The organism is Serratia sp. ME47 (genome assembly GCF_903970925.1).
Lineage (GTDB): Bacteria > Pseudomonadota > Gammaproteobacteria > Enterobacterales > Enterobacteriaceae > Serratia > Serratia ureilytica.
Genome location: NZ_CAJCKE010000018.1, coordinates 1 through 56119 on the forward strand (window position 1 = coordinate 1; position 56119 = coordinate 56119).

General features: G+C 59.8%; 53 protein-coding genes and 1 pseudogene (1 of these 54 cut by a window edge). 29 read left to right on the forward strand and 25 right to left on the reverse strand.

Annotated features, from left to right (window positions below):
* From H7A77_RS17210 to uspE, 6 genes and pseudogenes are all read left to right on the forward strand, one after another.
* Positions 1 to 514, forward strand: a pseudogene (locus H7A77_RS17210) (tagatose-6-phosphate ketose isomerase); the annotation flags it as partial.
* Between the two features lie 9 nt (positions 515 to 523).
* Positions 524 to 1378 carry a tagatose bisphosphate family class II aldolase gene (locus tag H7A77_RS17215; protein WP_172755688.1) on the forward strand — a complete coding sequence of 285 codons (855 nt, stop codon included), beginning with the start codon at positions 524 to 526 and terminating at the stop codon, positions 1376 to 1378.
* 306 nt (positions 1379 to 1684) lie between these two features.
* Positions 1685 to 1996 carry a hypothetical protein gene (locus H7A77_RS17220; protein WP_033643206.1) on the forward strand — a complete coding sequence of 104 codons (312 nt, stop codon included), beginning with the start codon at positions 1685 to 1687 and terminating at the stop codon, positions 1994 to 1996.
* Between the two features lie 219 nt (positions 1997 to 2215).
* Positions 2216 to 2740 carry a methylated-DNA--[protein]-cysteine S-methyltransferase gene (gene ogt / locus H7A77_RS17225; RefSeq protein ID WP_004938274.1) on the forward strand — a complete coding sequence of 175 codons (525 nt, stop codon included), beginning with the start codon at positions 2216 to 2218 and terminating at the stop codon, positions 2738 to 2740.
* 280 nt (positions 2741 to 3020) lie between these two features.
* On the forward strand, positions 3021 to 3785 hold the full coding sequence (locus H7A77_RS17230) for an FNR family transcription factor (RefSeq protein WP_004938278.1): 765 nt from the start codon (positions 3021 to 3023) through the stop codon (positions 3783 to 3785).
* A gap of 126 nt (positions 3786 to 3911) precedes the next feature.
* Entirely contained in the window at positions 3912 to 4874 is a 963-nt protein-coding gene (gene uspE, locus H7A77_RS17235; RefSeq protein WP_004938281.1) for a universal stress protein UspE, read from the forward strand.
* A gap of 61 nt (positions 4875 to 4935) precedes the next feature.
* Here uspE and pntB read toward each other — a convergent pair whose 3' ends face one another.
* Together pntB and pntA are read right to left on the reverse strand one after the other, a co-directional pair.
* A complete protein-coding gene (gene pntB, locus H7A77_RS17240; protein ID WP_182074444.1) occupies positions 4936 to 6330 on the reverse strand; it encodes a Re/Si-specific NAD(P)(+) transhydrogenase subunit beta in 1395 nt (464 codons plus the stop codon).
* Between the two features lie 10 nt (positions 6331 to 6340).
* A complete protein-coding gene (gene pntA / locus H7A77_RS17245) occupies positions 6341 to 7870 on the reverse strand; it encodes a Re/Si-specific NAD(P)(+) transhydrogenase subunit alpha (protein WP_147880446.1) in 1530 nt (509 codons plus the stop codon).
* Positions 7871 to 8407: 537 nt separating this feature from the next.
* On the opposite strand from pntA, the gene ydgH reads away from it, so the two are divergent.
* Positions 8408 to 9358 carry a DUF1471 family protein YdgH gene (gene ydgH / locus H7A77_RS17250; protein WP_025302966.1) on the forward strand — a complete coding sequence of 317 codons (951 nt, stop codon included), beginning with the start codon at positions 8408 to 8410 and terminating at the stop codon, positions 9356 to 9358.
* Here ydgH and H7A77_RS17255 read toward each other — a convergent pair.
* A complete protein-coding gene (locus H7A77_RS17255; RefSeq protein WP_147837989.1) occupies positions 9351 to 9545 on the reverse strand; it encodes a hypothetical protein in 195 nt (64 codons plus the stop codon). The two genes, ydgH and H7A77_RS17255, sit on opposite strands and share 8 nt — an antisense overlap.
* 57 nt (positions 9546 to 9602) lie before the next feature.
* Here H7A77_RS17255 and H7A77_RS17260 point away from each other — a divergent pair, with 57 nt between their 5' ends.
* The 3 genes from H7A77_RS17260 (at position 9603) to H7A77_RS17270 (ending at position 12127) form a co-directional block, all read left to right on the forward strand.
* The gene (locus tag H7A77_RS17260) at positions 9603 to 10994 is read left to right on the forward strand and encodes an amino acid permease (RefSeq protein WP_033643208.1); all 1392 of its coding nucleotides are present in this window, start codon (positions 9603 to 9605) and stop codon (positions 10992 to 10994) included.
* A 220-nt stretch (positions 10995 to 11214) separates the two neighbouring features.
* Positions 11215 to 11700 (forward strand): hypothetical protein, encoded by a 486-nt coding sequence (locus H7A77_RS17265; RefSeq protein WP_047026034.1) that lies wholly within the window; start codon positions 11215 to 11217, stop codon positions 11698 to 11700.
* Between the two features lie 31 nt (positions 11701 to 11731).
* Complete coding sequence (locus H7A77_RS17270) at positions 11732 to 12127, forward strand: pyridoxamine 5'-phosphate oxidase family protein (RefSeq protein ID WP_033643210.1); 396 nt, start codon at positions 11732 to 11734, stop codon at positions 12125 to 12127.
* Between the two features lie 98 nt (positions 12128 to 12225).
* On the opposite strand, the gene H7A77_RS17275 is transcribed toward H7A77_RS17270, so the two are convergent.
* Positions 12226 to 12636: a hypothetical protein gene (locus tag H7A77_RS17275; RefSeq protein ID WP_033643211.1), complete on the reverse strand. Its 411-nt coding sequence runs from the start codon at positions 12634 to 12636 to the stop codon at positions 12226 to 12228.
* Between the two features lie 183 nt (positions 12637 to 12819).
* Here H7A77_RS17275 and folM point away from each other — a divergent pair, with 183 nt between their 5' ends.
* The 4 genes from folM (at position 12820) to H7A77_RS17295 (ending at position 17179) form a co-directional block, all read left to right on the forward strand.
* Entirely contained in the window at positions 12820 to 13542 is a 723-nt protein-coding gene (folM, locus tag H7A77_RS17280; protein ID WP_033643212.1) for a dihydromonapterin reductase, read from the forward strand.
* 75 nt (positions 13543 to 13617) lie between these two features.
* The gene (gene rstA, locus H7A77_RS17285; protein WP_182074445.1) at positions 13618 to 14343 is read left to right on the forward strand and encodes a two-component system response regulator RstA; all 726 of its coding nucleotides are present in this window, start codon (positions 13618 to 13620) and stop codon (positions 14341 to 14343) included.
* A complete protein-coding gene (rstB, locus tag H7A77_RS17290; protein ID WP_182074446.1) occupies positions 14340 to 15644 on the forward strand; it encodes a two-component system sensor histidine kinase RstB in 1305 nt (434 codons plus the stop codon). Before rstA ends, rstB begins: the two co-directional genes overlap by 4 nt.
* A gap of 35 nt (positions 15645 to 15679) precedes the next feature.
* Positions 15680 to 17179 carry a carboxypeptidase M32 gene (locus H7A77_RS17295; RefSeq protein WP_033650292.1) on the forward strand — a complete coding sequence of 500 codons (1500 nt, stop codon included), beginning with the start codon at positions 15680 to 15682 and terminating at the stop codon, positions 17177 to 17179.
* 169 nt (positions 17180 to 17348) lie between these two features.
* Here the strand turns inward: H7A77_RS17295 and H7A77_RS17300 are convergent, their stop codons facing one another.
* Positions 17349 to 18254 (reverse strand): alpha/beta fold hydrolase, encoded by a 906-nt coding sequence (locus H7A77_RS17300; RefSeq protein ID WP_089194808.1) that lies wholly within the window; start codon positions 18252 to 18254, stop codon positions 17349 to 17351.
* A gap of 185 nt (positions 18255 to 18439) precedes the next feature.
* On the opposite strand from H7A77_RS17300, the gene asr reads away from it, so the two are divergent.
* Together asr and H7A77_RS17310 are read left to right on the forward strand one after the other, a co-directional pair.
* A complete protein-coding gene (gene asr / locus H7A77_RS17305; RefSeq protein WP_033643216.1) occupies positions 18440 to 18718 on the forward strand; it encodes an acid resistance repetitive basic protein Asr in 279 nt (92 codons plus the stop codon).
* 295 nt (positions 18719 to 19013) lie between these two features.
* Positions 19014 to 19826, forward strand: a complete 813-nt coding sequence (locus tag H7A77_RS17310; protein WP_046687125.1) for a serine protease — start codon at positions 19014 to 19016, stop codon at positions 19824 to 19826.
* Positions 19827 to 19922: 96 nt separating this feature from the next.
* On the opposite strand, the gene hrpA is transcribed toward H7A77_RS17310, so the two are convergent.
* Complete coding sequence (gene hrpA / locus H7A77_RS17315) at positions 19923 to 23810, reverse strand: ATP-dependent RNA helicase HrpA (protein ID WP_182074447.1); 3888 nt, start codon at positions 23808 to 23810, stop codon at positions 19923 to 19925.
* Positions 23811 to 24079: 269 nt separating this feature from the next.
* Between hrpA and azoR the strand changes: the two genes are divergently transcribed.
* Positions 24080 to 24685: an FMN-dependent NADH-azoreductase gene (gene azoR / locus H7A77_RS17320; RefSeq protein WP_182074448.1), complete on the forward strand. Its 606-nt coding sequence runs from the start codon at positions 24080 to 24082 to the stop codon at positions 24683 to 24685.
* 119 nt (positions 24686 to 24804) lie between these two features.
* Here azoR and H7A77_RS17325 read toward each other — a convergent pair whose 3' ends face one another.
* The 3 genes from H7A77_RS17325 to H7A77_RS17335 are packed head-to-tail and all read right to left on the reverse strand — an operon-like array spanning position 24805 to position 27943.
* Positions 24805 to 25128 carry a YdbL family protein gene (locus tag H7A77_RS17325; RefSeq protein ID WP_033643218.1) on the reverse strand — a complete coding sequence of 108 codons (324 nt, stop codon included), beginning with the start codon at positions 25126 to 25128 and terminating at the stop codon, positions 24805 to 24807.
* Between the two features lie 8 nt (positions 25129 to 25136).
* Positions 25137 to 25334 (reverse strand): YnbE family lipoprotein, encoded by a 198-nt coding sequence (locus tag H7A77_RS17330; protein ID WP_025302979.1) that lies wholly within the window; start codon positions 25332 to 25334, stop codon positions 25137 to 25139.
* Positions 25331 to 27943, reverse strand: coding sequence for a YdbH family protein (locus H7A77_RS17335; RefSeq protein ID WP_046687126.1), 2613 nt, complete (start codon positions 27941 to 27943; stop codon positions 25331 to 25333). Before H7A77_RS17335 ends, H7A77_RS17330 begins: the two co-directional genes overlap by 4 nt.
* 443 nt (positions 27944 to 28386) lie before the next feature.
* Between H7A77_RS17335 and H7A77_RS17340 the strand changes: the two genes are divergently transcribed.
* Complete coding sequence (locus tag H7A77_RS17340) at positions 28387 to 29379, forward strand: 2-hydroxyacid dehydrogenase (RefSeq protein ID WP_033650287.1); 993 nt, start codon at positions 28387 to 28389, stop codon at positions 29377 to 29379.
* Positions 29380 to 29431: 52 nt separating this feature from the next.
* Positions 29432 to 29857: a heat shock protein HslJ gene (gene hslJ / locus H7A77_RS17345; protein WP_033643221.1), complete on the forward strand. Its 426-nt coding sequence runs from the start codon at positions 29432 to 29434 to the stop codon at positions 29855 to 29857.
* Between the two features lie 29 nt (positions 29858 to 29886).
* Here hslJ and H7A77_RS17350 read toward each other — a convergent pair whose 3' ends face one another.
* Positions 29887 to 30141: a DUF333 domain-containing protein gene (locus tag H7A77_RS17350; RefSeq protein ID WP_015377999.1), complete on the reverse strand. Its 255-nt coding sequence runs from the start codon at positions 30139 to 30141 to the stop codon at positions 29887 to 29889.
* Between the two features lie 499 nt (positions 30142 to 30640).
* Positions 30641 to 30973: a multidrug efflux SMR transporter SsmE gene (ssmE, locus tag H7A77_RS17355; RefSeq protein WP_033632935.1), complete on the reverse strand. Its 333-nt coding sequence runs from the start codon at positions 30971 to 30973 to the stop codon at positions 30641 to 30643.
* Between the two features lie 248 nt (positions 30974 to 31221).
* On the opposite strand from ssmE, the gene nifJ reads away from it, so the two are divergent.
* The 3 genes from nifJ to H7A77_RS17370 all read left to right on the forward strand — a co-directional run bounded on the left by nifJ (position 31222) and on the right by H7A77_RS17370 (position 36469).
* Entirely contained in the window at positions 31222 to 34755 is a 3534-nt protein-coding gene (nifJ, locus tag H7A77_RS17360) for a pyruvate:ferredoxin (flavodoxin) oxidoreductase (RefSeq protein WP_182074449.1), read from the forward strand.
* Between the two features lie 229 nt (positions 34756 to 34984).
* Entirely contained in the window at positions 34985 to 35923 is a 939-nt protein-coding gene (gene ttcA / locus H7A77_RS17365; RefSeq protein WP_182074450.1) for a tRNA 2-thiocytidine(32) synthetase TtcA, read from the forward strand.
* Positions 35924 to 36070: 147 nt separating this feature from the next.
* On the forward strand, positions 36071 to 36469 hold the full coding sequence (locus H7A77_RS17370) for a VOC family protein (protein ID WP_099785770.1): 399 nt from the start codon (positions 36071 to 36073) through the stop codon (positions 36467 to 36469).
* Between the two features lie 217 nt (positions 36470 to 36686).
* On the opposite strand, the gene zntB is transcribed toward H7A77_RS17370, so the two are convergent.
* Positions 36687 to 37670 carry a zinc transporter ZntB gene (gene zntB / locus H7A77_RS17375; protein WP_033643224.1) on the reverse strand — a complete coding sequence of 328 codons (984 nt, stop codon included), beginning with the start codon at positions 37668 to 37670 and terminating at the stop codon, positions 36687 to 36689.
* Positions 37671 to 37720: 50 nt separating this feature from the next.
* Here zntB and H7A77_RS17380 point away from each other — a divergent pair, with 50 nt between their 5' ends.
* The 3 genes from H7A77_RS17380 to H7A77_RS17390 all read left to right on the forward strand — a co-directional run bounded on the left by H7A77_RS17380 (position 37721) and on the right by H7A77_RS17390 (position 40016).
* Complete coding sequence (locus tag H7A77_RS17380) at positions 37721 to 38530, forward strand: hypothetical protein (protein ID WP_223524914.1); 810 nt, start codon at positions 37721 to 37723, stop codon at positions 38528 to 38530.
* The gene (locus tag H7A77_RS17385; protein WP_182074451.1) at positions 38482 to 39573 is read left to right on the forward strand and encodes a hypothetical protein; all 1092 of its coding nucleotides are present in this window, start codon (positions 38482 to 38484) and stop codon (positions 39571 to 39573) included. The genes H7A77_RS17380 and H7A77_RS17385 overlap by 49 nt, the downstream gene beginning before the upstream one ends.
* 194 nt (positions 39574 to 39767) lie before the next feature.
* The gene (locus H7A77_RS17390; protein ID WP_004930507.1) at positions 39768 to 40016 is read left to right on the forward strand and encodes a hypothetical protein; all 249 of its coding nucleotides are present in this window, start codon (positions 39768 to 39770) and stop codon (positions 40014 to 40016) included.
* Between the two features lie 158 nt (positions 40017 to 40174).
* On the opposite strand, the gene H7A77_RS17395 is transcribed toward H7A77_RS17390, so the two are convergent.
* Together H7A77_RS17395 and H7A77_RS17400 are read right to left on the reverse strand one after the other, a co-directional pair.
* Positions 40175 to 41809, reverse strand: a complete 1635-nt coding sequence (locus H7A77_RS17395) for an ABC transporter substrate-binding protein (RefSeq protein ID WP_182074452.1) — start codon at positions 41807 to 41809, stop codon at positions 40175 to 40177.
* 158 nt (positions 41810 to 41967) lie between these two features.
* A complete protein-coding gene (locus H7A77_RS17400) occupies positions 41968 to 42318 on the reverse strand; it encodes a hypothetical protein (protein ID WP_015378006.1) in 351 nt (116 codons plus the stop codon).
* 206 nt (positions 42319 to 42524) lie between these two features.
* Between H7A77_RS17400 and mpaA the strand changes: the two genes are divergently transcribed.
* Positions 42525 to 43232, forward strand: coding sequence for a murein tripeptide amidase MpaA (mpaA, locus tag H7A77_RS17405; protein ID WP_033643228.1), 708 nt, complete (start codon positions 42525 to 42527; stop codon positions 43230 to 43232).
* A 3-nt stretch (positions 43233 to 43235) separates the two neighbouring features.
* Here mpaA and ycjG read toward each other — a convergent pair whose 3' ends face one another.
* Positions 43236 to 44210: an L-Ala-D/L-Glu epimerase gene (ycjG, locus tag H7A77_RS17410; protein ID WP_033643229.1), complete on the reverse strand. Its 975-nt coding sequence runs from the start codon at positions 44208 to 44210 to the stop codon at positions 43236 to 43238.
* A 225-nt stretch (positions 44211 to 44435) separates the two neighbouring features.
* Here ycjG and tpx point away from each other — a divergent pair, with 225 nt between their 5' ends.
* Positions 44436 to 44939, forward strand: coding sequence for a thiol peroxidase (gene tpx, locus H7A77_RS17415; protein WP_004930536.1), 504 nt, complete (start codon positions 44436 to 44438; stop codon positions 44937 to 44939).
* 56 nt (positions 44940 to 44995) lie between these two features.
* On the opposite strand, the gene tyrR is transcribed toward tpx, so the two are convergent.
* The 7 genes from tyrR to pspA form a co-directional block, all read right to left on the reverse strand.
* Positions 44996 to 46567, reverse strand: coding sequence for a transcriptional regulator TyrR (gene tyrR / locus H7A77_RS17420; protein ID WP_033643230.1), 1572 nt, complete (start codon positions 46565 to 46567; stop codon positions 44996 to 44998).
* A gap of 313 nt (positions 46568 to 46880) precedes the next feature.
* The gene (locus tag H7A77_RS17425) at positions 46881 to 47942 is read right to left on the reverse strand and encodes a YcjF family protein (RefSeq protein WP_004930545.1); all 1062 of its coding nucleotides are present in this window, start codon (positions 47940 to 47942) and stop codon (positions 46881 to 46883) included.
* Complete coding sequence (locus tag H7A77_RS17430) at positions 47939 to 49336, reverse strand: YcjX family protein (protein WP_033650278.1); 1398 nt, start codon at positions 49334 to 49336, stop codon at positions 47939 to 47941. Before H7A77_RS17430 ends, H7A77_RS17425 begins: the two co-directional genes overlap by 4 nt.
* Positions 49317 to 49583 (reverse strand): phage shock protein PspD, encoded by a 267-nt coding sequence (gene pspD, locus H7A77_RS17435; RefSeq protein ID WP_071991647.1) that lies wholly within the window; start codon positions 49581 to 49583, stop codon positions 49317 to 49319. Before pspD ends, H7A77_RS17430 begins: the two co-directional genes overlap by 20 nt.
* A 96-nt stretch (positions 49584 to 49679) precedes the next feature.
* The gene (gene pspC / locus H7A77_RS17440) at positions 49680 to 50039 is read right to left on the reverse strand and encodes an envelope stress response membrane protein PspC (RefSeq protein WP_033643233.1); all 360 of its coding nucleotides are present in this window, start codon (positions 50037 to 50039) and stop codon (positions 49680 to 49682) included.
* On the reverse strand, positions 50039 to 50266 hold the full coding sequence (gene pspB / locus H7A77_RS17445; protein ID WP_004930553.1) for an envelope stress response membrane protein PspB: 228 nt from the start codon (positions 50264 to 50266) through the stop codon (positions 50039 to 50041). Before pspB ends, pspC begins: the two co-directional genes overlap by 1 nt.
* A gap of 63 nt (positions 50267 to 50329) precedes the next feature.
* A complete protein-coding gene (gene pspA, locus H7A77_RS17450; protein WP_004930555.1) occupies positions 50330 to 50995 on the reverse strand; it encodes a phage shock protein PspA in 666 nt (221 codons plus the stop codon).
* A gap of 184 nt (positions 50996 to 51179) precedes the next feature.
* Here pspA and pspF point away from each other — a divergent pair, with 184 nt between their 5' ends.
* Positions 51180 to 52187 carry a phage shock protein operon transcriptional activator gene (gene pspF, locus H7A77_RS17455; protein WP_033643234.1) on the forward strand — a complete coding sequence of 336 codons (1008 nt, stop codon included), beginning with the start codon at positions 51180 to 51182 and terminating at the stop codon, positions 52185 to 52187.
* 192 nt (positions 52188 to 52379) lie between these two features.
* Here pspF and zigA read toward each other — a convergent pair whose 3' ends face one another.
* The 3 genes from zigA to folE2 are packed head-to-tail and all read right to left on the reverse strand — an operon-like array spanning position 52380 to position 55054.
* On the reverse strand, positions 52380 to 53567 hold the full coding sequence (gene zigA, locus H7A77_RS17460; RefSeq protein ID WP_182074453.1) for a zinc metallochaperone GTPase ZigA: 1188 nt from the start codon (positions 53565 to 53567) through the stop codon (positions 52380 to 52382).
* A gap of 10 nt (positions 53568 to 53577) precedes the next feature.
* A complete protein-coding gene (locus H7A77_RS17465; protein WP_033643236.1) occupies positions 53578 to 54138 on the reverse strand; it encodes a carbonate dehydratase in 561 nt (186 codons plus the stop codon).
* Complete coding sequence (folE2, locus tag H7A77_RS17470) at positions 54128 to 55054, reverse strand: GTP cyclohydrolase FolE2 (RefSeq protein WP_033643237.1); 927 nt, start codon at positions 55052 to 55054, stop codon at positions 54128 to 54130. Before folE2 ends, H7A77_RS17465 begins: the two co-directional genes overlap by 11 nt.
* A gap of 204 nt (positions 55055 to 55258) precedes the next feature.
* On the opposite strand from folE2, the gene sapA reads away from it, so the two are divergent.
* On the forward strand, positions 55259 to 56119 hold the 5' portion of the coding sequence (sapA, locus tag H7A77_RS17475; RefSeq protein ID WP_033643238.1) for an ABC transporter substrate-binding protein SapA. It continues 789 nt past the right edge of the window; the window shows 861 of its 1650 coding nt (coding positions 1–861); it begins with the start codon at positions 55259 to 55261; its stop codon lies off the right edge, out of view.

Sequence of the window (56119 nt, forward strand, 5' to 3'; positions counted from 1 at the left end):
GCCGCAGGTGAAGGCGCTGGCCGCCGGCGGCTTCCGCCGCTACATCACCCTTGGCGGCAGCTGCTTTACCGGCCTTGCCGAAGAGGCCTCGCTCAAGATGCTGGAGCTGACCGCCGGGCGCATCGTTACGCGCTACGACTCGCCGCTCGGCCTGCGTCATGGCCCGAAATTTATGGTCGACGGCCAGACGCTGGTGGTGTTGATGTTCTCGCGCGACGACTACGCCCGCCAGTATGACCGCGATCTGTGGAACGAGCTGCAGCGCGATGGGCAGGCGATGCAGCTGGTCGGATTGACCGGCGAGCGCCAACCCCTCGCCGATACCCTGCTGCATATGCACGATGCGGCAGACGATATCTGGCTGCTGTTCCCGTATCTGCTGTTCACCCAGATGCTGGCCTTCGAGAGTTCGCTGGCGCTGGGGCTGACCCCGGATAACCCCTGCCCGACCGGCGAGGTTAACCGGGTGGTGAAAGGCGTGACGATTTACCGTTTTCCTTCCCCCGTGCAGTAAGGAGATCCCATGTATCTGATAGCCAACCGAGACATGCTGCTCAAGGCGCAGCGCCAGGGTTACGCCGTTCCGGCGTTTAACGTTCACAATCTGGAAACCGTGCAGGTGGTGGCGGAGACCGCCGCCGAGCTGCGCTCGCCGGTGATCATGGCCGGCACGCCCGGCACCTTCAGCTATGCCGGCACCGACTACCTGATCGGTATCTGTCAGGCGGCCGCGCACCGCTACGATCTGCCGCTGGCGCTGCATCTGGATCATCACGAAGAGCTCGATGACATCGAGCACAAGGTGAAAAGCGGCATCCGCTCGGTAATGATCGACGGCTCCCATTTGCCGTTCGAGCAGAATATCGCCAAGGTGGCCGCCGCAGTGGCCCTGTGCCATCGCTACGGCGCCAGCGTGGAGGCGGAGCTGGGCCGCCTGGGCGGGCAAGAGGACGATCTGATCGTCGATACGGCGGACAGCTTCTATACCGACCCGGTGGCGGCACGCGAGTTTGTCGCCGCCACCGGCATCGATTCGCTGGCGGTGGCGATCGGTTCCGCCCACGGCCTGTATCGCGGCGAACCGAAGCTGGACTTCGAACGCCTGGCGCTGATCCGCGAACAGGTGGACGTGCCGTTGGTGCTGCACGGCGCCTCCGGCATTCCGGAAGCGATGGTCAAGCGCGCGATCTCGCTCGGCGTTTGCAAGGTCAACGTCGCCACCGAATTGAAAATCGCCTTCGCCGATGCGGTAAAAAGCTACTTTTCACAGCACCCGGATGCCAACGATCCGCGCAAATACATCGTCCCCGGCAAGCTGGCGATGAAAGAAGTGGTGGCGGAAAAGATCCGCATCTGCGGCAGCAGCGGCATGCTGTAACCCCACACCCGCCCCCGGTTTCAGTGGCTGCACCACGGGGGCGAAAACATCCCGCCATTTTCCGCTTTCCTGAGAGAACGATCACAGCCTGTTATCCCGCCCGCGCCTGAAACCATTAACCGGTCTTCACTATGATCCAAATCATGGTTTTACTCATCCTACCTCTCTATTATCAAATTCATTGAATGCAGGCAGTAGGATTTTTGCCCATTCGTTTTTATTTCGCCAAGCGAAATAGCTTATTTGATGAAAACAAGCGCGCTTGTTTTTTAATTGGCAGTGTTTTTACTCTGAAAGGAACAGCGTATGAACCATTACTTAGCCGTATTAAGCGCATTGGTCATTCTGCCCTTCGCTCTGCAAGCAAAACCGCTTTCCGGCAGCCAGGTCGCCTCTGGCGTCGTACGCTTCACCGGCGCCATTACCACGCCTGCATGCACCGTCAAACATCAGGATGAAAAGCTTATCTCCAGCTGCTTCGGTAAAGTGACGGAATATCAGAACGGGTATATATCCTCTTCGTTAAAAGCGATGCCAAAAGAATTAGTTTCTGCCGTCAGCAGTGAGATGGTGAATAACGATCCCCATTTAAAACGCGTGACCATCAGCTATAAGTAACCACAAAGCGTTACTGCCTGCTGAAATAATAAACAAGACACAACTTGTCTTGATGACTTATAAATTTATTTTATAAATTTATCACACAATAACTCCCCGACTTACCGTAAGCCGGCTATTCGGGCGACCCTGCGGTCGCCCATCAGCATGTCCGAAATCCGCCATCGCTCCCTTGCGTTTCATGCGATAATCGCCCTACCAAACCGAGGAGTGATCCAGATGCAGACTTTTTTGATTGATCGTACCGCCACGCCGGTGGGAGAACTGGTGCTGATTGCCGATGAACAGGGGCGCCTGCGGGCGATTGACTGGACCGATCACGAAGCGCGCCTGATGAAGCTGCTGAATACCCACTACCGCGCCGATCGGTTCACCCTGCGCGAACAGCGCGATCCCAGCGGGCTGACCGACGCCATGCAGCGCTATTTCGCCGGGGAACTGAGCATTATCGATCGGTTGCCGGTGATGACCGCCGGCACCGAGTTCCAGCGCACCGTGTGGCAACAGCTGCGCCAAATCCCCTGCGGCGAGATCCTGACCTACGGCCAGCTCGCGCAACGCATCGGCCGTCCGACCGCCTCACGCGCAGTCGGCATGGCCAACGGTTCAAATCCGATCAGCATCGTCGTGCCCTGCCACCGAGTGATCGGTTCGCAAGGCGCACTGACCGGCTATGCCGGCGGCGTACAGCGCAAACAATGGCTGCTGCAGCACGAAGGCTACCTGCCTAAAAGCCTGCTGTAGCCGCGCCAGGCGATTATCCGGCGCCATTGTTTGGCGACGCTTAATAAAGCCCATTGCTCAACGCCACGCTCGCAGGCCGCTGAACCCTATGAATAACTGGTGTGGATAAAACGCATAAGTCACAAATAATACTCATAACTTCAGTCCCCTACAGAATAATCGGCGGCATGTGTGCGTAAAATTCGCACACAATGCCCCTATTCAGACTAATGCTACCCTTATCAGCTGCGGCAAAAGATGTTAAAATTGACTCATATCAATTATTGAATGAGCGTAATCTATGATCCCGGAAAAACGCGTGATTCGTCGTATCCAGTCTGGTGGTTGTGCGATCCATTGCCAGGACTGCAGCATCAGCCAGCTGTGCATTCCTTTCACCCTTAATGCCCACGAGCTGGATCAGCTCGACAACATTATCGAGAGGAAAAAGCCTATTCAGAAAGGCCAGACCCTGTTCAAGGCCGGCGACGAGCTGAAATCGCTGTACGCGATCCGTTCCGGGACCATCAAGAGCTACACCATCACCGAGCAAGGCGACGAGCAGATCACCGGCTTCCACCTGGCGGGTGACCTGGTGGGCTTTGACGCCATCGGCGGCCTGAAGCACCCAAGCTTCGCCCAGGCGCTGGAAACCTCGATGGTGTGCGAAATTCCGTTCGAGACCCTCGACGATCTGTCCGGCAAAATGCCAAACCTGCGTCAGCAGATCATGCGGTTGATGAGCGGCGAGATCAAAGGCGACCAGGACATGATCCTGCTGTTGTCGAAGAAAAACGCCGAAGAGCGCCTGGCGGCGTTCGTTTACAACCTGTCGCGCCGCTTTGCGGAGCGCGGTTTCTCTCCGCGCGAGTTCCGTTTGACCATGACCCGCGGCGATATCGGCAACTATCTCGGCCTGACGGTGGAAACCATCAGCCGGCTGCTGGGCCGCTTCCAGAAAAGCGAAATCCTCAGCGTGAAAGGCAAATACATCACCATCGAAAACGCCGACGCCCTGTCGGTGCTGGCCGGTACGCCGCGTATCAACGTGACCGTCAACGCCTGATTCTCCTGCCGGATCACCATTTCCCCGAAATTGTTGATCCGGCACGCTTCTGTTGTTGTTCTGTTTTTCAATGTTGGGTTACTCTGTAAATTAACAGACTGTTGATTTCAGCTGTAAGGAGGCCCTATGGCGAAGTATCAGAATCTTCTGGTGGCTATTGACCCCAATCAGGACGATCAGCCGGCATTGCGCCGCGCCGTGTACCTGGTAAAACGGAACGGCGGGCGCATCAAGGCCTTCCTGCCCATCTATGACTTCTCTTACGAAATGACGACCCTGCTCTCCCCGGATGAAAGAACGGCGATGCGGCAAGGTGTGATCAGCCAACGCGCCGCCTGGATCAACGAGCAGTGCCGCTTCTATCTCAACGACGGCGTGCCGATCGAAATCAAAGTGGTCTGGCATAACCGCCCCTTCGAAGCCATCATTCAGGAAGTGCTTTCCGGCCAACATGACCTGCTGCTGAAAATGGCGCACCAACACGACCGGTTGGAGTCGGTGATCTTTACCCCCACCGACTGGCACCTGCTGCGCAAATGCCCTTGCCCGGTGTGGATGGTGAAAGACCAGCCCTGGCCGGAAGGCGGCAAGGCGCTGGTGGCGGTCAATCTGGCCAGCGAAGAACCCTATCACGACCCGCTCAATATCAAACTGGTGCAAGAAACCGTCGAACTGGCGCAAAACGTCAACCAGACCGAGGTTCACCTGGTCGGCGCCTATCCCGTTACCCCGATCAACATCGCCATCGAATTGCCCGACTTCGACCCAAGCGTCTACAACGACGCCATTCGCGGCCAGCATCTGATCGCCATGAAGGCGCTACGGCAAAAATTCTGCATTAAGGAAGAGTTCACCCACGTGGAAAAAGGCCTGCCGGAAGAGGTGATCCCCGATCTGGCCGAACACCTGCAGGCCGGCGTGGTGGTGCTGGGCACCCTGGGCCGCACCGGCATTTCAGCCGCCTTTATCGGCAACACGGCGGAACATGTGATCGATCATCTGAAATGCGACCTGCTGGTGATTAAACCGGAAAACTTCAACTGCCCGATCGAGGCGGATGAAGACGATGAACACGACGACGAAGATTAAGCTTCGCGCATAAAGAAACGGGCCGCTGAAAAGCGGCCCGTTTTTCTTTGGTTGCCCAATTTTACTTCTGCAACGCCCGCAAAATCGCTTCCACGCTGTCTTTGGCGTCGCCAAACAGCATTTGGGTGTTCTCCTTGAAGAACAGCGGGTTCTGCACGCCGGCGTAGCCGGTGTTCATCGACCGTTTGAACGCGATCACGTTCTGCGCTTTCCACACTTCCAATACCGGCATGCCGGCGATCGGGCTGCGCGGATCTTCCAGCGCCGCCGGGTTCACCGTATCGTTGGCGCCGATCACCAGCACGGTGTCGGTATCCGGGAAATCGTCGTTGATTTCATCCATCTCCAGCACCACGTCGTACGGCACCTTCGCCTCTGCCAGCAGCACGTTCATGTGGCCCGGCAAGCGCCCCGCGACCGGGTGAATGCCGAAGCGCACCTTCACGCCGCGCGCCCGCAGTTTTTCGGTGATTTCCGCCACCGGATACTGCGCCTGCGCCACCGCCATGCCGTAGCCCGGGGTGATGATCACCGAGGTGGAGTTTTTCAACTGCTCGGCCACCTCTTCCGCCGTGGTTTCACGGTATTCGCCCATCTCTTCGGCATCGCCGGTGGATGAACCGTCGCTGCCGAAACCGCCGGCGATCACGCTGATAAACGAGCGGTTCATCGCCTTGCACATGATGTAAGACAGGATCGCCCCCGAAGAGCCCACCAGCGCGCCGGTGACGATCAGCAGATCGTTGCTCAGCATGAAGCCCGCCGCGGCCGCCGCCCACCCCGAGTAGGAGTTGAGCATCGACACCACCACCGGCATGTCGGCGCCGCCGATCGAGGCGACCAGATGCCAGCCGAACGCCAGCGCGATCGCCGTCATCAGCAGCAGCGTCACCACCTGCCAGCCCACGCTGTCGGTGCGCACGAACGCCACCAGCAACAGGAACGAGATCACCAGCGCCGCCAGGTTCAGCTTGTGACGATTCGGCAGCATCAACGGCTTGGAAGAAATGATGCCGCGCAGCTTGCCGAAGGCGACGATCGACCCGGTGAAGGTCACCGCACCGATAAAGATGCCGAAGAACACTTCGGTCAGATGGATATTCGCCATCACCGGTTCCATCGGCGCACCGTGATCCAGATAACTGTTGAAACCGACCAGCACCGCGGCCAGGCCAACGAAGCTGTGCAGCACCGCCACCAGCTCCGGCATTTCGGTCATCTCGACCTTCTTCGCCAGATAGACGCCGATCGAGCCGCCGATGATCATAGCGATGATGATCCAGCCGACGTTGCCGGAATCCGGCCCCAGAATGGTCGCGATCAGCGCGATCGCCATGCCGGCGACGCCGAACAGGTTGCCCTGCTTCGACGTTTCATGACGCGACAGGCCCGCCAGGCTGAAAATAAACAAAATAGCGGCAACAATGTATGCAGCTGTAACCAATCCTCCAGACATTTGTTACCCCTTAGTTCTTGCGGAACATCTTCAGCATGCGCTGAGTGACGGTGAACCCACCGAAAATATTGATGCTGGCGATCAGCACGGCGATAAAGGAGAGAAAACTCACCCAGCCGCCGTGGCCAATTTGCAGCAGCGCACCGACTACGATAATCCCTGAGATCGCGTTGGTGACCGACATCAACGGGGTATGCAGCGCATGGCTGACGTTCCAGACCACGTAGTACCCGACCACGCAGGCCAGCGCGAACACGGTAAAGTGCGACAGGAACTCTTTCGGGGCTGCGTCCGCCAGCCAGCCGAACAGCAGGATCGCCAGAGCCATCAGGCCGTACTTCAGCCACGGCGAGGTCGGCTTGGCTTCAGGTTTGGCGACCGGTGCGGCGGCGGGCGCCGCTTTCGGCTGGGCGGAAACCTGGATCGGCGGCGCCGGCCAGGTGATTTCACCGCTGCGCACCACGGTAACGCCGCGGATCACCGTATCGTCGAAATCGATATCGATCTCGCCGTTCTTCTCTTTCGACAGCAGCTTCAGCAGGTTGACCAGGTTGGTGCCGTACAGCTGCGAAGATTGTGTCGGCAAGCGGCTCGGCAGATCGGTATAGCCGATGATTTTCACGCCGTTGTCGGTCACGGTAATGGTGTCGGCCACGGTCAGTTCGCAGTTGCCGCCGGTTTGCGCCGCCAGATCGACGATCACGCTGCCCGGCTTCATCGACGCCACCATCTCTTTGGTGATCAGCTTCGGCGCCGGTTTACCCGGGATCAGCGCGGTGGTGACGATGATGTCAACCTCCGCCGCCTGTGCGGCGAACAGCGCCATCTCGGCCTTGATAAAGGCTTCGGACATCACTTTGGCGTAACCGTCGCCGCTGCCCGCTTCCTCTTCAAAATCCAGCTCGAGGAATTCCGCGCCCATGCTCTGCACCTGCTCTTTCACTTCCGGGCGGGTGTCGAAGGCGCGCACGATGGCGCCGAGGCTGCCCGCAGCGCCGATCGCCGCCAGGCCGGCCACGCCGGCGCCGATGATCATCACCTTGGCCGGCGGCACTTTGCCGGCGGCGGTGATCTGGCCGGTGAAGAAGCGGCCGAACTCATGCGCCGCCTCGACGATGGCGCGGTAGCCGGCGATGTTGGCCATCGAGCTCAGCGCATCCATCGACTGGGCGCGCGAGATGCGCGGCACCGAGTCCATCGCCAGTGCGGTGACGTTGCGCGCCGCCAGCTTGGCCATCAGCTCGGGGTTTTGCGCCGGCCAGATAAAGCTGACCAGCGTGCTGCCTTCGCGCATCAAGGCGATCTCGTCGTCTTGCGGCGCGTTGACTTTCAGGATCAGATCCGACTGCCACACTTCGTTTTCGTCGACCAGCGCCGCGCCGGCGGCTTCGTAGGCGACGTCGTCAAAACTGGCCTGTTTTCCCGCCCCACGTTCAATCGCGACGGTAAAACCCAGCTTCAGCAGTTGTTCCACCGTTTTCGGCGTGGCTGCGACCCGGGCTTCATTGGCCAACCGCTCTCTTGGTACACCAATACGCATAATGTTCCCTTCTCACCTGTCTTGGATGATGTTTATTATTTTCCTGCCCATAGAACGGCGCCATCGGCGAGCGAGGCGTCAACTTGCCCGCACTGATTTCAGACGCCAACTATAACCTACTGAAAATAAGGTCGATGATCCATAATTGCTTACGCATTCAGCCCTGTTTTTACATAAAAACGCCGGGCGCGATATGACAAATCACAATTTACAGTGAAAAAATGCATACAGAACAGCACATTCTGCATGGTTAGAGGTTTGCGCCCGGCGTAACGATTTATCGCCATGCGGGGCGGATAAGCATAAAAGTTATCATTTTGTGAATAATTAACACTAATGACACCAAAGCCTTTATTATGGAAACTTATGGCGGCGGCGCCATCCGTGCGACCCGCGTCACCGTCAAGGATTTGTCGCACGGGATAACATAAAATGCTGAGACAGTTTTCAGAATTACATGTAATAATCGACGGCTGAATTACACTTAAACAGTTCAGTACGTTATAAACGTTAATGCGCTAGGCGAAAGGATTTTTTATGAAGCTGAAGACCACGATCATCGCGTCAGCCTTGTTATCACTCACCGCGCTGTCCGCTCATGCGGCGCAAGAGTTAACTCCTGAGAAAGCAGCGGCGCTGAAGCCGTTTGATCGCATCACGATTACCGGCCGCTTCAATGCGATCAATGAAGCCGTCGACGCCGTATCCCGCCGTGCAGACAAACTGGGTGCCGATTCCTTCTATATCCAGGACAGCAACAACAGCAATAACGGCGGCAACTGGCGCGTCACCGCAGACCTTTATCATAAAGATGCGCCAGAAGTGAGCAAAACACCAAAATACCGCGTATTTAACGGCGTGAATGAACTGCCTAAAGAGGAAGCCTACCTGCTGGAGCCTTACGATACCGTGAGCGTCAGCGGTTTCTACCGCAGCCAGCCGGACATTAACGACGCCATCTCCAAAGAAGCGCAGAAAAAAGGCGCCGCCTCGTTCTTCATCGTGCGCCAGGTTGACGCCAACTCCGGCGGCAACCAGTTCGTCACCGCCTACATCTATAAGGCCGATGCGCCGAAACGCCGCGTGCAGAGCCCGGACGCCATCCCGGCCGATTCTGACGCCGGCCGCGCCGCGCTGGCCGCCGGCGGCGCCGCAGCCGCGAAAGTCGAAATTCCTGGCGTCGCGTCTTCCGGTTCACCAAGCCGCGAAGTGGGCCGTTTCTTCGAAACCCAGTCCTCTACCGGCCAACGCTATACCGTCACGCTGCCTAACGGCACCAAGATTCAGGAAGTGAACAACGTCACCGCCGCGCAGATGGTGCCATTCGATTCCGTCACCTTCACCGGCCACTTCAACAGCATGACCGACGTGTCCACCGAAGTGGCGAAACGCGCGGCCGAGAAAGGCGCCAAGTACTACCACGTCACTCGCCAGTGGCAGAACAAGAGCGGCGGCAACCTGACCGTCAGCGCCGATCTGTTCAAATAAAACCCGCTTTTCGGTTTACCATCGGGCAGCCCTTGAGCTGCCCGTTTTTATTGCCGATCTTTTCGCCGCTCGTTGAATAGTTTTTTGTAAATTCCGCATATTCAATCATTGCATCTCTAATCATCCCTCCGTAGAATTTGCGCCAATTTTTAGGGCTATTGTCTATTAGCGCAATGGTTGTTAACACATTGTTGCCGCCAAGCAGTTCCCTTCCAGTTGTTTATTCTGCGTTCAGGATCCGTCATTGGAAAAAAAACTCGGTCTTACCGCGCTAACCGCTTTGGTGCTCAGCTCGATGCTGGGCGCCGGCGTGTTCAGTCTGCCGCAAAACATGGCGCAGGTCGCCAGCCCCGCCGCGCTGCTGCTGGGTTGGGGGATCACCGGCGTCGGCATTCTGTTTTTGGCGTTTGCCATGCTGTTGCTTACGCGTCTGCGCCCGGATCTGGACGGCGGCATCTTCACCTACGCCAAAGAGGGATTCGGCGAGCTGATGGGCTTCTGCTCTGCCTGGGGTTACTGGCTGTGCGCCGTGATCGCCAACGTCTCGTATCTGGTGATCGTGTTCGCGGCATTGAGCATTTTCACCGATCGCGGCGGCAACGTTATTCTCGGTGACGGCAATACCTGGCAGGCGCTGATCGCCGAATCCGCCCTGCTTTGGATCGTGCACGCGCTGGTGCTGCGCGGCGTGCAAACCGCCGCCAGCATCAATCTTGCGGCCACTCTCGCCAAGCTGCTGCCGCTGGGGATGTTCGCCGTTCTGGCGGCGATCGCCTTTAAAATGGACGTGTTCACGCTGGACTTCCAGGGGATCGCCCTCGGCAAGCCGGTATGGGAACAGGTCAAAGACACCATGCTGATCACCCTGTGGGTGTTTATCGGCGTGGAAGGCGCCGTGGTGGTTTCCGCGCGCGCGCGCAATAAGAAGGACGTGGGCCGCGCAACCATGTTGGCGGTACTGTCGGCGCTGGCGGTGTATCTGATGGTCACCTTGCTGTCGCTGGGCGTGGTGCCGCGCAGCGAACTGGCCGACATGCGCAACCCGTCGATGGCAGTGCTGATGGTGGAACTGATTGGCCCGTGGGGAGACGTGATCATCGCCGCCGGTCTTATCATTTCCGTGTGCGGCGCCTACCTCAGCTGGACCATCATGGCGGCGGAAGTCCCCCTGCTGGCCGCACAGCACGGCGCATTTCCACGCGTGTTCGGCAAGCAGAACCGCCATCACGCCCCATCGTCTTCGCTGTGGCTGACCAACATCGCGGTGCAGCTGGCGTTGGTGCTGATCTGGTTGACCGGCAGCAACTACAACTCGCTGTTGACCATCGCGTCGGAAATGATCCTGGTGCCTTACTTCCTGGTCGGCGCATTTCTGTTCAAGGTGGCTTACCGTCGCCGCGACAAGCGCCTGATCTTCGCCGCCACCGGCGCCTGCGTCTATGGTTTATGGCTGCTGTACGCTTCCGGGCTGATGCACCTGCTGATGTCGGTGCTGCTGTATGCGCCGGGCCTGTTGGTGTTCATGTACGCCCGCCGCGGCCATCAGGATATCAATCTGCTGAATCGCCTGGAAAAAGGCAGCATCTTACTGCTGCTGGTGGCCACGCTGCCCGCCGGCTGGTTTATGCTGCACTAAAGTGTCCCGTCAATGCGGCTGCCCGTCAGCCGCATTTTGCTTCCTCTTTTTCCCCTGCTACCGCGTTCCCCCCCTTTGCACAGTCAGCCATGCGCCACGCTTGCGATCTCAAATGCAATTAATTATCATTATCATTTATTGATTAATGGTAAGACGCGAGTGCCCCTGGCGAGAGGCGTCAGGCGGCGGATGAAGACAGGTTGAATATGGAAGGCATTTCATGGCTGAGAAACTGCTGCACGCATTACCTTTGTTTACCGCTTGGGAGGCGCTGATCGCCGAGGGCAACATGGCGTTTAATCAGCGGCACGATCGCCAGGCGATGGCGCGCTATCAACAGGCGCTGGAGGGGGCTCAGGCGATCATCGCAGAGAAGCCCTGGCTGAATGCGGAATATACCGCCAGATTTGAAGCGCTGAATATTTTCGAGTCTGCCCTTGCCGCGCTGATCGTCACGTTCAACAACATTACCCATCTGCGCCTGCGGCAGAAGCCTCTTCGCGGCGTCGAGCTGCATGTTCATCAGGCCCGAGTCGCTATCGAGCAACTCTTGGACGATACGTCGCTGTGCGAACAGATGCAGCAGATAGCCGAACGGCACCTGCTGCGTTTCAGGATTGAAACCCTGCACTTGCTGCGCGAACACCGGTTGCCGGAAACCAGCGTCTGCGCACCGGCGGCCAACGCTTCCGCTACCTTGCATTAAAAGTGACACACCAATCTGAGGGTCATCTGTAATGAATGAATTGAATGACGAGATGAAGAAGATGCTGGCTAAACAGCTGCCTGTGCAGGCGACCAGCAGCCCGAACGGCGTTCCCGATATCGGCCCCAAGCGCTCTTTGCGCCTCTATGATGACCGTACGCTGATTTACAACGAAAATACCGGAGGCCAAACGCTGAAAAACATCAAGGCCGGCTCGAAAATGGCCGTTGTGGTCATCGATCGCGAGGCGCTGGACGGTTACCGCTTCGTTGGCACGCCCGAACTGTTTCTGGCGGGCAAGCCGTTTGACGATGCGTTGACGTTTGCGGAAAAAAACGGAATGAAGCCGCCGAAGTACGCGGTGTTAATTCATATAGACAGTATTTATACCCTGCGCTCCGGCCCGAATGCCGGGACCCAGCTCTAGACGCCGGCCGTCATGCGGCGTGAGACATCACGTTCATGGTTAGGCCATCGCGACGAGTCAATTGCCTAACCATGAAGGGCGGCCGGGTTGATGCCCGGTCAGCTTTTGGGAGGGATCGCGACGGTCATGCGTTCACCCACCAGAGTAATCGCAATGCCTTCCGCACACTCTTTCTGAATGGCCGCCAGTTGTTGGGCCTCCAGCGCATAAGGCAACTGAATATCAAACACCGCCAGGCCCTGCTGCTGCGCCAGGTCAATCAGGCGCACGATGTTGGTTTCATCGCTGACCTGCGTCGACACCACCTGCAGCGCCAACTCTTTTAACTGCTCTTTGCGCGTTTGCGAGGTGGTCACGCGCGATTTCAACACCATGCCGAAGATCGGCATCACACCATAAATAGCATCAACAAAGCGCCAGTGCTTCCTGCACGATGCGGACAGAAAATCCATATAGTCGAAACAGATTTTCTCACTGCGCGCGATGGATGCAAGGTGATTGCTGTTCATCCCCTCATTCCTCTCATGGCCAGTGTTAACCCGTGGTCTTTCAAGCCGCCGCCGGGGGCAACCTGAAATGCATTGGGGATCTTATATCCAGAAATGGATAATCATGCGAAGCTTTAACGACTTTCCGCCGTATGATGGCATAATTCCCCTATTGTTTGCCAGTCTGTCCAGGAGCTTTAATCAATGGAACACCACAACTCCGCCCCGGTGCTGATTACCGGCGGCGCACGGCGCATAGGGCTGGCGCTCGCCAGAGCGTTTCTCCAGCGCGGCGTTCCGGTCATCATCGCCTACCGCAGCGAATATCCGGCGATGGCCGAGTTGAAAGCCTTGGGCGCCTGCTGCATTCAGGGCGATTTTTCCACCCATGAAGGCATTTATCGTTTCGCCGATCAGGTCCGGCAGGCCGCGCCCAAGCTGCGCGCGGTGATCCACAACGCCAGCGCCTGGCAGGCGGAGTCACCGGAGGTGCCGCCGGAACAGGTCATGGCGGCGATGCTGCAAATTCACGTCTACACGCCCTATTTGCTCAATCAACTGCTCGAGTCCTGCCTGACAGGCCAGGGCCAGGCCGGCGCCGACATTATCCATCTGACCGACTATGTGGTGGAAAAAGGCAGCGACAAGCATATCGCCTACGCCGCCAGCAAAGCCGCGCTGGACAACATGACCCGGTCGTTCGCCCGCAAATTGGCGCCCGAAGTCAAAGTCAACGCCATCGCGCCGGCGCTGATCATCTTCAATCCGGGCGACGACGAAGCTTATCGCCGGCAGGCGCTGGCGAAATCGCTGATGAAGGTCGCGCCGGGCGAGAGCGAAGTGGTCAATCTGGTGAACTACCTGCTGGAGAGCCGCTACGTCACCGGCCGCACCCACGGCGTCGACGGCGGGCGGCCGCTGCGCTGACGCAAAGATCCGCTTGGCGCAACCTCGCGGGCCGCGCTATGCTGAAATCCGCTTTTCTTATTAAAACACGGGCATATGCATAAAATTGTTTTTGTGGAAGACGATCCTGAAGTCGGCAAACTGATCGCCGCCTATCTGGGCAAACACGATATCGAGGTGCTGATCGAACCGCGCGGCGACAGCGCGCAGGCGCGCATCAAGCGCGAGCAACCCGACCTGGTGCTGCTGGACATCATGTTGCCCGGCAAAGACGGCATGACGCTGTGCCGCGATCTGCGCCCCACCTTCCCCGGCCCGATCGTGCTGCTGACCTCGCTCGACAGCGACATGAACCATATCCTGTCGCTGGAGATGGGCGCCAACGACTATATCCTGAAAACCACGCCGCCGGCGGTGTTGCTGGCGCGCCTGCGTTTGCATCTGCGTCAACACAGCCAGCAGCCGAAAGAAGAGTCGGTTCAGCCGCTTACCCAGCATAACGCGCTGCATTTCGGGCTGCTGTGCATCGATCCGGTCAACCGTCAGGTTACGTTGGGCGAGGAAACCATCACCCTGTCCACCTCGGATTTCGATCTGCTGTGGGAGCTGGCGACCCACGCCGGGCAGATCATGGATCGCGAGGCGCTGCTGCAAAACCTGCGCGGCGTGAGCTACGACGGCATGGACCGCAGCATCGACGTGGCGATCTCCCGCCTGCGCCGCAAACTGTACGACAATGCGCTGGAGCCTTTCCGTATCAAGACGGTGCGCAACAAGGGCTATCTGTTCGCCCCTAACGCCTGGGCATCGGTGCAACAATGAGAAAACTTTTCGTCCAGTTCTTCCTGTTGCTGTTCGTCTGTTTTCTGGTGATGGCGATGCTGGTCGGCCTGGTGTACAAGGTGACCGCCGAGCGCGCCGGCCGCCAGTCGATGGACGATTTGATGAAAAGCTCGCTGTACCTGATGCGCAGCGAGCTGCGCGAAATCCCGCTGAAGGACTGGAACAAGACTATCGCCACGCTGGATCTCAATCTGTCGTTCAAGCTTCATATCGAACCGCTCGGCAAACAGGAACTGAGCGAAGATCTGAAAAAGCGGCTGCGGCTGGGTGAAATCATCGCCCTCGACGATCAGTACACCTTTATGCAACGCATTCCGCGCAGCCACTATGTGTTGGTGGTCGGCCCCATTCCTTATCTGTTCTATCTGCACCAGATGCGTCTGCTGGATCTGGTGTTGCTGGTGTTTATCGGCATGTCGCTGGCGCTGCCGGTGTTTCTGTGGATGCGGCCGCACTGGCAAGACCTGCTCAAACTGGAAAACGCCGCCCAGCGGCTCGGCGCCGGGCATCTGGATGAACGCACCCACTTCGATCCCACTTCCAGCCTGAGCCGGCTCGGCGTGGCGTTCAACCAGATGGCCGACAACGTCAACACCCTGATCGCCAGCAAGAAACAGCTGATCGACGGCATCGCCCACGAGCTGCGCACGCCGCTGGTGCGCTTGCGCTATCGGCTCGAGATGAGCGATAACCTGTCCGAAGGCGAGCAGCAGGCGCTGAACCGCGATATCGGCCAACTGGAGTCGCTGATCGACGAGCTGCTGACCTATGCCCGCCTGGATCGGCCGCAGGTTGCGCTAAACATTGAACCCATCGATCTGCCAAAGTGGCTGGAGGACAAGGTCGATGATATCCGCCTTATCCATCAGGAACGCGACATCCAGCTCGACATCCCGCACGTCGGCGACTTCGGCGGCGTCGATCTGCGCCTGATGGAGCGCGTACTCGATAACCTGGTCAACAACGCGCTGCGCTATTCCGAGCAGCGCCTGCGCGTTGGGTTGTGGTTCGACGGCGATCTCGCCTGTTTGCAGGTCGAAGATGACGGGCCGGGTATCCCGCAGGAAGAGCGCGAGCGGGTGTTCGAGCCTTTCGTTCGCCTCGATCCCAGCCGCGATCGCGCCACCGGCGGCTGCGGGCTGGGGCTGGCCATCGTCCATTCCATCGCCGTCGCCTACCAGGGACAGGTGTTCGTCGAAGGCAGTTCGCTCGGCGGCGCCAGCTTCCGTTTCTGCTGGCCGGTGAAGCCGACATTCAGTTTAAAAGCCGATCTGGCGTAATACCGCCGGACCCTTCTCATTGGAGCCGAATAATAATGACATCTGCACATTCCAACACGTCTGCTTACGATCACCTGCGCGCGCTTTTTAGCCGGCTGTCGCGTTTCGGCCACCTGTCCGCCATCGCCGGTTGGGACATGCAAACCATGATGCCGCCGGGCGGCAGCAAGGCGCGCTCCGAAGCCCTGGCCGAATTGAGCGTACTGCAGCACCAGATTTTAACGGCACAAAGCACCGGCGCGCTGTTGGATCGCGCGCAGCAAGAGACGCTGGACGAGATCGACCGCGCCAACCTGCGCGAAATGCGCCGCCAGTATGAAGACGCGGTGCTGCTGCCGGCGTCGCTGGTCGAAGCCAAATCGCTGGCAGGCGCCCGCTGTGAACACGCCTGGCGCGCCCAGCGCCCGGCCAACGACTGGGATGGCTTCGCGGAGAATCTGCGCGACGTGGTCAAGCTCAGTCGGGAAGAGGCGCAGATCCGCGCGCAGGCGGCCGGCACCAGCCGTTACGATGCCCTGCTCAACCTGTATGAGCCGGGCATGCGCAGCAGCGATCTCGATCGCATCTTCGGCGATTTGAAAACCTGGCTGCCGGATTTGCTGCAGCGCGTGGTGGCCAAACAGGCCAATGAACCCTGCCTGGCGCCGCAGGGCCCGTTCAATGTGGACACCCAGCGCCAGCTGAGCCTGAGCGTGATGAAGCTGCTCGGTTTCAACTTCGACAACGGCCGCGTCGACGTCAGCGCCCACCCGTTCTGCGGCGGCGTGCCGGAGGATGTGCGCATCACCACGCGTTACAACGAGAAAGAGTTCCTGACCGCGCTGCTCGGGATCGTACACGAGACTGGCCACGCCCGTTACGAACAGAACCTGCCGCGCGATCTGCTCGGCCAGCCGGTCGCCCTGGCTCGCTCCACCGCCATCCACGAATCGCAGAGCCTGCTGTTCGAAATGCAGCTGGCGCGCGGCAATGAATTCCTGAAAATCTTGCGTCCGCTGGTTACCGCGCAGTTTGGCGAACAGCCGGCACTGGAAGAAGCCAACTTCATTCGCCTCAACCAGCGGGTGAAACCGGGCCTGATCCGCGTCGACGCCGACGAGGTGAGCTATCCCGCTCACGTCATCCTGCGCTACGAAATTGAAAAAGCGCTGATCGAAGGCGAGATCGAAGTGGAGGACATTCCGGCGCTGTGGAATGAAAAGATGCACGCTTACCTGGGCCTCGATACCATCGGCAACTACCGCAACGGTTGCATGCAGGATATCCACTGGACCGACGGCGCCTTCGGCTACTTCCCGACTTATACCCTCGGCGCGATGTACGCCGCGCAGCTGTTCCACAGCGTGCGTCAGGCCCTGCCTTCGCTGAACGAGGACATCGCCGCCGGCAATCTGCAGCCGTTGTTCCACTGGTTGCAGCATAACATCTGGCGCCACGGCAGCCGTTTCCCAACCGACACGCTGATCGCCAATGCAACCGGTGAAGCGCTCAATCCGCGCTACTTCCGCCAGCATTTGGAAAACCGCTACCTGTAATCTCTCCCCGTGCGCGGCCACGGCCGCGCCCTTTTCCTCTGCTTGACCTAATAATGTTACATAGCGCGCTTTCCTTGCCGGCAACGCCTTGGCTACAGGGTGGCGGGTTGCTACTCACCAATAGTATGTTGTAACTAAAATCATAAACAGCCGCGCCCCTATCTGTCTCTCATCCCAGCGCATGACGGGCGATCATCGTCACCAGTTGTGGTCTCAACGCGGCGGGCAGATCATGCCCCATGCCCGGCATAATCTGCAATCTGGCGTTGGCGACGGCCCGAGCGATCGCCACCCCGCCGGCCTTGCGCACCAGCCGATCGCGATCGCCGTGAATCACCAGCGTCGGCGCGGCGATGCGCCGACTGTAACGCCGCAGATCGCCGCTGCCGAGCAGCGCGGAAAGTTGCCGCTGCATGCCCTCCGGATCCACGCCCCGCTTCAGTAGCCGCTTCACCAGGGCATCCAGCTCCGCCTCCTCCGGCGGATAAGTCGCGGTGCCAAGCGCGCGCAGAAAGGCCTTCATCCCTTCCTGGCGCTGCTGAAGCGTCATATCGGCGGCAGGCCGGCGCACCAGCAACCACAGCAGCGAAGGCGCCGGCGGCGGTAACAGCGGTTGATTGGTGCTGGAAAACAAGATGCATAACGAGGCGACGCGCTGCGGGTATTCGGCGGCCAACACCTGGGCGATCATCCCCCCCATCGAGGCGCCAAGGACATGAGCCTGAGGAATGCGTAAATGATCGAGCAGATGCGCCGCGTCCGTCGCCATATCCGCCAGGGTATAAGGCACCGGCGTTTGCCAGCCAAGCTGGGCACGCAACATCAACAGCCACAGCGGCGTCTTGCGCTGCGCTCGCGTTTTACCGGAAAGGCCGACGTCGCGGTTGTCGTAGCGGATCACCCGAAATCCCTTGGCGACCAGAGCGCGGCAGAAATCGTCAGGCCACAGCAAAAGCTGCGCGCCGATGCCCATGATTAACAACAGCGGCGGATGCGCCTCATCGCCCCAGTCTTCATAGGCCAGCGGCACCTCACCCTGTTCCGTCACGCCACAACGAACCGTTATCTCGTTCATTTTAAATCCCTTTTATCGAGCCTGACGGTCATTATAGCAGCAATCCCTCCTGCCGCCGCCGCCCTGTACATTAGGTTACAAGCCGAAACCAATCACTCACGGAAAGCCGGACGCCGTTTGCCTACTATCATCTCAACGGCCCCGCAGTGGGGTTGATACCCAAAAGTCATGTTGAGGATTCTGCGATGAAAAAAGTATTAGCTCTGGTTGTTGCCGCTGCAATGGGTCTGTCTTCCGTGGCTTTCGCTGCCGAGGCTGCCACCACTACCGCGCCTGCGGCTACCGCAACCACCGCCACCGCTGCGCCGGCTAAAGCTCAGGTGAAACACCACGGCAAGAAAGCCCCGGTACAGAAAGCTCAGGCGGCCAAAAAGCATCACAAGAAAGCCGGCAAAAAAGCCCCGGCGCAAAAAGCCCAGGCGGCTAAAAAGCACCACAAGAAAGCCAGCCACAAAAAAGCGTAATGTCGTGAGGTTCCCCTCACCGCTTCAGGCTTGACGTGCACGACACCCGGTTCACCGGGTGTTTTTTCATCCGGGGGGTTCTCATTGATGCTGCGCCGCTACCTGTTCGAGATCATTCTGACCGCCCTGATCCTCTGTGGACTGATCGCCGTCTTTTTTTATCTGTAGCCTGTCGCCTCGCCGGCGGGAAATTATTGAAAAATCAGTTATTGCCCATCCACATGGCTGCTAAATCAGTCTATAGTTAGCATTCAGTGTGTTTATGGATGATCCGTATTTGTCAGGCAAGAGATCTATGCGCATATCCGTTTTACTGTTGCTGTGCTCACTCCCGCTCATCGCCTCCCAGGCGGCACGCGCCGACGGCCCGTCCAAGGCCGAGCAAACGCGTCTGTTTTTCGGCAAAGATGAACGAATCAAGGTCACGGATACCGCCGCCCAGCCGTGGCAAGCCATCGGCCAGGTCGAAACCGCCAGCGGCAATCTGTGTACCGCCACGCTGATCTCCCCACACCTGGCGCTGACCGCCGGCCATTGCGTGCTGGCGCCGCCGGGACAATTGGATAAAGCCGTCGCCCTGCGCTTCGTGGCGGGCGATAAATCATGGCAGTATCAAACCGACAATATTGAAACCCTGGTCGACAGCAAACTGGGCAAAAAGCTGAAAGCGGACGGCGACGGCTGGATCGTGCCGCCCGCCGCCGCCGCTTATGACTTTGCGCTGATCCGGCTGAAAGACAAAACGCCGCTGCCGATCGCCCCGCTGCCGCTGTGGCAAGGCGACAGCAAGGCGTTGACTCAGGCCCTGAAACAGGCCAAACGGCTGATCACCCAGGCGGGCTACCCGGAGGACCATCTTGATGACCTCTACAGCCACCAAAACTGCAAGGTGACCGGCTGGGCCCAGCAAGGGGTGCTGTCGCACCAGTGTGATACCCTGCCCGGCGACAGCGGCTCACCGCTGCTGCTGAAAACCGCCGACGGCTGGCAGCTGATCGCCATCCAGAGTTCGGCGCCGGCGGCGAAAGATCGTTACCGCGCCGATAACCGCGCTCTGGCGGTGCCCGGCATCCGCGAGGCGCTGGACGCCCTGGCGGCAGGCAAGTAGCTCTCGCAACGGCGCATCAAGCGCCGTTGCTGTTTCTCTGTTCCCTGAATTTCAACTTGCGCTGCGCCGGCCGTTTGCCGGCCGGCGCGCCTGAGCTTAGCCCGAAAGCTGTTCGATGGTTTGCAGAATGCGCTTGTCGGAGATCGGGTAAGGTGTGCCCAGCTGCTGCGCGAACAGGCTGACGCGCAGTTCTTCAATCATCCAGCGCACCGCTTTCACCTCTTCCTCCTGCTGTCGCTTCGGCGGCAGCTTGTTCAGCCACTGCTGCCACGCCTGCTGCACCTGCTCCACCCGCAGCATCTGCGCGCGATCGCGGTGCGGATCGATAGCCAGTTTCTCCAATCGGCGTTCGATCGCCTGCAGGTAGCGCAGCGTGTCCGGCAGCCGTTTCCATCCGTTGCCGGTGACGAAGCCGCGGTAGACCAGCCCGCCGAGCTGGGTCTTGATGTCCGACAGCGCCAGCGCCAACGACATGTCCACCCGGCCTTTCAGCCGTTTGTTGATGTTGAAGACCGCCGTCAGGATCTGTTCAACCTGCTTGGCCACCTCAACGACCGTGTCGTTCAGCTCGGCGCGGATCTGCTCCTGCAACCGTGCAAAGTCTTCCTCCTGCCAAACCGGGCCGCCGTGTTCGGCGATCAGCTTGTCGATGCCGCACGATATGCAGTCGTCGATCAGCTCCAGCACCTTGCCGTACGGGTTGAAATAGAGCCCCAGCTTGGCTTTGTTCGGCAGTTTTTCATGCAGGTATTTGATCGGCGAAGGAATATTCAACAACAGCAGGCGGCGCGTGCCCTGCCACATCGCCTGTTGCTGTTCGCTTTCGCTGTCGAACAGGCGGATCGCCACGCTGTCCTTTTCATCCACCAGCGCCGGATAGGCCTTCATCGAATAGCCGCCGCGCTTCTGCTCGTAGAACGCCGGCAATTGGCCAAAGCTCCAGACATGCAGGTTGCTCTGCTCCAGTCCGTCATCGGCCACCGCCGACAGCGTCTCCTGCACCTTCTCTTTCAACTGCAGGCGCAGGGCGGCCAGATCTTTGCCTTCGCGCAGCGTCTGGTTTTTCTCGCCCACCACGCGGAAAGTCATTTTCAGGTGATCGGGCACCTGATCCCACTGCCAGTCATCACGTGACACGGTCACGCCGGTCATGCGCCGCAGCTCGCGCTCCAGCGCGTCAAGCAGCGGCAATTCCAGCGCCGTTACGCGGCCAAGGAACGCTTCGGCGTAGTTCGGCGCCGGCACGAAGTTGCGACGCACCGGTTTCGGCAACGATTTGATCAGCGCGATCACCAGCTCACGGCGGATGCCGGGGATCTGCCATTCGAAGCCCTGCTCCTCCACCTGATTGAGGATCGGCAGCGGGATGTGCACCGTCACGCCGTCGGCGTCGGTCCCTGGTTCGAACTGATAGCTCAGCCGCAGTTTGAGGTTGCCCTGATGCCAGAAGTTCGGGTAATCCAGCGCGCTGATCTTGTTGGCGCCATCCTTGATCAGCATCTCTTTTTCGAAGTTCAGCAGGTCGGGCTGCTGTTTGGCGGCGGTCTTCCACCAGCTGTCGAAATGACGGCCAGACACCACGTTGTTGGGGATGCGGCGATCGTAGAAGCCGAACAGCGTTTCGTCGTCCACCAGAATGTCGCGGCGGCGCGATTTATGCTCCAGCTCTTCCACTTCGGCGCGCAGCTTTTGGTTATCGCGGAAGAAAGCATGGCGCGTCTGCCAGTCGCCCTCCACCAGCGCATGGCGGATAAACAGCTCGCGGCACAGCAGCGGATCGATGGCGCCGTAATTGACCTGGCGCGCCGCGACGATCGGCAGACCGAACAACGTGACCTTTTCGCTGGCCATCACCGCCCCCTGCGACTTCGACCAGTGCGGTTCGCTGTAGCTGTGTTTCACCAGGTGCTGAGCCAGCGGCTCGATCCATTCCGGTTCGATGCGCGCGGCGATGCGCCCCCACAGGCGGCTGGTTTCCACCAGTTCGGCCACCATGGTCCACTTCGGCGGCTTCTTGAACAGGCCGGAGCCGGGGAAGATCGAGAAGCGGGCGTTGCGCGCGCCGGTGTATTCCTGCTTGTCCGCATCCTTCTGGCCGATGTGCGACAACAGGCCGGTCAGCAGCGCGGTGTGGACGCTGCGGTAGTCGGAAGGCGTGCTGTTGATCGGCAGCCCCAGCTCTTTCACCACCTGGCGCAGCTGGGTATAGATATCCTGCCACTCGCGCACCCGCAGGTAGTTGAGAAAATCGTTGCGGCACAGCCGGCGGAACTGGCTGGAGGAGTTCGCCTTTTGCTGCTCCTGCAGATAATCCCACAGGTTGACGAACGCCAGGAAGTCCGAGTCTTTGTCGGCGAAGCGGCGGTGTTTTTCATCCGAGGCCTGCTGCTTGTCCATCGGGCGCTCACGCGGATCCTGAATCGACAGCGCGGCGGTGATGATCATCACCTCGCGCACGCTGCCGCTCTTCTGCGCTTCCAGCACCATGCGCGCCAGACGCGGGTCGATCGGCAACTGCGCCAGCTGCCGGCCCTGCGGCGTCAGCTGATAGTGGCCGTTATCGGCGGTGGTGATCGCCCCCAGCTCTTCCAGCAGGCGCACGCCATCTTGAATGTTGCGTTTGTCCGGCGCCTCGACGAACGGAAACGCGGCGATGTCGCCCAGCCCCAGCGAGGTCATCTGCAGAATGACCGACGCCAGGTTGGTGCGCAGAATTTCCGGATCGGTAAACGCCGGCCGCGAGAGGAAATCCTGTTCGGAGTACAGACGGATGCACACCCCCTCCGACACGCGGCCGCAGCGCCCTTTACGCTGATTGGCGGAGGCCTGTGACACCGGCTCGATCGGCAGGCGCTGCACCTTGGTGCGGAAGCTGTAGCGGCTGATGCGCGCGGTGCCCGGATCGATGACGTATTTGATGCCCGGCACCGTCAGCGAGGTTTCCGCCACGTTGGTGGCCAGCACGATGCGGCGGCCGTGGTGCGACTGGAACACCCGGTTCTGCTCGCTGTTCGACAGGCGCGCATACAGCGGCAGCACCTCGGTGTGCGGCAAATTGAGGCGGTTCAAAGCGTCGGCGGTATCGCGGATCTCACGCTCGCCGCTCATGAAGATCAGAATGTCGCCCGGCCCCTCACGCCCAAGCTCATCTACCGCATCGAAAATCGCCTGCAGCTGGTCGCGATCGGTATCGTCGCCGTCGTCGACCACCGGGCGGTAGCGCACCTCCACCGGGTAGGTGCGGCCGGAAACCTCGATGATCGGCGCATTGTTGAAATGGCGCGAGAAACGCTGAGGATCGATGGTCGCCGAGGTGATGATCACCTTGAGATCCGGGCGCTTCGGCAGCAGTTCGCGCAGGTAACCAAGAATAAAGTCGATATTCAGGCTGCGCTCGTGCGCTTCATCGATGATCAGCGTGTCGTACTGCATCAGCAGGCGATCCTGCTGAATCTCCGCCAGCAAAATGCCGTCGGTCATCAACTTGACCAGGGTGTTTTCCCCTACCTGATCGTTGAAGCGCACCTTGTAGCCCACGCTGCCGCCGAGCGGGGTTTCCAGCTCGTCGGCGATGCGGTTGGCGACGGTGCGCGCCGCCAGGCGGCGCGGCTGGGTATGGCCGATCAGCCCTTTCACCCCACGCCCCAGCTCCAGACAGATCTTCGGCAACTGGGTGGTTTTCCCCGAGCCTGTCTCCCCGGCGACGATCACCACCTGGTGGTCGCGGACAGCGTTTAAGATATCCTGCTTTTTCTGGCTGACCGGCAGGCTTTCCGGATAGGTAATGCGCGGGCAAGACGCGGCGCGCGCCTGCACTTTTTGCCGCGCCGTCGCGATGTCGCTTTCCACTTCGGCGGCGACCGCCAGCTGGGCATCGGGATTTTTGATTTTTCGTGCGCCCTGCAGGCGACGACGCAGGCGTTGTTGATCGCGGAGCATCAGCTCGCCCAGTTGGGCCGGCAGTGCCTCGAGCGGAGATTTCACGTTCGGTGTTCCTTGTTTCATCGCGGCCAAGACCAGGCTTAGCAACGGTTTAATGTTTTTTTAGCGATTTTTTTGCTTTAGCCGCACAGCCTATCACAAACGGCTTTTTCCCCCTACTTTCGCGAGTAACGCCTCGGCATGTCATTCAATAAAATCGAACGAAGATCTCGAAATATTGCGCTATCACTGTTGGGGGAATGTGAATAGCATGTAGTTCATGCAAGGGACGCTGAGTCCTGATGTCACTGTCACAATGTAAGGAATTATCGATGAGCAACGTATTGGTTCTGAAATCAAGCATCCTGGCGACCTACTCTCAGTCTAACCAACTGGCCGATTTCTTCGTAGAGCAATGGAGCAACGCCCACAGCGGCGACACCATCACCGTGCGCGATCTGGCCGCACAGCCAATCCCGGTGCTGGACGGCGAGCTGGTTGGCGCGCTGCGTCCTTCCGATGCTCCGTTGACTCCGCGTCAACAAGAAGCGCTGGCCCTGTCGGACGAACTGATCGCCGAGCTGAAGGCCAATGACGTCATCGTGATCGCCGCACCGATGTACAACTTCAACATCCCGACCCAGCTGAAAAACTATTTCGATCTGGTCGCCCGCGCCGGCGTGACTTTCCGTTACACCGAAAACGGTCCGGAAGGCCTGGTGAAAAACAAACGCGCCGTGATCCTGACCAGCCGCGGCGGCATTCATAAAGGCACCCCAACCGACCTGGTGGAACCTTACCTGCGTCTGTTCCTGGGCTTCATCGGCATCACCGACGTGGAGTTCGTCTTCGCGGAAGGCATCGCCTACGGTCCGGAAGTGGCGACCAAAGCACAGGAAGACGCCAAAGCGGCCCTGTCTCAGGTGGTTGCCGCGTAAGAGACTGCGCAGGGGTGTCATGCCCCTGCCGGACAAGAAGCAAGCCTTGTCAAACCTGCACTACCCTCATAATAATCATCTATCCGTATCATTCAGCGCGCCAGACGGCGCGCTTTTTTTTACTTCTTCAGCCACTGGCCGTTGATGCCGCGCACATACTCGCCGCTCTGCGCCCGCGTCACCAGCTTCTGGCCGGCCATGCGCGCCACTTCATCGACGGCGATATGGTTGCCGTCCGCCACTTCCTGATACTTCTCGGCGCGGCCGGCGTTGATGCGCTTCACCAGCGCCAAAGTTTCGGCGTCCTGCTGCACCGGCGCGATGTAGCCGCTCAGGGTTTCCCCCACCCGCCCTTGCTGCTTCGCCTCATCCAGCGTCAGCGCCATCGCCAGGCCGCTGAACAGCCAGGCGGCGCCGGCCAGCCACAAATAACGTTTTTTCATGTCGGCTCCTAGAACAGACCGCTTTGGGTTTTCAGCAGGTTTTCGACGTCCTTATCCACCTTGATATGAATTTCATGTTCGATCTTGACGTTCATATTGATGGTGATCGGATCCTTAGGCGTCGCCACCTCGATGCGCGGCACGCAGCCGCTCAGCAGCGAAACGCACAGCACCGCTGCCAGCGTCGACACACTCATGATTTTCATTGTTGCTCCCCAGGTTGTGAGAGGGCCTGCTCCAGCCACTCCTGTAAATTGTCGCCGAAGCGCAAACTGCGCCACAGCTGAAACACGTTTTCCTGATGGCGATAGTTCAGGATCACCTCGCGCTTAGCGCTTTTCTGCGGGTTGATGCCGTCGATGCGCGCGCTCAGCGTCAGCTCGCCCAGGTTGTCGAGATCGACCCGGGCATGCGAACGGTTGATTTCCATGTAGCGCAGCCAGTCGATCGCCGCGCCGGTCGCCAGGTTGTTGCTGCCGATGGCGTCGGCCATGTCTTTGTCCAGGCGCAGCGTCAACGTGCCGGCGTTGGCGATCCAGCCGTTTTGCACCAGCCACTTCGGATGGTTCAGGAACAGCGGCAACTCGCCGTCGACACGGCCGGACATGGCGAACTGCTTCGGTTTCAGGGCGGTAAACAGCGCGCTGAGATCGACCTTGTCCAGCTTCAGCACTGCGGCGTCATGCTGCGGCAACCGCAGCGCCGACAGGCTGATATGCCCGTTGAGCATGTCCACGCCGACGTTGCTCAACGTCAGCGGCTGCCCTTCGCTATAAGGATAGGTGCCCTGCAAATCGGCGGAAATGTTCTGCATCTCGAACAGGTTGGTGAAAGACTTGATGCGCAGCGATACCGGCTGTTTAGCTCCCAATTGCCAGTGATGCTGCTTGAACCGGTACGACAGGATGAAATCCAGGCCGCTCATCTCCCCGTCCTTCAGCCACATGCCGCCGTTTTTCACCACCCAGTGGCCACCGGCCTCGAACCCTTGTTCGCGGGCGGCGGAAAACGCCGACTGCGCGTAAAACTCGCCGTCGCGCAGCGTGAGATTGAGATCCGGCGCCAGCAGCGGTTGGAAGACCTTCAGCGACTGTTTCGGCCACCAGCCTTCGCCGCGCAGACGTTCGCCGTCCCAACGGCCGCGCAGCGCGATCGGACCGATCTGTTGCGCCTGCAGCTTGCCCTGCATCTGGAAACTGTCCGGCGAACGGCCGTTCACCTGCAGCGCCAGCACCGGCGCCGGCAGATAACCGCCATCGCTGAAGCTGACCTTATCCGCCGCCAGCTGCAGCTCACCGTTGAACTGCGGGCTTTGTTCATCACGCCGCCAGCGCAGCGGCTGGTTGAGGCTCAAGCGCGGCGCGGCGACCGTCACCAGGCCGTACTTCAACTTATCGAAGCCGGTGGAGAGTTTATCGAGCACCAACTCGCTGTCGCGCCAGCTGCCGCTGCCGGCCACGTCCCAGGCGGCCTGCAGCGGCGGCAAGCGGCCATTGCCCCAGTAGCGCCATTGCCAGTGGCCCTTGTCCGGCCAGAAATCCTGCGCCTGGCCGTCCAGATGCAGCTTGAAGCGGCCCCAGTAACTGTCGCTGGCGCTCAAAATCGCCTGCAGGCGGCCGGTAATACCGGCGGCGGTCACCTTCACGCCCGCCAGCGGCAAACGCGCCTCTTCCAGCGTCATTTCCGGCGTCACCTTGCCCCACAGGCGCAGCAACGAACCCGGCTGCAGAACCAGCGTCGGGTTGAGAATGCTGCCGCCGAGCACGCCCGGGATCGACGCGGTAGCGGAGAAGTCGGCCAGATTGGCCTGGCCGGTCAGTTGGAACCGCAGATCGCTGTCGGTCAGCCCCACCTTGCCCGGCCCAAGCGTCAGCACCGCATTGCCCTTGCCGTTGTGGCCGGCCGTGATCACGTTCAGCCGCGCGCTGATCTCCGTTTCATCCAGTCCCTTGCTCCAGTCGTGCAGCGCGATGCTGAGGCCGCCGTTCAACGGCTGTCCGCTGTAGGGCCAACGCCACTCGCCCTGCTTGATGCTGACCCGCTGCGGGGTCACTTCCCACGGCAGCACCGCCAGCGGCCGATCGTCGCCTTTCTCGCTCACCGTCAACACGCCCTGCTGCTGTTGCCAGCGCATATCCAGCAAAACCGGTTTTTCCAGATAGGCCGTCTGCATTTCACCCTGCAGCGCGCCCTGCGTCGGCAGGCTGGCCAGATCCAGCGGAATGGTTATCTTGCCGGCGAGGCGCAGCGGTTGCGCGCTGTTGGGCGGAATGACGGTCAGGCTGTGCAACGTCAGCTGTTGTTTTTCATCCAGCTGCGCCTCGGCGCTGAGATTCGGCCCCCGATAATGCAGACGTTGCCCGTCAGAGCCGGAGGAAAGCTGCAGCTTCCCGGCATAACGCTGCCAGGGAATGAGCGTGAGGTCATGAATGGTGAGATCCAGCGGCGGCAGCTGCCGCTGCAGTTGATCGAGCGCAAGCGGCGCGCTGTTGGCGTCGCCGCCCGGCAGTTTTGACAAACAGGCGCTATCGACGCTGACCTTATCGCTCGACAGCTGCCAGCGGCCTTGCCGATAAGCCAGCCGCGTCGGCCCGACGCTGGCCAGCAGACAATCTTGCGCGGTGAAACGCGCCCCCGCCAACGTCAGGCCGCCCTGGCGCCAATGCAATTTGCCCTGCAACTCCAGTCGGCTTCCCGCCGGCAACCAATGCGATAACACCCCCGGCAGCCAGCGCGGCAAGGTTTGCCACAACGCCAGCACCAGGATTGCGCAGCCCGCCACCGTCCCTATGAATACTTTCAATCGCCTGGTCATTAAATGATTGCTTCGTTCCTGTGTTAGGCATTGGTTAAGTCTATGCCTGAATTGACAATAATGATGGCACGAATTTGACATAGGGTGAAGCTGAGCGCGGTCGCAGAGGCGATTTGCACCCTTTTGGCGCAAGCGCGCGCGGAGTTGTAGATTTTCGTTACATATACATCACATAAATAGGACAGTTTTCAGACTTTTGTTATTGTTGTTACCGTTGATGATTAATAGTCTTGCAAGCATTCTAATAAAAGTTTAGCTGCTAGCTAACTGTGTACTAGAGAAGCCATTCCCCACACCCCCGTGGGGATTTTTTTGTCGCCCGCCTCACCGTCGCCTTCCCTTCACCGCCGCCAGCCCACAGCAGCCCTGCAGCGTGGCTAACCAATTGTCGAATTTACTAAAATCTGTTAAATTGATCACAAAATCACGGTGGAGAAACCACGATGAAATTGGCGATATACAGCACCAAACAGTATGACCGTAAATATCTCGAACTGGTGAATCAGCAGTTTGGCTATGAGCTGGAATTCTTCGACTTTTTACTCAGTAAAAAAACCGCCAAAACGGCCGCCGGTTGCAAGGCGGTGTGTATCTTCGTCAACGACGACGGTAGCCGTGAAGTGCTCGAAGAACTGGCGGCGCTGGGCGTCGAAATTCTCGCCCTGCGCTGCGCCGGTTTTAATAACGTCGATCTGGACGCCGCCAAAGCGCTGGGCATCAAGGTAGTGCGCGTGCCGGCCTACTCGCCGGAAGCCGTGGCGGAACACGCGGTAGGCATGATGATGTGCCTGAACCGCCGTATTCACCGCGCATATCAACGCACCCGCGACGCCAATTTCTCTCTCGAAGGGCTGATCGGCTTTAACATGCACAATCGCACCGCCGGCGTGATCGGCACCGGTAAAATCGGCGTGGCGACGATGCGCATTCTCAAAGGCTTCGGCATGAAGCTGCTGGCTTACGATCCGTTCCCCAGCGAACAGGCGCTGGAACTGGGCGCAGAGTATGTCGACCTGAAAACGCTGTACGCGCAATCCGACGTAATCACCCTGCACTGCCCGCTGACGCCGGAAAACCACCATCTGCTGAATGCCGACGCCTTCGCGATGATGAAAAACGGCGTAATGGTGATCAACACCAGCCGCGGCGCGCTGATCGACTCTACCGCCGCCATCGACGCGTTGAAGCAGCAAAAAATCGGCGCTCTCGGGATGGACGTCTACGAGAACGAACGCGATCTGTTCTTTGAAGACAAGTCTAACGACGTGATTCAGGATGACGTGTTCCGCCGCCTGTCGGCCTGCCACAACGTGCTGTTCACCGGCCATCAGGCTTTCCTGACCGAAGAGGCGCTGACCAGCATTTCGCAAACCACGCTGCAGAACATCAGCCAATTGGATCGCGGCGAAGCCTGCCCGAACCAGTTGAACGCGTGAACGGCATTTCGGGGCGCCCCCTGCGGCGCCCTGTTTATTTGAGAGCGCGACGATGAGAACAACGATGGCCGCCCTTGCGGCGCTGGTCTTGGGGGGATGCAGCATGAAACCACCCGCGACCGTTACGCCCGGCGATCTGATGCATCATAATTTCGTGTTGCAGAGCGTCGATGGCGAAGCGGCAAAATCCCCAACGGGCGGCGTCCTGCTCAATCTGGAGTTCGGCGAGAACCTGCATGTGTCCGGCGCGATGTGCAACCGCTTTTTCGGCCAGGGGCAATTACGCGACGGCGTACTGACGGTAAAACCGTTGGCCTCGACGCGCAGGCTGTGCCCTGATGAGCAGCGCAATCGCTGGGATCGGGTGATCGGCACCGTGCTGGAAAACGGCGCCGAAGTGACGCTGAGCGCGCAGCAGCTGACGCTCAACGGCAGCGGCCACACGCTGGTTTATGCCCTGCGCGACTGGGTATATTGATTCTGGACGCCAGGCCTGGCGCCGTGGGCTTACCCGGCGCAGCTGCCCAGGCCCAGCGTGCGTTCCTCACACTGTTTGCCGTTCGGCATCTGGCACATGCGCAACGCTTCACCGTTCAAGTTGTGCGCGATGGTGGTGACGCCGCCGACCGCCGCGCAACCGGCGCTGGTCTGCAACGTATTGATTCTGGCACTGTTGCCCTGCTGTACTGGCTCTTCGTTGTTGCTGCTGCAGGCGGCTAAAAGCAGCACGGCGCTGGCAAGCAGCCATTTTGATGTCGTCATTATCCCACTCCTGAACCCGGAACTGCGCTGTGTAAAATCGCCATTGCCGATAACGCGCGTCACTTGGCGGACACGTTTCGCTATCTTTGATGCAAACTTGTTTAATCTAGCTCGATATATAAATAATGAAAATATATTCCGGCCATTATTTGTGGTTTTTTTGCGCCGGCCGGACATTTATTTTGTTTGCAGAATATTTCCGCCCCCATTGCGGGAGGTTAAACGTGACAGCGGCCCCCACCGCCCGCCCCGGCCGCAGAGAGAAAGTGATAACGTCACCGTTGCCGGCGACGGGGTTTCTTCGCATGATATCGGTATTAATTAACCCCGCGTGCTTTCGGCGTGACGGCGCATTTTTTGCTACCGGAGAGGATGATATTTGCGTCTATGCTGACGGCGCTAACTAATTAGCATTCCACTATTTTCAGTGAATGATGGCTGAATTCTTCAACCGGCGCGACTTGCTGTCACGCCGGCTTTTTTTACATCAAAATAACATTCAGTGCACAGAGGCTTTCGACAGTAAATTAATTACCAGCACGCCGGCAATAATTAATCCCATGCCGACAATCGCCGGCCAATCCAATTTTTGCTGATAAACGAATACCGCCGCGACCGACACCAGCACGATCCCCATGCCCGACCAAATCGCATACACAATACCCAGCGGCATGCTCTTGACCACCATCGACAGCCCCCAAAACGCCACGCCATAGCCCAGCACCACCAGCAGCGACGGCCACAGACGGGTAAAGCCCTCGGAGGCTTTCAACATGGTGGTGGCGATCACTTCCGCGACTATCGCCATCGTCAAATACATAAATCCGCTCATGGTTTTCTTCTGTCAGTTTACCGATGCGCAATTATGACGCGCCGGAAATAAATTGTCTTTAAACGGGGAAAACAATTTATTGAAGTGACCTCAACCGGCGATGCAAATAGCGATGCCGGATACGCTTGCCGATTTATCGCCCGCCACACAAACGCGATAAAGCCGCGTTCAAACCCTCTGTTAGACTTTTTTCCATTACTGCGAAAGTGCGCTTTCGCGGCTTTGTGAGCAATGAAAAGGTAATGTCGATGATAACTACAGATGGTAATAATGCAGTCGCTTCCGTGGCCTATCGCACCAACGAAGTGATTGCCATCTACCCTATCACGCCAAGTTCCACCATGGCGGAGCAGGCGGACGCCTGGTCCGGCGATGGCCGGCAAAACATCTGGGGTGATATCCCGCGAGTGGTGGAAATGCAGTCGGAGGGCGGCGCGATCGCCACCGTGCACGGCGCCTTGCAGACCGGCGCGCTGTCCACCTCGTTCACCTCATCGCAGGGTCTGCTGCTGATGATCCCGACGCTGTACAAACTGGCCGGCGAGCTGACGCCGTTTGTGCTGCACGTCGCCGCGCGCACCGTGGCCACGCACGCGCTGTCAATCTTCGGCGATCACTCTGACGTGATGGCGGTGCGCCAGACCGGCTGCGCCATGCTGTGCGCCGGCAGCGTGCAGGAAGCGCAGGATTTCGCGCTGATCTCGCAGACCGCCAGCCTCAACGCGCGCCTGCCGTTCATCCACTTTTTCGACGGGTTCCGCACCTCGCACGAGATCAATAAAATCGTACCGCTCAGCGACGATACGTTGCGGCACATGCTGCCGCAGGCGGCGATCGACGCCCACCGCCGCCGGGCGCTGTCGCCGGATCATCCGGTGGTGCGCGGCACTTCCGCCAACCCTGACACCTATTTCCAGTCGCGCGAGGCCACCAACCCTTGGTATGACGCCGCCGACCAGCACGTGATCGACGCCATGGAGGCCTTCGCCGCCCTCACCGGCCGCCACTACCGGCCGTTCGACTATTACGGCCACCCGCAGGCCGAACGCGTGGTGGTGGTGATGGGCTCCGCCGCCGGCACCTGCGAAGAGGTGATCGACACCCTGCTGACCCGCGGCGAAAAAGTCGGCGTGCTGAAAGTGCGGCTGTTCCGGCCGTTCTCCGCCAAACACCTGCTCGGCGCGCTGCCGGACAGCGTGCGCAGCGTCGCGGTGCTCGATCGCACCAAAGAACCGGGCGCGCTGGCCGAGCCGCTGTATCTGGACGTGATGACCGCGCTGGCGGAAGCCTACAGCCGGGGCGAGCGCGCCACGCTGCCGCGAGTGATCGGCGGCCGTTACGGCCTGTCGTCGAAGGAGTTCGGCCCGGACTGCGCGCTGGCGGTGTTTCGCGAGCTGGCCCAGCCGCAGCCGCGCCCGCGCTTCACCGTCGGCATCTTCGATGACGTCACCGGCCTTTCGCTGCAGCTGAGCGACGAAATCCTGCCGCAGCGCGCCTCGCTGGAAGCGCTATTCTACGGTTTGGGCAGCGACGGCTCGGTCTCGGCCACCAAGAACAACATCAAAATCATCGGCAACGCCACGCCGCTGTATGCGCAGGGCTATTTCGTCTACGACTCCAAAAAGGCCGGCGGCCTGACGGTCTCGCACCTGCGCGTCAGCGAGCAGCCGATCAATTCGGCCTATCTGGTCAGCCAGGCGGATTTCGTCGGCTGCCACCAGCTGCAGTTTATCGATAAGTACCAGATGGTTGAGCGCCTCAAACCCGGCGGCACCTTCCTGCTCAATACCCCTTACGGCGCCGACGAAGTCTGGTCGCGGCTGCCGCAGGAGGTACAGGCGCTGTTGCATCAACGCCAGGCGCGTTTCTACATCATCAACGCCGCCAAGCTGGCGCGTGAATGCCGGCTCGGCGCGCGCATCAACACCGTCATGCAGATGGCGTTTTTCCATCTGACGCAGATCCTGCCGAGCGACGTGGCGCTGCAACAGCTGCAGGACGCCATCGCCCGCAGCTACAGCAGCAAAGGCCAGGAGATCGTCGAGCGCAACTGGCAGGCGCTGGGCGCCACCCGCGGCGCGCTGATTGAAATCCCGCTGCAGCCGGTCGACGACAGCAGCCCGATGCGCCCGCCGGTGGTCTCGGACGCCGCGCCTGACTTCGTCAAAACCGTTACCGCCGCGATGCTGGCCGGACTGGGCGATGCGCTGCCGGTTTCCGCCTTCCCGCCGGACGGCACCTGGCCGGTGGGCACCACCCAGTGGGAAAAGCGCAACATCGCCGAAGCGATCCCGGTCTGGCAGCCCGACCTGTGCACCCAGTGCAACCATTGCGTCGCCGCCTGTCCGCACTCCGCCATTCGCGCCAAGGTCGTGCAGCCGGCGGAGATGGAACACGCCCCCGCCTCCCTGCAGTCGCTGGATGTCAAAGCGCGCGATATGCGCGGGCGAAAATACGTGCTGCAAGTGGCGCCGGAGGATTGCACCGGCTGTAACCTGTGCGTCGAGGTCTGCCCGGCGAAAGATCGCCAGAACCCGGAGATCAAGGCCATCAATATGGCCTCACGCCTCGATAATCTGACGGCGGAAAAAGACAACTACGATTTCTTCCTGCAGCTGCCGGAAATCGATACGGCGCAGCTGGAACGCATCGACATTCGCACCTCGCAGCTGATCACGCCGCTGTTCGAGTACTCCGGCGCCTGCTCCGGCTGCGGCGAAACGCCGTACATCAAGCTGTTGACCCAGCTCTATGGCGACCGATTGCTGATCGCCAACGCCACCGGCTGTTCGTCGATCTACGGCGGCAACCTGCCGACCACGCCGTACACCACCAACGCCGAAGGGCGCGGGCCGGCATGGGCCAACTCGCTGTTCGAAGACAACGCCGAATTCGGCCTGGGCTTCCGTTTGACGGTCGATCAACATCGCGCGCGGGTACTGCGCCTGCTGAATTCGCTGGCGCCGCAGCTGCCGGAGCAGTTGGTCAATGCCCTGCAGATGGAAGACGTGGCGCCGGAGCCGCGCCGCAAGCAAATCGCCGAACTGCGCGCGCTGCTGGCGAGTATTGAAGGTGAAGATGCGCGCCAGCTGGCGACCGACGCCGACTATCTGGTGGATAAATCCATCTGGCTGATCGGCGGTGACGGCTGGGCCTACGACATCGGCTTCGGCGGTTTGGATCACGTCCTCAGCCTGACGGAGAACGTCAACGTGCTGGTGCTCGACACCCAGTGCTACTCCAACACCGGCGGCCAGCAGTCGAAGGCCACGCCGCTCGGCGCGGTGACCAAATTCGGCGAGCACGGCAAGCGCAAGGCGCGCAAGGATCTGGGCGTCAGCATGATGATGTACGGCCATGTCTACGTCGCGCAGATCTCGCTGGGGGCGCAGCTCAACCAGACGGTGAAAGCGATTCAGGAGGCCGAGGCCTATCCGGGGCCGTCGCTGATCATCGCCTACAGCCCATGCGAAGAGCACGGCTACGATCTGGCGCTCAGCCACGATCAGATGAAACAGCTGACCGCCACCGGCTTCTGGCCGCTGTACCGCTTCGATCCGCGCCGCAGCGCCGAGGGCAAGGCCGCGTTGGCGCTGGATTCGCGGCCGCCGAACAGCAACCTGTCGGAAACGTTGCTGAAAGAACAGCGTTTCCGCCGCCTGAACGCGCAGCAGCCGGAGGTGGCCAGCGCGCTGTATCAGGCCGCCGAGAAAGAGCTGAAGGAGAAATACGATTTCCTCAGCCTGCTGGCCGGCAAGGCGGAAAAGTCCGCCGCTGAGTAACCTCCCTCAGGGCGCGAGCGATTCGCGCCCTGATCTTTTACCGTTGACGTAAGGCGTAGCAATAAAACCTGCTGGCATTCCTGCGCGCAATCCGTACCATACAGGCCTCGCGTCGGGCGCGTGGAAGCTGGATGATGAATAATGATCAAAATCGGCCGGTTGAATGGTAAACTCGCGGTCTACAACGCCATGCCCCTAGTGCCCCCCATTGAGAATGAGCACGATTTAAATGTCAGAAAAGCAATCCGTTAGCCAAAAAGAGCAGTACAACCTGAACAAATTGCAAAAGCGCCTGCGCCGCAACGTGGGCGAAGCGATCGCCGATTTCAATATGATTGAAGAAGGCGACCGCATCATGGTCTGTCTGTCCGGCGGCAAAGACAGCTACACCATGCTGGAGATCCTGCGCAATCTGCAGCAGAGCGCGCCGATCAATTTCTCGCTGGTGGCGGTGAATCTCGACCAGAAACAGCCCGGCTTCCCTGAGCATATTCTGCCTGCTTACCTGGAAGGCTTGGAGGTGGAGTACAAGATCGTCGAAGAAAACACCTACAGCATCGTTAAAGACAAGATCCCGGAAGGCAAAACCACCTGTTCACTGTGCTCGCGCCTGCGCCGCGGCATTCTGTATCGCACCGCCACCGAACTGGGCGCCACCAAGATCGCGCTGGGCCACCACCGCGACGATATTCTGCAGACGCTGTTCCTCAACATGTTCTACGGCGGCAAGATGAAAGGCATGCCGCCCAAACTGATGAGCGACGACGGCAAGCACGTGGTCATTCGCCCGCTGGCCTATTGCCGCGAGAAAGACATCGAGCGTTTCTCGATCGCCAAAGCGTTCCCGATCATTCCATGCAATCTGTGCGGCTCTCAGCCTAATTTGCAGCGCCAGGTGATCGGCGACATGCTGCGCGACTGGGACAAACGTTACCCAGGCCGGCTGGAAACCATGTTCAGCGCCATGCAAAACGTGGTGCCTTCGCACCTGAGCGATATCAATCTATTCGATTTCAAAGGCATTCACCACGGCAGCGCGGTGGTGGACGGCGGCGATTTGGCCTTCGATCGCGAAGACATTCCGATGCAGCCGGTCGGCTGGCAGCCGGAAGATTCGGACGACGCGGCGCCTACGCCGGCGCGTTTGGACGTGCTGGAAATCAAATAAGTCCCCTCGCCGCTCGCCACCCTGCGAGCGGCGACCTTTTCCCTCTCTCGACGATCTCGATCCTGTTCACAGTTTGCGCAAAATTTACTGGGCAGTGCCGTTTTTACCCTATACTGTTTATTTATACAGTCATATGGAGATCGCGCAATGAATATCACCCCCTGCCTGTCCCACGTCTCGCTGGGCTCCAACGATTTCGAGGCCGCCGCGGCCTTTTACGATCGCACGCTGGCCGCCTTGGGTTGCCGACGGGTGCTGGAGCATCCCGGCGCGATCGGTTATGGCCGTGACTACCCGGAGTTCTGGCTGCAGGTGCCGATCGACGGCCAGCCCGCTTCACCCGGCAACGGCACGCACGTCGGTTTTTTTGCCACAAGTAAGCAACAGGTGGATGAATTCCATCGCCAGGCGCTGCTGGCCGGCGCCGTCGATGAAGGCGCGCCCGGTTCGCGGCCGCACTACGGTGAGGCTTACTACGGCTGCTTTGTCCGCGATTTGGATGGGCACAAGATTGAAGCCAGCTTCTGGGATGAAAGCGCGGCCTGAGGAAGAGAGAAATCGAATAAAAAAATGCCGGTGATTAAACCGGCATTGTACGAATCAAATGTGCTATGCAGTAATTCAAAAATAAGAAAGTAAGACAATTATGGAGCGCAACGCCCATCGCTTGACGTTGCATTCACCTGCGAGAGAGATCATGCCCCATTTCCCCCGGCTAAATGTTGATTTTGCTCAATGTTAACCGGGTTTTCGTCATTTTCGCCTACAGCCAGCGGCTCCGCTTCAGCCACCAGGCGACGCCAAGCACCAACCCGACCAGCATCAGGCAAAATGCCGCGAAACCGAAGGGGTTGCCGCCGCCCGGTATGCCGCCAAGGTTGACGCCAAACAGCCCGGTCAGGAAGGTGGTCGGCAGAAATACCATCGCCAACAGCGACATGGTGTAAGTGCGGCGGTTCATCGCGTCGGCCATCACCGTGGTAATTTCGTCGGACAAGATGGCGGTGCGCGCGATGCTGCCGTCCAGATCGTCCAACCCGCGCCCCAGGCGATCCGCGATGTCCTGCATGCGGCGGCGATCGTCGTCGCTCATCCACGGCAGGCGGTCGCTGGCCAGCCGTGCGAAAACGTCACGCTGCGGCGCCATGTAACGGCGCAGCACGATAAGCTGTTTACGGATCAACGCCAGCTGGCCACGCTCCGGCACCTGCTGTTCCAGCAAGGCGTCCTCCAGATCGATAATCTTGTCGTGCAGATCCTCAATGAATTCGCTGGTGTGATCGGTCAACGCATCGGAAATCTCCACCAGCCAGTTGCCGCTGTTGGTCGGCCCGGCGCCGCTTTGCAAATCGTTCACCACCTGATCGATGGAATACACCTTGCGGTGCCGCGTGGAGATAATCAGTTTATCGGTGATGTACACGCGAATGGTGACCAACTGGTCCGGCCGTGAGTTGGCGTTAAAGTTGATGCTGCGCAGCGTGATCATGGTGCCTTCGCCCTGGCGGCTGACGCGCGGCCGTGAGCTTTCGCCGGAGAGCGCTTCGCGCACCGAGTCCGGCAGCAGCGGCGTGGTGCTCAGCCATTCGGCGCTGGCCGGGTGCGCGTAATCAAGATGCAGCCAGCAAGGCGCGTCGCAGGTGATCTTGTCATCCCGCTCGATCGGCGTGACGCCGCCCTTGCCATCCAGCTGGTAGGCGTAAACCGCGTCGGCGACCTGCAGCTCGCTCCCCTCAATCACATCCATTCATTTATCCCCTCAGTCTTGCTTATGTTGCTGAGTCTAGCGTTATCGCCTTGGAGATCAAAGACCAAGCTGTAACGCCAGTTTTCATGTTGTCCCATAAGCGTGGTCTATACTTCTGCTGCCAGGAACGCAAGACAGCCCGAGAGGAAACTCGCATGTTACAAATCAGCACCGCAGATATCTTGAAAATCGTCCTACCGACCGTCATTACGCTGTTTATCGCCGTGGTCAAAACGCCTTTTCGCATTCGGCGGGAAAACCACGATAAGCTGTTAAACCTGCTCGAATCCGTCGAGAAGCCCCAAAGCGCCCCCATACGTCTGTTGCGGTTTCGCGACTATATCGGCAACCGCAGCGCCGGCCTTGTTGCGCTGCAGCTGCTGCTGGCATTGCCGGATAGCGTAGCGGCGCTGGAACGCTATCGTTTCACCGGTGGCCGTCAGCAAATCTTGCGCGCCACGCCCGCAGGCTTCGTTTTGCGGCCAAGCGCCAATAACGCGTTCAAGCGTTTCTTGCTTTCCTGTCGCTATTTCTTGCTGTATTTGGTGTTCGTTACGTTGCTGGTGCTGTTCCCTGCGTTGACTCAATGGGGGCTGCAGCAGTTAGGGGTATTGATTACGCCCTATTCACTCCGCTATCTGCCTAATGCGCGCATCACCGACGGCTGGCAGCTGCTGTTCCCCGGTTTATTATTTATTATCATTATGTTCAGCCTGGCATACCTGACCTTCAGGCAGCTGGCACGCGCGGGCAACCTCAGTTCGGAACGCGCCTTTTATCGCTACTATCAACGAGCGCGTGAGGAACAACGATGCCGGGAAGTCCTGAGACAATTGCGCGCTGCGCTGCGCCGAACCTGACGAGAATGCGCCGCCTGCGCTGCATCGCAATGGCCGCCCTGCTGCTGTTCGGCCAATCGGCTCGTGCAGAGCCGGTGTTAGAACGCCTCGCCACACCCTATCACGCGCCGACGGCGGCGGGTTCACTGCCTTATTTTCTCGCGCACGCTCACTCCCCCCAGCCGCGCACCGCGCTGGTGGTGATGCACGGCCACCCGCGCGATGTCGCCAAGACATTGCAAGCGGCGATCGACGCCGCGCAGGGAGCGGGAGACAACAGCTTGCTGGTCGCCCCGCTGTTCCAGGTGCCGGAGACGCTCGCCGCCCGCTGCCGTTCCGCCGGGCTACCGGCGCCGCAAGAGGGGGACGCCCTGTGGCGCTGCGGCTCCTGGATCGAAGGCAGTTTGGATAATGGCGGGAAAACCGGCTCGTTCAACGCCATGGATAACCTGCTGGCCGATCTGAAACGGCGCTGGCCGTCGTTGCAGTCGATCACCGTCGCCGGTTTCTCCGCCGGCGCCCAATTCGTGCAGCATTATGTCGGCTTCGCCAACCCGCCGGACGGAGTGCGTCTGCGCTATGTCGTCGCCGATCCGGGCAGCTGGCTCTATTTTGACAACCTGCGTCCCCAGCCCCTTCACCCGGAGCGCTGTGGCAGTGAAAAAACCTGTCGCTTCCGCTGGCAAACGCTGGACGCCGGCCAGTGCCCGCAGGCTAACCAGTGGAAATATGGTCCGGAAGCGCTTCCCGCTCACCTGCAGCGCACCGCCGACGCAGCACGCCGGCGCTATGCGGCGGCGGATATCACCTACCTGGCCGCAGACGGTGATACCGGCACCGCGCCAGGGGCCTACTATCGGATACTCGACAAATCCTGCGCCGCCCAGCTGCAGGGCCCCTACCGGTTGCAGCGCGCCCTGGCCTATGCCGACTATGACCGGCGCTATCTGGCGCCGGAGAAGCCGCATCGGTTAACCCTCGTTCCCGGCTGCGGACACAACGTCGCCTGCGTCTTTCCCGCGCCGGCGGCCAGGCAAGCGCTGTTCTCCATTAATGCAGACTAATAATAACGGCATTGAAATAAACCATTGCCGATAAATCAGACAATATCGCCGATAAAGCGCTGGTAATGCCGTTATTATTATGACTTAACATATTGCTATCAATTTTAATTCAAAATGATAATAATAAATCAACACAAAGCTGTTTCAGCGCAAATTTTAGGGGCATATACTTTTCTCACTACGAGGAGGTAGTTATGTTACGCGACCATTTAAAAATAAACGCCAGCGATACGCTGGAAAAAATCAGCAATATCCATTTGCAAAACCAGGGCCAGGAAGAGATCAGTGAGTTTGTGGTGAAAAACGCCGCCGGCCTGCAGATTGGCAAGGTCTCCGTCCACGATCGTTTCAGTACCCGTCGTTCTTATCCCACCAGCTACCGCATTACTCAGACCGATATGAGTGGCCGCGTAGTGGTGGACGCCATGCGGGACTGTCTGTAAGCGTAACCGCTCTCTGAAATAGACAATATTAATGTGATGATGGCAACCCTGTTTATTATTAAACGGGGTTTATCGCGTGGAAAAATTAATTAGCCTCGTGGTTTCGCCGTCGAGAAAATAACGCCCCCGCATTGCGCGGGGGCGATAAATAAGCCCACTCAGTGTTTGATGATATACATCGTTTGGCTATAGGCCACGTCTTCCGGATTGGTGATCGGGTAGCCTTTTACCCACGGTTTGATCAGGCGGCCGTTGGTGTATTGGTATATCGGCGCGATTGGCGCCTGATCGGCAATGATCTGTTCCATCTTGTTGTAATCGGCAGTCACCGCCGCCGGGTTGGTTTCCCGCCCCGCCTGCGCCAGCAGCTTGTCGTAGTCTGCGTTCTTGAACTTGGCGATATTGCCGCTGTGGGTGGAGGTCAGCAGCGACAGGAAGGTCGACGCCTCGTTATAGTCACCCACCCAGGAGGCGCGGATCACATCGAAATTGCCGGTATTGCGGCTGTCGATGTAAGTTTTCCACTCTTGGTTTTGCAACTTGACGTCAATCCCCAGCTTTTTCTTCCACATCGAGGCCACGGCGATGGCGATTTTCTGGTGGCTCTCGGAAGTGTTATACAGCAGCGTCAGCTTCAGCGGGTTGTTCGGGCCGTAACCGGCCGCCTGCAGCAATGCCTTGGCCTGCGCATCCAGCTCCGCCTGCGGCTGCTGTTGCAGCAAACTCGCCTCGGGTTTGAACCCGGCGGTGACGTCCGGCGTGAAGTGATAAGCCGGTTTTTCACCGGTGCCCAACACTTTCTCCGCGATAATCTTGCGATCGATGGCGTAGGACAAGGCCTGACGCACCCGCACGTCGTTGGTCGGCGCACGCTGGGTGTTGAACGCGTAATAATAGGTGCCGAGCTGATCCGGGGTGTACACCTGCCCCGGGATGTCTTTCAGCAGCTTCTGATACATGTTTTTCGGGAAGGATTCGGTGATGTCGATGTCACCCGCCAGGTAACGCTTGGTGGCGTTGGATTCCTGGTTGATCGGCACGAAGGTCACTTTGGTCAGCACGGTGCGCGCATGATCCCAGTAATGGTCATTAGGCGTCAGCACCAGCTTCTCGTTCACCACCCGCTCCTGCAGTTTGAACGCGCCGTTGCCCACCAGATTGCCGACCTTGGTCCAGTCATTGCCGTATTTTTCCACCACCGCCTTGTTCACCGGGAACAGGCTGAAGTTGGCCGTCAGGCTGACGAAGTACGGCACCGGCTTGTCCAACTGCACCTTGAGCGTGTAGTCATCCGGCGCCGATACGCCCAAGCGATCGGCCGGCAGTTTGCCGTTGATGATCTGCTCGGCGTTCTGGATCCCCGCCAGCTGCGCGAACCAGGCGAACGGCGACAGATTTTTCGGTTCTACCAGCCGCTGCCAGCTGTAAACGAAGTCTTTTGCCGTGACAGGGTCACCGTTTGACCAACGCGCGTCTTTACGCAGATGGAAAATATAAGTCTGATTGTCGCTGGTCTGCCAGCGGGTGGCGACGCCGGGGATCACTTTGCCGTTGGCGTCCTGATTGACCAGCCCTTCGAACAGATCGCGCGCCAGCTGAGCCTCCGGCAAGCCAACCGCTTTGATCGGATCGAGCGAGGCCGGTTCGTCTTTAATGTGGCGCACGATTTCCTGTTTGTCCGCCAGCGCGGTGCCCGGGGGAACCTGCGCCGCCATGGCGCTGCTCATACAGGCGCCGATCGCCGCCGCGCAGAGCGCCAAACGAAAACCCCGTTGCATTTTTTTTCCCGTCATTATGATTTGTCCCCCGTTAACCATCTGAATTTTTTATCATATAGCACAAGATCCATCCGGCCTAGAGCCCGCGGGCGAGAAGTTGCAAAAAGTGCGATTCAGGCGATAAAAAACCCGTGCGGCGCAGGGCGGCACGGGTGGGATTACGGCAGCGACCGTCAGTCGTACAGGTGGATGCTGTTGATGCGGTAGCTGAACTCTTCACCCTCTTCTTCATCGAACACGGTGAAAAAGCCTTTCTCAGCCAGCGGACGGGCCGAGATATCGGTTTTTTGCAGCTGACGCGCATCCGCGTCGTCGTAGCCGTAGTCGAGATAGAAGGCATCTTTCTGGTAATCGATATGCAGGGTGAACGGATAGTTCGATTCGTCCCCGCGCCCGTCGTCATTTTTCACCACGCCGAACCATTCCCCCTGACGGATCTGGTTTTCAGCGTCTACGCCGCACAGCAGCGTGATGGTGTCATTTTCATTTTCGCTATAGCTGGCGATGATTCTGGCTACTGGCATGTTAAATCCTCTTGCGGGTGATTGGCTTAGCTCTGCCGTTAGTATAACAACAGCCTCAGGCCAGGTGCGGTTTAATTGGCGTTTTCGCCGCTACCGCATCACAGATCGCGCAAACGCCGCACAATTGCGATGGGAAAGATGTCTCAAAGCGTAATACACTGAATAAAATGACAATGACTCTCGGCCTTTAACTCAGGGACAACACCATGACCGAACATCGACCGCGCAGTGAACGTGGCCAGTTGGCCGTCGCAGGAGAGAACTACGGCAGCTCGCTGCTGGGCGCGCCGCTGCTCTATTTCCCGGCGGCGGTCAGCGGCCCGGAAACCGGGCTGATCATCGCCGGCACCCACGGCGATGAGAGCGCCGCCATCGTAACCCTGTCCTGCGCGCTGCGCAGCATCGCCCCCGAACAGTTGCGCCACCACGTGGTGCTGGCGGTCAACCCCGACGGCTGTCAGCTGGGGCTGCGCGCCAATGCCAACGGCGTCGATCTGAACCGCAACTTCCCGGCCGCCAACTGGCGCTCCGGGGACACCGTCTATCGCTGGAACAGCGCGGCGCCGGTGCGCGACGTCAGGCTCTCCACCGGCGGGCGTCCCGGCTCCGAACCGGAAACCCAGGCGCTGTGTCATCTGATCCATCGCCTGAAGCCGCATTGGGTGGTGTCGTTCCATGAGCCGCTGGCCTGCATCGAAGATCCCGCCAGCTCGCGGCTCGGCGTTTGGCTGTCGCACAAGTTCGAGCTGCCGCTGGTGACCAGCGTCGGCTATGAAACGCCCGGTTCGTTCGGCAGTTGGTGCGCGGATCTGTCGCTGCCGTGCATCACCGCCGAATTCCCGCCGATCTCCGCCGATGCCGCCAGCGAGCGCTACATCGACGCCATGACCGAACTGCTGACCTACCCGAATTAATCCCTACGGGGCGAGGTCGACGATCGCCCCGCATTCGAACGCCAGACCCGGTTCGACGTCCCGCGCCAGCCAGGTCGGGCCGTCCAGATCGACGAAGCGCGCCGCCGGCGCCAGCGGCAAGGCGGCGGATATCGCCCGCGACGTGCACAACATGCAGCCGAGCATGATGGCGAATCCCTGTTCGCGCGCGGCCTGCGCCAGCGCCAGCGCCTCGGTCAAGCCGCCGGTTTTGTCCAGTTTGATGTTGACCATCTGATAGCGTTGCGCCAGCCGCGGCAGATCGGCGCGGGTGTGGCAGCTCTCATCGGCGCAGATCGGCAGCGGATGAATAAAGTGTTCCAATGCGGCGTCGTCACCGGCCGGCAGCGGCTGCTCCAGCATCGCTACGCCGAGATCGGCCAACAGCTGGCAGCGCGCCGCCAGCCCTTCCGCCTGCCAGGATTCATTGGCGTCGACAATCAGCGTCGCCTGCGGCACCGCGGCGCGGATCGCCACCAGCCGCTCGCTGATATAGTGATCGTCGAGTTTGATCTTCAGCAGCGTGGCGCCCTGCCGCTCCAGCTCACGCGCGGCGAAGGCCATCGCTTCCGGCGTACCGATGCTGACGGTCTGCGCCATGCGGATCTGCGCCGGCGCCGTCACGCCGCTGCGCTGCCACAGGCTCTGCCCGTGCAGACGACACTCCAGATCCCACAGCGCCGAGTCCAGCGCGTTGCGGGCCGCGCCCGCCGGCATCTGCATCAGTAGCTGCTCGCGTGTGATGCCCTGCGCGATCGCCGGCGCCATCTCAGCCAGCTGCGTCATCACCGATTCTTCGCTCTCGCCATAGCGCGGATACGGCGTGCATTCGCCAACGCCGCGCACGCCCTGCTGTTCGATTTCGACCACCACCACCCTGGCTTCGGTGCGGCTGCCGCGCGCGATCACGAAGGCGGTGTGCAGCGGCCAGGCTTCCGGGTAAAAACGCATGTCTCTCATAACGGCTCCTGAGCGAAAACTGCGCATCCAGGCAGGCTGATGCGCCGGTGATGTTTTATAGAACAGCCTAATATATACAACTATTTAGCAAACTTTGATATCCAATCCGCCCCGCTTGTCATAAACTGGCGTCAGGGTGTGAACCTGATGTTAACAGCCGTCGCCGGCGCGCCGTTTCATCAGGTTCATACCCTTTGTATAAACACCTGTAAAAGGAATCTAGCAATGACTCAGACAGTACATTTTCAAGGCAATCCGGTCAGCGTAGCGGGCAAACTGCCACAGCAGGGCGAACAGGCCAAGGCCTTCTCGCTGGTTGCCAAAGACCTGTCAGACGTAGCGCTGAGCAGCTTCGCGGGTAAACGCAAAGTCCTGAACATCTTCCCAAGCATCGATACCGGCGTCTGCGCGACGTCGGTGCGTAAATTCAACCAGCTGGCCAGCGGCCTGGATAACACCGTGGTGCTGTGCATCTCCGCCGATCTGCCGTTCGCCCAGTCTCGTTTCTGCGGCGCGGAAGGCCTGAGCAACGTGGTCACGCTGTCCACCCTGCGCGGCGCCGAGTTCAAACAGGCGTACGGCGTTGAAATCGCCGAAGGTCCATTGGCGGGCCTGACCGCGCGTGCGGTCGTGGTGTTGGATGGCCAGGACAACGTGCTGTACAGCGAGCTGGTGAACGAAATCACCACCGAGCCGGATTACGACGCGGCGCTGGCAGCGCTGAAATAATAAAGCCGGCGAACGCCGGCTTTGGATACACTGGAAGGCGCCGCAAGGCGCCTTTTTTATTCTTCGCCCTCAGCGCCGCCTTTGCGGCTGCTCAGGCCATACTCGCGCAGCTTGTTGGCGATGGCGGTATGGGAAACGCCCAACCGCTTCGCCAGCTTGCGGGTGCTGGGATAGGTGCGATACAGGCGCGTCAGCACCGAGCGTTCGAAACGCTTGCTGATGTCGTCCAGTGAACCGTCCAGCACCTCGTCGCCCAGCGACATCTCCACCTCGAACTCCGGCAACACGATATCCTGCGGCCGCAGTTCGTAGCCTTCGGTTTGCGTCAGCGCGCGGTAGATGGCGTTTTTCAGCTGGCGCACGTTGCCCGGCCAGCCGTATTTGCTGAGGAAGCTGCCCAGATCGTTCGCCAGCTTGGGCCGCGCCACGCCCTGCTCATCGGCGAAGCGCGCCACGAACAGCTCGGTCAGCGGCATGATGTCCTGCGGACGTTCGCGCAGCGGCGGAATGGTGATGGTCAGCACGTTGAGGCGATAATAGAGGTCTTCGCGGAATTCGCCGCGCTGCACCAGCTCGGTCAGGTTCTTCTGGGTGGCGCAGATCACGCGCACGTCGACGTGCACCTCATGCTCTTCGCCGACCCGGCGGAACGTGCCGTCATTGAGAAAACGCAACAGTTTGGTCTGCATGCGCGGCGACATTTCGCCAATCTCATCCAGCAGCACCGAACCGCCGTTGGCCTGCTCGAAGAAGCCCTTTTTGCCTTCCAGCGCGTTGGGATAAGCGCCCGGCGCATGGCCGAACAGCTCGCTCTCCACCACGTCATCCGGCAACGCGGCGCAGTTCAGCGCCAGGAACGGCTGTTTGCCGCGCGGGCTGCGCAGGTGGCAGGCGCGAGCCAGAATATCCTTGCCGGTGCCGGTATCGCCCACGATCAGCAGCGGCGCATCGAGCATCGCCAGTTTGCGCGCCTGCTCCAGCACGTGACGCATCTTGGCGCTCACCGCGACGATGTGATCGAATTCGGTATCGTCGTTCACCGACAGATTTTGCAGTTGGCGGCCCATGCGCGCGGTGGACTTCAACATCACCACCGCGCCGACCGCAGCCGGCTGTTGCTGTTCGTCCTCCAGATAGATAGGCGTAATGTCCATCAGGAAGTCCTGGCTGCGGATCACCACCCGTTCTGAGTGCGGCGCCGTATGCTCACTCTCCAGCCAGCGGCTGAAGTTATAGCCGCCGATCAGCGCCCCGGCGGTCTGGTTGCGGATCTTGTCTTCGTTCAGGCTGAACAACGCCAGCGCCGCCGGATTGGCCAGCTCGACCTTGCCCTTCATGTCGATAGAGAACACCGGCTCCGGCATCGACTCCAGCAGCGCACGCAGCGCGCGATGCTCGCGTTCGGAAGGCATAAAGCTGACGGTGCGCACGTCGGTCACGCCGGCGATGCGGCGGATCTCCGCCATCAGCGCGCGGAAAGTATCGAAGTCCAGCTGGGAGAAATTGAGGTAAATGCGGCCAATGGGATCGATCTCGATGCCACGTAAGTCAATGCTGCGCGATACCAAAAGATCGAGTAATTCTCGAGTGAGACCGAGGCGGTCTTCGCAAAATACTTCCAAACGCATCAGTGTTGGCCTTATCTCTGCAGGTGCGGGGATCGTTAGCGATGATGATACTCCCTCGCACCGGGCGGTAGAAGCGATCTGTCAGCAAAAGTTGACAGAACTCTGATTTATTGCCGTGGTTGCTGATTTTAAACGCAAGCGAATAACAGCATCGGCGTCATTTTAGCCCACAAACAGAGAGTTATCACAAACAGATTTAATTTTGCAGGTATTTATCACGCAAGCACAGGGGGATCGACTATCGTCAAGTCTCGATTACGTCCGGCGTTGGCGCCGGTGAAATAACGGCGCTGCCAGGAGCGCCGTCGCGGGGTTATTTGGCCTTGCCGTCGCTCTTTTTCAGCGTGTCTTTCAATTGGCCGATCAGCTGGCTGCGGAAATCGCCAAGCTTCGGTTTTTCCCCTTCCAGCCACGGCAGCGGGCGACACAGTTCCATCGCCTTGATGCCCAGCCGCGCGGTCAACAACCCGGCGCCGATGCCCTGCGCCGCGCGCGCCGACAGCCGCGCCGCCAGATCCTGCGACATCCAGTCCATGCCCACTTCGCGCACCAGTTCGGAGGCGCCGGCGAAGGCGATGTTGAGCAGCACCAGCCGGAACAAACGAATGCGGCTGAAGTAGCCCAGTTCGATGCCGTACAGCGCGGCGATGCGGTTAATCAAACGGATGTTGCGCCAGGCGATAAACGCCATATCCACCAGCGCCAACGGGCTGACGGCAATCATCAGCGTCGATTCGGCGGCGGAGCGGCTGATTTCGCGCCGCGCTTGGTTGTCGAGCACCGGCTGCACCAGTTTGGCGTACAGCTCCACCACTTCACGGTCATTTTGGGTTTCATGCAGCGAGGCCTGCCAACGCTGCAACGCCGGATGCCCCTGATCCAGCCCGGCCTGGCGCGCCAGTTTCTCGCAGAATTCGCGCCCTTGCCCCAGTCCGTGGCTGTGCAACAGCTCGCGCGCCACGTCGCGCTCTTCCGCACGCTGGCGCAGCCGATACAAACGCCGCCATTCGGTGACCACCGAACCGACGCCGGCGAACACGATCAGGCCGCCGGCCACGCCGCCACCCATGGCGATCCAGTCCTGCTGCACCCAGGCGGTATGCACCCACTGCACGCCCTGCGCCACCACGCTGACGCCGAACAGCGCCAGCCCGGCGGTGACCATTTTGCGCCACAGGCTGCGTTTCGGCTTCAGCGCAGCGTTAATGATGCCCTCGGCGCGCCCTTCTTCCTCCTCCTGCTGCAGCTCCGGCGCCGCCGGAAAGAAGCTCTCCGCCTGCTCGGCGTCGAAAGCGACGCCGGCGCGTAACGCCGGTTCCTGCGGCGGCTGCAACGGCTCGTCAAAATCGATACGCGGTTTGATCGGCTCGCTCATCGCAATTTGTCTCCCAGTAAAAATTCCATCACCGCATCCAGACGGATATGCGGCAACGGGCTGTCCACGCTCATGGCGCGCGGGCGAAACTCATCGAAGTGAAATCCCTGGCTCTGCCAGAACGCCGGCCCCGGCAAACGGGCCGGCACTTCGCCGGGGAACACCGTCAGCGGCGCGCCGTCGCTGAGGCGATTGCCCTTCAGCGCCGGAATACGCTGCCCCTGATGATCGACAATGCCGCTCTCGGTCGCCTGCACCGAGGCCAGGCCGACGCAATCCATGCTGATGCCTTCGAACGCCGCGTTCTGCCACGCCTCTTGCACCAGCTGCTGCAGCAACGACACCAGATTGGCGTGCTGATCGGCGGTGATGTGGTCCGCCTTGGTGGCGGCGAACATCAGTTTGTCGATGGTCGGCGAGAACAAGCGGCGAAACAGCGTGCGTTTGCCGTAATGGAAACTCTGCATCAGTTGGGTCAGCGCCAGGCGCATGTCGTTGAACGCTTGCGGGCCACTGTTGAGCGGCTGCAGGCAGTCAACCAGCACGATTTGCCGATCGAAACGGACGAAATGCTCTTTATAGAAGTTTTTGACGATCGACTGGCAGTAATAATTGAACCGAGCGCGCAGCATGCCGATATTGGTGTGTTTGTCGGCCTGCGCCAGTTTCGATTCGCCCACCGCGGCAACATCGGGCCACGGGAAAAACTGCAGCGCCGGTGCGCCGGCCATGTCGCCCGGCAGCACAAAACGGCCCGGCTGAATGAAGTGCAGACCTTCGCTTTTGCAGCGCAACAGATAATCGGTGTAGGCCTGGGCGATCGCCGCCAGGCGATTTTCGTCGGCCGGGGCCAGCGGATCGCAGGTTTTACACAGGTCAAGCCAGGGCTTGGCCCATTCGGCGCGTTCCCCCTGCAGCAGCCCGGTCATCTGCCGCGACCAGGCCAGGTAATCCTGCTCGAGCATCGGCAGATCCAGCAACCATTCGCCCGGATAATCGACGATCTCCAGGTACAGCGTGGAGGTGTCTTTGAAATGGCGCAGCAACGAGTCGTTGGAGCGGTAACGCAGCGCCAGTCGGATTTCGCTGACGCCGCGCGTCGGCGTCGGCCAGGCCGGCGGCGCGCCGTACAGCTGCGCCAGCCCTTCGTCGTAGGTGAAACGCTGGATGCCGAGATCGCGCTGCGGGATGCGCTTGACGCCCAGCAGGCGTTCTTCGCGCACCGGTGAAAACAGCGGCATGCGCGCGCCGCTGTGCACATGCAGCAGTTGATTGACGAAGGCGGTGATAAAGGCGGTTTTGCCGCTGCGGCTCAGGCCGGTCACCGCCAGGCGCAGATGGCGATCCATTCCGCGGTTGACCAGCGAGGTTAACTCATTTTGCAGTCGTTTCATTGCTCTCCTTGACGTAACGCCCGAATGCCTTGTTCAGGCCTTTACGGAACAGCGGTTCCAGCACCAGCGCCAGCACGAAGCGCACCGGTTTGCGGCCGACGGTCTTCAACAGCCAGCCGGCGGCGCCCGCCGGGCCATAGTTCAATAACGCTATGATGATGACTTTAGCCAATGTCTTCAACATTGCCGCCGCTCCTGATTTAAATCCACCCGTTCTGGTGGCGTTCGCGACATCAATTTTATTCATGACAATGCCCTCCGGCACAAGACGATTAAGATGACCTTCAACGGGATGACGGCGGCGAGATACCCGGCCTGCACAGGCCGGATATCGCAAGAAGAGTTACAGCTTGCGGAAGCGGCTCTGAACGCCGAAGGTGTCGGACGTCACATAACGCTCGACCTGACGCAGCTGCTGTTCGCCGCTGCCCAGCTCATATTCCAGCTGATCGAGCAACTGGCGCGGCGTCTTCTGATGCTCGCCTTCGAAACGGCTGGCCGGCGCTTCGTCCAACACGAACACCAGCGCGATATAGGCCACCAGCGTGAAGAAAAACAGCCCAAAGAACAGCGACAGCACCACCATCACGCGGATCAGGCGCACCGGTACGTCGAAATAGTGGGCCAGACCGGCGCAGACGCCTTTTACCATGCCTTCTTCGGGTACGCGATAAAGCTTTTTACTGCCCAGCGTCATGCTCATCAGGACTGTCTCCAGTTCGGGTGTTCCGCATCGAGGATCTCTTCCAGCGCCTGAATGCGTTCACGCATGCGTTTGGCGTCTTCCGCCAGCTGCGCCAGGCGCTGCATTTCTTGCTGACTCAGCTGGATGCCGGTCTGTTGCCGATTGCTGTAATGCAGCCAAAGCCAAATCGGCGCGACAAACAGCACGAAAATTGTCAGCGGAATGGCAAGTAATAAAGCACTCATTGTTATTCCTTCTTATCGGATCCTGGATAGGCGGCCACCTCCGGCGTGTGGCCGCGGTTCGCCTTACTCGGAGCGGTTCATCTTGGCTTTCAGCGCCGCCAGCTGCTCACTGATGGCGTCGTCGGCTTTCAGCTCGGCAAACTCCTGGTCCAGTGACTTCTTTTTACCGATGCTGATGCTTTCCGCTTCGGCTTCCATATGGTCGATGCGACGTTCGAACTGTTCGAAACGCGCCATCGCCTCATCCAGCTTGCCGCTGTCGAGCTGACGGCGCACCTCGCGCGAGGAAGATGCGGCCTGATGGCGCAGCGCCAGCGCCTGCTGCCGCGCGCGGGTTTCGGTCAGCTTGTTTTCCAGCTCACCGATTTCGCTCTTCATGCGCGCCAGCGTTTCTTCTACGGTCGCCACTTCCTGCGTCAGCGTGGCGATCAGGTCGGCAACCTTTTGTTTTTCGATCAGCGCCGCGCGGGCCAAGTCTTCTTTATCTTTGCGCAGCGCCAGCTCGGCTTTTTCCTGCCAGTCGCTTACCTGGCTTTCACCCTGCTCGATGCGACGCAGCAACTGCTTTTTCTCCGCCAGCGCGCGCGCCGACGTAGAACGGACTTCAACCAGCGTGTCTTCCATCTCTTGGATCATCAACCGCACCAGCTTCTGCGGATCTTCCGCCTTGTCCAGCAGGGTGTTGATGTTGGCGTTCACGATGTCGGCAAAACGAGAAAAAATACCCATAATTCACTTCCTCTTGGTTCTGATGGCGTCTGAAGCGCCGCGTTAAGTCGTACAGCTTGCCCAAAGAGATAATCAAAACCCGTGCCAACTTTTATATTATTGAAAAACAACAACTCTTTATTTTTGACTCTCTGCGCGCTTGCTGTAGAGTGATTATTTTCACCAAACATTGGCGAATTTCATCATGAACGAACAGCCAGAGAATTTGTTGGGCGAAGCAAACGCCTTTGTCGAAGTATTGGAGCAAGTCTCCCAGGTGGCAAAGCTGAACAAACCGGTGCTGGTGATCGGCGAGCGCGGCACCGGTAAAGAGCTGATCGCCCATCGTCTGCACTACCTCTCCAACCGTTGGCAAGGGCCGTTCATCTCGCTCAACTGTGCGGCGCTGAATGAAAACCTGCTGGATTCCGAGCTGTTCGGCCACGAGGCCGGCGCCTTTACCGGTGCGCAGAAACGTCATCTGGGCCGCTTCGAGCGCGCCGACGGCGGCACGCTGTTCCTCGATGAGCTGGCGACCGCGCCAATGCTGGTGCAGGAGAAATTGCTGCGGGTGATCGAATACGGCCAACTGGAACGCGTGGGCGGCAGCCAGCCGCTGCGGGTAGATGTGCGCCTGGTGTGCGCCACCAACGACGATCTGCCGGCGCTGGCGGCGGCGGGCAAGTTCCGCGCCGATCTGCTGGATCGGCTGGCGTTCGACGTGGTGCAGCTGCCGCCGCTGCGGCAACGCCGGCCCGACATCATGCTGCTGGCCGAGCACTTCGCCATTCAAATGTGCCGTGAGCTGGCGCTGCCGCTGTTTCCCGGCTTTACCGAACGCGCCAGACAGACGTTGCTCAACTACGGCTGGCCGGGCAACGTGCGCGAACTGAAAAACGTGGTGGAACGTTCGGTCTATCGTCACGGCGACAGCGACAACCCGCTGGATGAGATCGTCATCAACCCGTTTGCGCCACGCGAGGCCACGCCGCTTACGCCTGCCCCTGAAGGCGCCGGCGCGTTGCCGGCGCTGCCGCTCGAGCTGAAAAACTGGCAGTTGGAGCAAGAGAAGGCGCTGATCGAAGCAGCGCTGCAGCAAGGCCGGTTCAACCAGCGCAAGGCGGCGCAGCTGCTGGGGCTCACTTACCACCAGTTGCGCGGCATGCTGAAAAAGCATGCGTTGCTGCAAAACGGCGAGCAAGACGAGGAATAACAGGCAAAAAAAAGCCAGCACCCGAGCTGGCTTAAAAAACACTGGAAGCAATGTGAGCAATGTCGTGCCTTCCACATCAGAGCCGCAAACTGTGGCCTTCCGTGAACTGCCAGGCGATGATAATAGTTATCAGTATCGTCTGTAAAGCACTTTGTTGAGAATTTTTCTCATTACCACACGAAGATTGCGCAATTACCACTCAGGGAACGGGTCTGCCATCTCCAGCCAATAGTCCACGCCGGCGGCCATTTCGTCGTCGCTCAGCAGGCAGTCGTCCAGCAGACGCACGATCGCCGCCTGTTGCAAGTGCTGGCCGATAAACACCAGCTCCTGGCGCATGTCGCCGAACGGCTCCACCCATTTCTCCTGTATATGCGCCCGCGTTTGCGGATCTTGCGGCCAATTGTCTTGCGGGATCGCGCGCCAAAAGGTGCCCGCCAGGCCGTAATGGGCGATGCCGCCGGCCTGGCTCCACTGCCCGGCCTGCCGCGGCCGTGTCGCCAGCCAGAAGAAGCCTTTCGAACGCAGCAGCTTACCGCCGCCCCAGTCGCCGTTGATCACGCGGTAGAACTTGTCCGGCGCAAACGGCCGCCGCGCCTGATAGACAAAGCTGCTGATGCCGTAGCTTTCCGTTTCCGGCACGTGTTCGCCGCGCAGCTCTTTCAGCCAGCCGGGCGCCTGCTGCGCCTTTTCAAAGCTGAAGCTGCCGGTATTCAGCACCGCCTCCAGCGGCAGTTTGCCCGGCGCGATCGGCACAATGCGGGCGTCGGGATTCAGGCTGGCCAGCAGCGCCATCACTTCGCCCTGCTGCGTTGGCGTCAACAGATCGGTCTTGCTGACCAGGATCACGTCGCAAAATTCAATTTGCTCAATCAACAGGTCCGCCACGCTGCGCAGATCGTCCTCGCCCAGGCTTTGGCCAGCTTCCTGCAGGCTTTGCGCCTGCTGGTATTGCCGGATGAAATTCACCCCGTCGACCACCGTCACCAGGGTATCCAGCCGGGCGAACTGCGACAGGCTTTCCCCTTGTTCATCCTCAAAGGTAAAGGTTTCCGCCACCGGCAGCGGTTCGGAGATGCCGCTCGATTCGATCAACAGATAATCGAAGCGCCCGTCCTGCGCCAGCTCGCGCACCGACACCAGCAGGTCTTCGCGCAGCGTGCAGCAGATGCAGCCGTTGCTCATCTCCACCAGCTTCTCCTGCTGGCGATCGAGGCGCACTTCATTCTCCACCAGCGCAGCGTCGATATTCACCTCGCTCATGTCGTTGACGATCACCGCCACGTGCATGCCCTGCCGGTTGTTCAGGATGTGGTTCAGCACCGTGGTCTTGCCGGCGCCGAGAAAGCCGGAAAGCACGGTCACGGGAAGTTGTTTCATGGGGACCTCATTAAAATTCATTGCGTAATGCCTGGTAACCGCGCACCAGTTCGACGTTGGTGGCGGCCACTTCTTCCGAAAACTGCAGCGCGCCGCGATCGACCTGGCGATAGCGCGACAGGTCGCTGTCCGGCCCCACGCGCTCGGTCGAGGGGATATAGCGGTTTTCCGGCAGCGTTACGCCGTCCACGACCGCGTTGTAGCGCACCACGCAGCCGGACTGAACGTGGCAGTTGAACAGCACGCTGTTGAAGCCGATAAACACCCGATCGTCGATGCGGCACGGGCCGTGCACGATGGCGCGGTGGGCGATCGAGCTGTAACGGCCAATAGTCACCGCCGCCCCGCTCTTGGAATGGATCACCACGCCGTCCTGAATATTGGAGTGCGAGCCGATGACGATCGGCTCCATGTCGCCGACGGCGTTCAACTCATCGGCGCGAATTACCGCATAAGGGCCGACGTAAACGAAGTCTTCGACGATCACCCGGCCGCAAATAATGGCGGTGGGATCGATGTAGGCCAGCGGCGAGACCTGCGGCAGATGGCCGCTGGGGTTTTTACGCAGCATGGTGTTCTCCCCGCCAGCTCAGCTCCGCCACCGCATTGTGGGCATGCAGGCTCTCCTGATGTTCGACGCGCAGCGAAAAAGCGCGGTAGTCGCACTGGCTGCGCAGCATGCGATACAGACGGCGCGCCGCGTCCTCGCAAAACATCAGATTCTGACCGTTGGCCAATGCGAAGGCCTGTTCGTCGCAGCGTTTCACCAGCGTTTGCACCGGCGTGCCCAGCGCGTGTTCGATGCGATCAATCAGTTTCACCGGCTCAAACGCCCGTTCATTCTCGGGCGTCACGGTGATCCAGGCCCAGCTGCGCTGGCTGTGGGGGGTGGCCGGCATCCCTTGCTCCAGTAGCCACTCGCTCACCTGCCGTTGGCTGACCCGCTCCACCGCCTGTTCAAAATCAAACTGGAACTGTTGCTGCGCCAGCTGACGGCTGAGCGCCGCCGAACTCGGGCAGGTGGAGGAATAAGGCACGCCGACGGTCAGTGCCAGCGTCAGCGTATCCGTCAGAGTGGCCTCAATGCGCAGCGGATAGGCTTTCCAGCCGCGCTGCGGCGACAGCAGCGCCGGGCGTGACAGCAACAGCTCGCCACTGATCGACAAGCTGGCGCGATCGCTGTGTTCCGGCTGCGAAGCCAAAAAGGCCTGCAGCGTAAGGCCGATGCGCTGCGGCGTCAGCTCGCCCTGCGTCAACTCGTCCAGCGCCAGATACAGCCGCGACATGTGAATGCCGCGCTCGCCCGCCGCTTCGGCGCGCAGGTTGATACCGGCGTCGACCTTCGCCATCAATGGCTTGCCGGCCAGCTCCAGCGGCAGCGCGATCCCTTGCATCCCGACCCAATCGAGCCCGACATCACTCATTTCGCCGCGCCATGCCTGAGCATCCGGCAGCGAACGGCGTGGTGGAAGTGCAACTTCGTTCATACATCCCCTTGCGTTATTGTGACTTTGCCGGGGAACGGTAACATGATTTTGTTATATTATAACATAACATAAAAAACTTTTTTCTTGCCGCTGAACGGGCTGATTAATCAAGTCGCAGAAAACTCAGCGATTTTGCTCAATGGATTGGGCTGCTGGTCAGAGTGCGATACACTAACGCTATTGCTGATTAACCCATGAGCCTCTATGCGTGGTTTACCCTTTTGGATACTGTCGTTGTGCCTGACGGGCTCTGCCCTGGCCGCGACAACACCGCCCGCGCCCAGCGCGGCGCCGCTGCCGGACATTCGCCAGAGCGGCTTTGTTTATTGCGTCAGCGGCATACTGAATACCTTCAACCCGCAAATGGCCAGCAGCGGCCTGACGGTGGATACCCTGGCCGCCCAGCTGTACGATCGCCTGCTGGACGTCGACCCCTACACCTATCGCCTGATCCCCGAGCTGGCGCAGAGCTGGGAGGTGCTGGACAACGGCGCCACCTACCGCTTCCATCTGCGCAAGGACGTGCCGTTTCAGACCACCGCCTGGTTCACGCCCACCCGCAAGATGAACGCCGACGACGTGGTATTCAGCTTCGCCCGCGTATTCGATCAGAAACACCCGTATCACGACGTGAACGGCGGCGAATACCCCTATTTCGACAGTCTGCAGTTCGGCGATTCGGTGCAGAGCGTGAGAAAGCTCGACGACTATACGGTGGAGATTCGCCTGCAGTCGCCGGACGCCTCGTTCCTGTGGCACCTGGCGACCCACTACGCGCCGGTGCTGTCCGCCGAGTACGCCGATCTGCTGACGCGTGAGGGCCATCAGGAGCTGATCGACCGCGAGCCGGTCGGCAGCGGCCCGTTCCTGCTCAACGAATACCGCTCGGGGCAATATATTCGCCTGGCGCGCAACGCCGCCTACTGGAAAGGGCTGCCGCGCATGCCGCAGGTGGTGATCGATCTGGGCGCCGGCGGCACCGGCCGCCTCTCCAAGCTGCTGACCGGCGAATGCGACGTGCTGGCTTATCCGGCGGCCAGCCAGCTGTCTATCCTGCGCGACGAT

What these genes read in the sequence shown, in the direction of transcription:
- rstA (WP_182074445.1), top strand. Translation starts at nt 13,618, where the DNA reads ATGCATAAAATTGTTTTTGTGGAAGACGATCCTGAAGTCGGCAAACTG.
- pspD (WP_071991647.1), bottom strand. Translation starts at nt 49,583, where the DNA reads ATGAATAAAATTGATGTCGCGAACGCCACCAGAACGGGTGGATTTAAA.
- H7A77_RS17330 (WP_025302979.1), bottom strand. Translation starts at nt 25,334, where the DNA reads ATGAAAATCATGAGTGTGTCGACGCTGGCAGCGGTGCTGTGCGTTTCG.
- H7A77_RS17215 (WP_172755688.1), top strand. Translation starts at nt 524, where the DNA reads ATGTATCTGATAGCCAACCGAGACATGCTGCTCAAGGCGCAGCGCCAG.
- ogt (WP_004938274.1), top strand. Translation starts at nt 2,216, where the DNA reads ATGCAGACTTTTTTGATTGATCGTACCGCCACGCCGGTGGGAGAACTG.
- H7A77_RS17310 (WP_046687125.1), top strand. Translation starts at nt 19,014, where the DNA reads ATGCGCATATCCGTTTTACTGTTGCTGTGCTCACTCCCGCTCATCGCC.
- H7A77_RS17275 (WP_033643211.1), bottom strand. Translation starts at nt 12,636, where the DNA reads ATGAACAGCAATCACCTTGCATCCATCGCGCGCAGTGAGAAAATCTGT.
- pspB (WP_004930553.1), bottom strand. Translation starts at nt 50,266, where the DNA reads ATGAGTGCTTTATTACTTGCCATTCCGCTGACAATTTTCGTGCTGTTT.
- H7A77_RS17300 (WP_089194808.1), bottom strand. Translation starts at nt 18,254, where the DNA reads ATGAACGAGATAACGGTTCGTTGTGGCGTGACGGAACAGGGTGAGGTG.
- ssmE (WP_033632935.1), bottom strand. Translation starts at nt 30,973, where the DNA reads ATGAGCGGATTTATGTATTTGACGATGGCGATAGTCGCGGAAGTGATC.
- H7A77_RS17270 (WP_033643210.1), top strand. Translation starts at nt 11,732, where the DNA reads ATGAATGAATTGAATGACGAGATGAAGAAGATGCTGGCTAAACAGCTG.
- H7A77_RS17265 (WP_047026034.1), top strand. Translation starts at nt 11,215, where the DNA reads ATGGCTGAGAAACTGCTGCACGCATTACCTTTGTTTACCGCTTGGGAG.
- folM (WP_033643212.1), top strand. Translation starts at nt 12,820, where the DNA reads ATGGAACACCACAACTCCGCCCCGGTGCTGATTACCGGCGGCGCACGG.
- H7A77_RS17325 (WP_033643218.1), bottom strand. Translation starts at nt 25,128, where the DNA reads ATGAAAAAACGTTATTTGTGGCTGGCCGGCGCCGCCTGGCTGTTCAGC.
- rstB (WP_182074446.1), top strand. Translation starts at nt 14,340, where the DNA reads ATGAGAAAACTTTTCGTCCAGTTCTTCCTGTTGCTGTTCGTCTGTTTT.
- H7A77_RS17390 (WP_004930507.1), top strand. Translation starts at nt 39,768, where the DNA reads ATGTTACGCGACCATTTAAAAATAAACGCCAGCGATACGCTGGAAAAA.
- H7A77_RS17220 (WP_033643206.1), top strand. Translation starts at nt 1,685, where the DNA reads ATGAACCATTACTTAGCCGTATTAAGCGCATTGGTCATTCTGCCCTTC.
- zigA (WP_182074453.1), bottom strand. Translation starts at nt 53,567, where the DNA reads ATGAAACAACTTCCCGTGACCGTGCTTTCCGGCTTTCTCGGCGCCGGC.
- zntB (WP_033643224.1), bottom strand. Translation starts at nt 37,670, where the DNA reads ATGGATGTGATTGAGGGGAGCGAGCTGCAGGTCGCCGACGCGGTTTAC.
- H7A77_RS17335 (WP_046687126.1), bottom strand. Translation starts at nt 27,943, where the DNA reads ATGACCAGGCGATTGAAAGTATTCATAGGGACGGTGGCGGGCTGCGCA.
- ycjG (WP_033643229.1), bottom strand. Translation starts at nt 44,210, where the DNA reads ATGAGAGACATGCGTTTTTACCCGGAAGCCTGGCCGCTGCACACCGCC.
- H7A77_RS17370 (WP_099785770.1), top strand. Translation starts at nt 36,071, where the DNA reads ATGAATATCACCCCCTGCCTGTCCCACGTCTCGCTGGGCTCCAACGAT.
- H7A77_RS17430 (WP_033650278.1), bottom strand. Translation starts at nt 49,336, where the DNA reads ATGAAACGACTGCAAAATGAGTTAACCTCGCTGGTCAACCGCGGAATG.
- H7A77_RS17295 (WP_033650292.1), top strand. Translation starts at nt 15,680, where the DNA reads ATGACATCTGCACATTCCAACACGTCTGCTTACGATCACCTGCGCGCG.
- tyrR (WP_033643230.1), bottom strand. Translation starts at nt 46,567, where the DNA reads ATGCGTTTGGAAGTATTTTGCGAAGACCGCCTCGGTCTCACTCGAGAA.
- pntB (WP_182074444.1), bottom strand. Translation starts at nt 6,330, where the DNA reads ATGTCTGGAGGATTGGTTACAGCTGCATACATTGTTGCCGCTATTTTG.
- ttcA (WP_182074450.1), top strand. Translation starts at nt 34,985, where the DNA reads ATGTCAGAAAAGCAATCCGTTAGCCAAAAAGAGCAGTACAACCTGAAC.
- azoR (WP_182074448.1), top strand. Translation starts at nt 24,080, where the DNA reads ATGAGCAACGTATTGGTTCTGAAATCAAGCATCCTGGCGACCTACTCT.
- H7A77_RS17350 (WP_015377999.1), bottom strand. Translation starts at nt 30,141, where the DNA reads ATGACGACATCAAAATGGCTGCTTGCCAGCGCCGTGCTGCTTTTAGCC.
- H7A77_RS17340 (WP_033650287.1), top strand. Translation starts at nt 28,387, where the DNA reads ATGAAATTGGCGATATACAGCACCAAACAGTATGACCGTAAATATCTC.
- tpx (WP_004930536.1), top strand. Translation starts at nt 44,436, where the DNA reads ATGACTCAGACAGTACATTTTCAAGGCAATCCGGTCAGCGTAGCGGGC.
- H7A77_RS17230 (WP_004938278.1), top strand. Translation starts at nt 3,021, where the DNA reads ATGATCCCGGAAAAACGCGTGATTCGTCGTATCCAGTCTGGTGGTTGT.
- hslJ (WP_033643221.1), top strand. Translation starts at nt 29,432, where the DNA reads ATGAGAACAACGATGGCCGCCCTTGCGGCGCTGGTCTTGGGGGGATGC.
- H7A77_RS17400 (WP_015378006.1), bottom strand. Translation starts at nt 42,318, where the DNA reads ATGCCAGTAGCCAGAATCATCGCCAGCTATAGCGAAAATGAAAATGAC.
- folE2 (WP_033643237.1), bottom strand. Translation starts at nt 55,054, where the DNA reads ATGAACGAAGTTGCACTTCCACCACGCCGTTCGCTGCCGGATGCTCAG.
- ydgH (WP_025302966.1), top strand. Translation starts at nt 8,408, where the DNA reads ATGAAGCTGAAGACCACGATCATCGCGTCAGCCTTGTTATCACTCACC.
- pspF (WP_033643234.1), top strand. Translation starts at nt 51,180, where the DNA reads ATGAACGAACAGCCAGAGAATTTGTTGGGCGAAGCAAACGCCTTTGTC.
- nifJ (WP_182074449.1), top strand. Translation starts at nt 31,222, where the DNA reads ATGATAACTACAGATGGTAATAATGCAGTCGCTTCCGTGGCCTATCGC.
- H7A77_RS17425 (WP_004930545.1), bottom strand. Translation starts at nt 47,942, where the DNA reads ATGAGCGAGCCGATCAAACCGCGTATCGATTTTGACGAGCCGTTGCAG.
- pspC (WP_033643233.1), bottom strand. Translation starts at nt 50,039, where the DNA reads ATGAGCATGACGCTGGGCAGTAAAAAGCTTTATCGCGTACCCGAAGAA.
- uspE (WP_004938281.1), top strand. Translation starts at nt 3,912, where the DNA reads ATGGCGAAGTATCAGAATCTTCTGGTGGCTATTGACCCCAATCAGGAC.
- H7A77_RS17395 (WP_182074452.1), bottom strand. Translation starts at nt 41,809, where the DNA reads ATGACGGGAAAAAAAATGCAACGGGGTTTTCGTTTGGCGCTCTGCGCG.
- pntA (WP_147880446.1), bottom strand. Translation starts at nt 7,870, where the DNA reads ATGCGTATTGGTGTACCAAGAGAGCGGTTGGCCAATGAAGCCCGGGTC.
- H7A77_RS17465 (WP_033643236.1), bottom strand. Translation starts at nt 54,138, where the DNA reads ATGCTGCGTAAAAACCCCAGCGGCCATCTGCCGCAGGTCTCGCCGCTG.
- pspA (WP_004930555.1), bottom strand. Translation starts at nt 50,995, where the DNA reads ATGGGTATTTTTTCTCGTTTTGCCGACATCGTGAACGCCAACATCAAC.
- mpaA (WP_033643228.1), top strand. Translation starts at nt 42,525, where the DNA reads ATGACCGAACATCGACCGCGCAGTGAACGTGGCCAGTTGGCCGTCGCA.
- H7A77_RS17385 (WP_182074451.1), top strand. Translation starts at nt 38,482, where the DNA reads ATGCCGGGAAGTCCTGAGACAATTGCGCGCTGCGCTGCGCCGAACCTG.
- asr (WP_033643216.1), top strand. Translation starts at nt 18,440, where the DNA reads ATGAAAAAAGTATTAGCTCTGGTTGTTGCCGCTGCAATGGGTCTGTCT.